Raw genomic sequence first — 49,237 nt, 5'->3', positions numbered from 1 at the left:
GACGGTGAAGGTCGCGTCGACCGCCGACGGCGACGTCTACGACGTGAGCGCCGAGTACGACGACGCCGCCGCGGTCGCCGGAGCGACCGGGACCCCGATTCGAGACGTGCTCCGGCGTGCGGAGAGCGACGTGCGTGACCGGCTCGGAGAGGAGTAGTCCCCGATCGAGGTCGCCCGGTCACCCCGGCGGATCGACCCGTTCGACCCGTTCCGGTTCGACGCCGAACCCGTCGGCCAACCGGTCGGCGGCGCGGTCGGCGGCGCGCTCGACGGGCCGGTCCGCCTCCGGGACAGAGAGGGTCGCGACCGCCTCGACGGTCGTGTCGTTGAGCCCCGGCTGGAGGCCGGCGATCGACAGGGCTTCGACGTCGACGCCCTCGACTCGCTCCAGTTGCGCTCGGGCGCCCGCGGCGAGGTCGCCGGCGGCGGCCTGCGAGACGCGTACCGTCACGGTCGCTTCCACGGTCTGCGTGTGGATGGCGGCTGCCATGAGCCCCCCGCCGCGAGTCGAACGCGGCGCGGACCAGTCCGCGGCCTCGAACGCGGGTCCGGCTTCGGCGGACCCGACGCTCGCGAGGGGAACACGGTCGCGTCCGGCGGTCGGCGGGTGACACAGCGGCGGCTGGAGAAGTCGGGGTGTGGTCCGTCCCGCGGGGAACTCCCCCAGCCGACGCGCGTCACGCGGTCGGGCGGACGGACCGTGTCTCCGGAATCCCGTAGCCGTTCCAGCCGATGAGCGCGCCGCTGACGAGGGCGGCGGACGCCGAGGCGGTGGAACGGAGGCGGGTCATACGTGGACTCCGGCGGCGCAGAGCGCCGTTACCGATTCGATCTGCCGGGGAGTTGTTAAATCTGTGGCGAGTGTGTGGATAGCTACCGATTCACTTACACGTGACGGTCGCCCGCAGTGGCTGGGGGCCGCGAATCCCGCGCAGATGACCCAGATCGCCCGGTTCCGTCGAGGGTGAGACGACAGGCCTATGACGAACGCCCGACCAGTTGCGCGTAAGCAGCCACCGTCATGATCGAGCGAATCCACACGTCGGACGTCGAACCGGACGCGGACGAGGTCGCCATCGCCGGCCACGTCCACGAGATCCGCGACCTGGGAGGCCTCGTCTTCCTCATCGTGCGCGACCGCGAGGGACTCATCCAGATCGTCTTCAAGGAGGAGCGCGAGCCGGAGCTGTTCGAGGCCGTCCAGGACGTGGGCGCCGAGGACGTGGTCCGGGTCGTCGGCGAGCCGCTGGAGAGCGATCAGGCGCCCGGCGGCGTCGAGATCGCGCCCACCGAGTACGAGGTCATCGACGAGGCCGACTCCCCGCTCCCGCTGGAGATCTCGAAGGACATCGAGGTCGACCTCTCGACCCGGCTCGACAACCGCGCGCTCGACCTCCGCAAGCCGGAGACGCTCGCGGTGTTCACCCTGCGCTCGGAGCTCATGACGGCGATGGAGGAGTGGTTCGACGACGAGGGGTTCGTCGACATCAAGACGCCGCTCATCTCGAAGGGCGGCGCCGAGGGCGGCGCCGAGCTGTTCCCGATCCTCTACTACAACCAGGACGCGTTCCTGTCGCAGAGCCCCCAGCTCTACAAGCAGATGCTGATGGCGTCGGGCTACGAGGCCGTCTACGAGACGGGCACCGCGTTCCGCGCCGAGGACTTCGCGACCTCCCGGCACGTCTCCGAGATCGCGATGTTCGACGTGGAGCTCGCGTACATCGACGACCACGACGACGTGATGGACGTCCAGGAGGAGTCGCTGCGGTACGCGCTCCGCGAGGTCGCCGAGAACGCCGAGCGCGAGCTCGACCTGCTCGACGTCGACCTCGACGTGCCCGAGGACGACTTCCCGCGGATCACCTTCGACGAGGCGCTCGACATCCTCGAGACCGAGTTCGGTCACTTCCCGGACGACCCGGCCGACCTCGACACGAAGGGCGAGAAGCTGCTCGGCGAGCACTTCGAGGAGCAGGGCCATCCCGCGTTCTTCGTCGTCGGCTACCCCGACGAGAAGTTCTACTACATGCAGGACGTCGAGGGCGACGACATCGCCTCCCGGAAGTTCGACCTCATCTACAAGGGCCAGGAGCTCTCCTCGGGCGGTCAGCGCGAGCATAACGTCGACCGCATGGTCGAGGTCATGGAGGAGGAGGGCGTCGAGACGAGTAACTTCGAGTTTTACATCGAGGCGCTCAGCTTCGGGACCCCGCCCCACGGCGGCTACGGCCTCGGCATCGACCGGCTCGTTCAGAAGGTCGCCGACCTCGACAACATCAAGGAGGCGATCATGTTCCCGCGCGACCCGAACCGGCTGGAGCCCTGAGACGGCGCGCGCGACCCGACGGCGCTCCCGCTCCTGTTTTGTTTATATCCCCACCGTTACCGACGGCGATATCGGAGCGGCTGCCTCACGTCTGGCGATTAAACCGAATTAAATCGGGCGAAATTCGGCTGAACGGCTCGGGGTATTAAAGGTGACAGCGGTCGGAGAGGGAACCGTCATGAACGCGATCCGAACGACGCTGATCGTGGCGCTCGCCACGGTGGTACTGATCGGGACCGGCGCGGCCGCCGGCGCCGTCGCGGCGGCCCCCGGACCGAGCGACGCGCCCGGCGACGCGGGACCGCCGAGCGACCTGCCGGATCAGGTGCCGGACTTCGTCGGCGACGTCCTGAGTAACGTCAACGACTTCCTCTCCGGCGGCGTCGACGACCTGGGTGAATCCGTGAGCGACATCGCCGGCAGTGACGCTGGTGACGGCGACGGCTCCGGCGCGGACGACGAGGAGGTGGCGTAACGTGACGGACCGAACGACCGACCTCGACGCGCTCGACCGGCGGACCTACCTGCAGGCGACCGGCGCCGCCGCGCTCGGCGTGGCCGGACTCGCCGGCTGCGTGGGCCGCGCGACCGGGACGCTCGCGACCGCCGTCACCGACCAGCCCGCCGATATCGGCGACTTCGAGTCGCTCGTGGTCACTATCGAGGGAATCTGGCTCGGGTCCGAGGGCGCCGAGGGCGGCGCGGAGGGGACCGAGACGGACGGCGAGAACGCGACCGATAGCGGCAGCGACGACGGTAACGCGACCGACAGCGATGGCGACGACGGTAACGCGACCGACGGCGGTGGCGACGACGCCGATACGGGCGACGAGGAGGGCGACGACGCCGACGGCCGCGAGTACCACGAGTTCGACGAGCCGCAGGAGGCGGACCTCGTCGAGCTCCAGAACGGCGAGACGCAGCTGATCGACGAGCGCGAGCTCCGGACGGGCGAGTACCCCTTCCTCCAGCTCGACGTCTCGGCGGTTGACGGGACGCTCACAGACGGGAGCGACGCGACCGTCGACCTCCCGGGCAACGCGCCGCTGAAGTTCAACGAGCCGTTCGAGATCCGCGAGAACACGCGGACGACGTTCACCGCCGACTTCGCGCCGGTGCTGCGAGGAAACGGGCGATACCTCCTGCGCCCGGTTCCGAGCGGGATCGAAGTCGACTACGGGGAGACGGACGGCGACTCCGGAGCCGGCGACGGAGCGGACGACGAGACTGACGGGACCAACGAGAGCGACGACGGAAGCGGCGGCGGGGCGGAGTAGCCGGCGACGCGTCGCGTTCCCCTACGGTCCCCCGTTGAAGCCGCGGTTCGGCCGCATCGGTCGGCGGCCGGTCCGGTCGTAACCGACCGCGGCTTCGGGGTCAGGGCTGGGAGCGGTCCCGGGATTCGGGGACCAGGGGAATGCACGTCGGAATCGGTCCCTCGTCGGAGGCACACAACCCGTTCGACCGTCCCGCCGCGGTTCGACGCGCCGGGACGGTCGAGGTTTCGTTCGGCGCGACGGCGCGAAGCGACGCACGTCGCGCTCATCGCCGATCACGCGATCGGCGACGCGCGATCTCTTATAAACGTCCGATACAGCGGTCCGGCGAGCAGCAGCGCTCCGAGACCGGCCATCGCGACCAACACGGTCGGATCGATCGACGCGCTACCGCCGTCCGCGAGCCGGTCGACGGAGACGCCGATCGCGACGCCGACGATCGCCCACGGGAGTTCTCCGAACGCCGTGCCGACGAGCAGCGATCGGAGGCGGATCCCGGACCCGCCGGCGGCGACGGAGACGGCGTCCGAGGGGACCGGCAGCAGGCGGGTCGCGGTGACGGCTCGAACGCCGCCGGTGGCGTCGGCGAGCCGCTCGCCCGCGCCGCAGAGCCGGTCGGCGACCCGAGAGCCTTCGCGGGCTCGGACCCGTCCCGCTCGCGCGAACCAGTACGGCGGGAATGCGGTGGCGACCATCGCGGCGACGCCGATCGGGACGCCGACCCACCCGTACCCGAAGCCGGCGACGACGGCGAGCAGCGTCGTCGGCCACGCGAGAAGCGGCCTGATCGCCGTCAGCGCGACCAGCGCGGCGCCGAACCGGACCGGATCGTCGGCGAGCCACGTCAGCGGCCCGAGCACGGCCTCGGGGGAGACGACCCACGCGACCGCAGCGAGCGCGGCCAACGCGACGCCGGCGAGCACGTATCCGACGACACCGGTTCGGCGATTCACGAACGGTCGTGCTCCCTCGGACGATAAACGCTTTGTGGAGCGCTCCGGACGCGGCGTCATCGGTTCCTCGACGAACTCCCGGCGGAACCCCGTCGGGAGGTGTTCGCGCTGTCGCGCTTCGACCGCGGACTCGTCGAGCGAAGCCGCCCGAGGCCGACTCAGGCCCGTCGGCTCACGACAGTTTCCCGAGCGCCTCGAAGAAGTCGGACGGCGGGCCCGCGATCCGCATCGGCGGAGTCGTTCGCTCGACGGTCACCTCGACCGGGGCGGGGAGGGTCGTCGTGTTCCGCCCGTCACTGGCGACGACCGCCTCTTCGCCCCCCTCGACCGCGACGGTCACCGTCGCGTCGGCGTCGATCACGAGCGGGGGCATCCCGTCCGCGGCGGCCATCTCGTTGACGATCAGTCCGCTCACCGCGGGGTGAACGAGCGGCCCACCCTCCGAGAGGTTGTACGCGGTCGATCCGGTCGGCGTCGCGACGAGAACCCCGTCGGCGTGGCCGCCGGCGTACCGGCTCCCGTCCACGCGGACCTCGTAGTCGATCCCGGCGCCGGGGCCGCGCCGTCCGCCTTGGATCACGACCTCGTTGGCCGCGGGGACGGAGCTCCAGTCCTCGGTCCGGGCGGCGAGTCGCGGGGCCTCCCGCACGTCCATCTCGCCGCGGTCGAACGCCTCGACCTCCGAAACGACGGCCTCCGCGGCCGCCTCCGGGGGGACCGCGTTGAGGAAGCCGACCTCTCCGAGGTTGACACCGACTATCGGGGTGTCGCCGGCGTTGCGCGCGACGAAGAGGAACGTCCCGTCGCCGCCGACCGCGACCGCGAGGTCGCAGGCGTCGAGCGCGTCAACCGCGCGGCCGGCTTCCGGCTCGCCGAGCGCGTCGGCGGTCTCCGCGTCGAGCCAGACGGACGCCCCGGCGCCGACGACCGCGTCGCGCAGCTCGTCGGCGACGGCGACCGCGCGCTCGCTCCCCTTCCGCGCCACGATTCCGACCTCCATGCGCCACCGATCCTCGCCGCCGGACAAAAGGATGCGGACATCGGACCGCGGTTCCGGAAAGTTTCAAGCCGCCGGCCCGCCTTGCGGGAACCATGTCGCCCCCCTACGGCCGACTGGGACCATGAGCGAGGAAGACGACTGGTTCGAGCGCGCGTTGCGGGAAAGCGGTGCGGCCGACGACGAGGACGACGAAAGCGACGGGAGCGAAAGAGACGGAAGCGCTGTGATCGACGAGTCGTCCGACTCCGGGGAACCCGACGACGGCGGGGACGAACGCGGGAGTGACCCGTTCGGTGGGATCCGAGAGGGCGAGCGAGATTCGTCGCGAGACGTCGGTGAGGGGCCCGACGACGACCGCGACGATCTCGACGACCTCGACGGCGATGTGTTCGGCGATGACGAATCCGACGGTGACGAGTCGGAGGAGGGCGGGCCGGGCGGTAGCGATCCGTTCGGCGGTGAGTCGTTCGGTGGGGGGTCGTTCGGTGACGAAGACCCCTTCGGCAGTGGGTCGTCGGAGGGGAACACCGACTCCGGCGGGGGTTTCGGTGGCGGGTCGTTCGGAGAGAGCGATCCCCTCGGCGGCGGCGGTGACGGCGGACCGCCCAGCGGCGGGGAGACCGACAGCGGACCGACGGGCGGCGGATCCGCGGACCCCTTCGGCGGATACCGAGGGAACACCGCGGCCGACTCGGGGGGCCCGAACGATGTCGGATTCGGCGAGTTCGGCGGCGACGAGGGCGGCGACGCGTCGACGGAATTCGACGTCGACCCCGACGAGTTCGAGTCGTCGATCGAGCGCGCCGACATCGGGATCGAGGGGCTCGACGAGATGATCCTCGGCGGGGTCCCGCGTCGCTCCCTCTTGTCGGTCATCGGCGGCGCCGGGACCGGGAAGACGACGTTCGCGCTCCAGTTCCTCAACGAGGCGCTCGAATCCGACCGAAAGGGGATCTACATCACCCTCGAACAGACCCGCGAGTCGATCCTCTCGACGGCCGAGGAGAAGGGGTGGTCGTTCCGCGAGCACGCCGAGGCGGACCGACTCGCGGTGGTCGCCATCGACCCGATCGAGATGGCGAACTCGCTGGCGTCGATCCGGAACGACCTCACCCGGCTCATCGCCGAGTTCGACGCCGACCGCCTGGTGCTCGACTCCGTCTCCCTCTTGGAGATGATGTACGACCATCCGGCCAAGCGCCGCTCGGAGGTGTTCGGCTTCACCCGGTCGCTGAAGGAGGCCGGCGTCACCACCCTGCTCACCTCGGAGGCGAGCGAGGAGAACCCCTACGCCTCCCGCCACGGGATCGTCGAGTACCTCACCGACGCGGTGTTCGTGCTTCAGTACATCCGCGGAACCGACTTCCGGGAGACGCGGCTCGCCGTTGAGATCCAGAAGATCCGCGACGCGAACCACTCCCGGCAGTCGAAGCCGTATGAGATCACCGACACCGGCATCTCGGTGTACGGACAGGCGAACATCTTCTAGCCCGCGCCACGCGCCCCGGTTCCGTCGGCGCGACGAACACGACAAGGTTCATTCCGCGCCCGCCGGTGTGTCAGTCATGGCCGCGTCACAGATCGGCACGGAACTGGTTCCGAAGTACGTCGGGCTCCTCGCGCAGATCGCCGAGTTCCTCCTCGTGACCGGCGCGGCGTACCTGCTCGGGACGTACGTCGTCAGACCGGCCGTCGGCTGGGTGTTCGACCGTCGGGAGCTCGAACCGACCCTCGAACGGACCGTCGAGAAGCTGATCGGGGTCGGGACCGTCGTCGGCGCGCTTGTCGTCGGCGCGTGGGCCGCGGGGTTCACCGGGTTTCTCGGCGGCTCGGCGCTCATCGTGGCCGCGCTCACGCTGGCCGTCGGCTTCGCGGCCCAGGACGTGCTGTCGAACTTCGTCGCCGGCGTGTTCATCGTCCAGGACCGGAACTTCAACATCGACGACTGGATCGAGTGGAACGGCAACGCCGGCTTCATCGACGACATCGGGTTCCGGGTGACGCGGGTCCGCACGTTCGACAACGAGACGATCACGGTACCGAACACCGAGATCGCGACGAACGCCGTGACGAACCGGATGAGCAACGACACGCTCCGCATCTCGACGACCTTCGGAATCGGATACGGCGACGACATCGACGAGACGACCCGCATCCTGCTGGACGCGGCCGCCGACCACGACGACATCGTCGCCGATCCGGAGCCCTCGGTCCGGGTCGCCGGCCTCGCGGACACGGCGATCGACCTCCAGGCTCGCTTCTGGATCGCCGACCCGGACCGCGAGGAGTTCTCGGTGACGCGCTCGGAGTACATCCGGACCGTGACTGAGCGGTGCCGAGCGGCCGGGATCGACCTCAGCACGACCAGCCAGCACGCGATCACGGGGGATCTCAGGGTCGAGGACGCCGACGGGGCGTAAACGAGGCGAGGCTCTCGCTCGTCAAGTCAGAGACAGTCGAGAAATGCACCGTCCGGGAGTCACGCGAGCGGAGCGAGCGTGACAACGGACGGTGCACGACCGAAGGGAGTTTGCCGAGCGAAGCGAGGCAAACGTCGACTGACGAAGTCAGTCGGAAGTGCACCGTCCGGGAATTGAACCCGGGCTATTAGCTTGGGAAGCTAATGTCCTACCACTGGACCAACGGTGCTCACTCGTGAGTATCCGACCTTCCCACTTCAACGTAGCGTTTCCGGTGCCGGGAGCCACACGCTTAACCCGCCGCCGACGCAGTCGGTTCCATGCACTCACAGCCGAACGAGACGGACGTATCGGCGGACTCGGCCGCCGTCGATCGCGTCCGCGAGCGACGCGCCGACTTGGCCCCGGCGCTCGGCCGGACGTGGACCGACGGCGAGCCGCGGCGCTTCCTCACCGACCTCACCGCGATCGGGAGCCGGATGGCCGGTAGCGAGGGCGAACGTCGTGCGGCCGGGGTCGTCGCCGACGCGTTCGAGCGGGCGGGGCTCTCCGGCGTCGAGACGAGACCGTTCGAGATGGCGGCGTGGGAGCGCGGGGACGCGACGCTCCGGGTGACCGCGCCCGGACGCAAGGGCGCGGCGGCGACCCGGGAGTTCGAGGCGCTCGCCCTGCCGTACTCGCCGAGCGGGGACGTTACCGGCGAGCTCGTGGACGTGGGGTACGGCACGCCCGCCGAGATCGACGAGCGGGACGTCGAGGGGCGGATCGCGGTCGCGTCGACGACGACCCCGGAGGGCGGTCGGTTCGTCCACCGGATGGAGAAGTTCGGGTACGCGATCGGCGCGGGCGCGGTCGGCTTCGTCTTCGTCAACCACCTCGACGGCCAGCTCCCGCCGACGGGGTCGCTGACGTTCGGCGAGGAGGCCGACGCGGTCGCCGTCGGCGTCTCGAAGGAGACCGGCGCGTGGCTCCGGGAGTACGCGGTCGGCGGAGGTGGCGGAGGTGGCGCGGGCAGCGGAGGCGGCGCGGGCGGTAGGATCGCCGCCGGATCGAGTCCCGCGGCGACCGCCGAGCTGTCGGTCGAGGCGTCGACGGCGCCGGGCGAGAGCCGGAACGTGGTCGGCCACGCCGGCCCGGACACCGACGAGCGGCTCCTCCTGCTCGCGCACTACGACGCCCACGACATCGCGGAAGGCGCGCTCGATAACGGCTGCGGGATCGCGACCGTCGTCACCGCCACGGAGATCCTGACCGAGGCGGACCTCCCGATCGGCGTCGACGTGGTGGCGGTCGGCGCGGAGGAGGTCGGGCTCCTCGGCGCGGAGCGATTGGCCGAGCGTGTCGATCTCGACCGGGTGAAAGGGGTGATCAACGTCGACGGCGCGGGCCGGTTCCGCGACCTCGTGGCGCTGGCGCACGCCTCCGAGACGGCGGCGTCCGTCGCCGAGGCGGTGTCGGCGGGCACCAACCAGCCGATCGCGGTGGACGCGGAGCCGCACCCGTTCTCCGACCAGTGGCCCTTCGTCCGGCGCGGGGTGCCGGCCCTCCAGCTACACAGCGACTCGGGCGATCGGGGGCGGGGGTGGGGACACACCCACGCCGACACCCGCGACAAGGTCGACGACCGGAACGTTCGGGAGCACGCGATGCTCGTCGCCCTGCTCGTCGCCGAGTTCGCGGCCCCCGAGCGCGACGCGCCCCGGCTCGATCGCGACGACCTGATCGCGGCCTTGCGAGAGGCCGACTTCGAGACGGGGATGCGCGCGGCCGACCTCTGGCCGGCCGAGTGGGAGTAGGGTCGGGCGGGAAGCGAACGCGACCGCCCGGTGCTCAGTCGCGTCGCCTCGTCGGCATCGGTGGGGCCGTGCGCTTGTGCGCCGAGGCGCGGTGACGCGCGAGAAGGTCAGTGACGGTCTCCTCGTCGACCCCGCTCGCCAACCGGTCGGCGATCGCCTCGGCGGCGAGCCCGCGGTCGACGCCCAGCCGCAACACGGCGTCGATCACGTCGTAGGGCGCGCCGAGGTCGTCGGCGTCGCGCTGGCCCGGGAGGAAGCCCGCGGTCGGCGGCTTCTCGACGACGAACTCGGGCACATCGAGCTTCTCGGCGAGCGCGCGAACGTCGGTCTTGTACAGGTGACCGAGCGGGAGCAGGTCGGCAGCGCCGTCGCCGTGTTTCGTGACGTACCCGAGCAGGTGTTCGCTCCGGTTGGTCGTCCCGCAGACGAGCCGGTTCGTCGCGTTGGCGGCGAGGTACGCCATCGCCATCCGGAGCCGCGCGATCGCGTTCCCGGAGCGGATCGGCTCGTCGTGCAGATCGAACCGGTCGGGCGCGACGGCCCCGAACTGGGCGAACAGCGGCTGGAGGTGGACCGTGTCGTGGTCGATCCCGAGCGCGTCCGCGAGCGCCTCTGCGTCGCGAGCGTGGGGCGCGCCCACCTTGTTGCACGGGAGTATCAGCCCGTACACGCGGTCGGCACCGAGCGCCTCGACGGCCAGCGCCGCCGTGACCGTCGAGTCGAGGCCGCCGCTCAGGTTGACGACCACTCCCTCCGCGTTCGCGGCCGCGACCGCGTCGTCGAGGAACGCCCGGATCCGGTCGCGCTCCGCGGTCGGATCGGGGGTGTCGAACGAGTCGTCGGCGTCGTCGGGAGTCCCGGCGAGGTCGCTGGTCGGTGCGTCTCCGCCGGTCGACGTCACCGCCGCGGAGCGGTCGGGGACCTCTCCCGACTCGAACGCGGTCGACCGCGGATCACCCATCGGTGCGTCCCCCGAACGGAGAGCTCGGGACCGGTCCGTCGAGAGGGCGGTTGCTCGAAGCGCGCGACCCTCGAACGGTTCGAGCGATCCTCGTGAGCCGTGTGCGCCGCAGCCACCTGCGGGCGCCGGTTCGAAAGCTCATGTTCACTCCCCGATTCCGAACGAACGGGTAAATACTCTCGGTGAGGGTTGTTTAAGGACTTCCCCACACTACGCAGTGTAAGATATATTTTGTCGGACTATCTGTACTGAATGTCCAATTATTGTCCATACATCGTCAAGAAGAAACACTATATCGACTTCAGAAGAGAAATATGAGATGTTCAGGGCATTTATCCATATTTCATGGTTATCATGAACTTATACCCCGAAAAATGAGTCTACTAACAATATAAGGTGGAAATAACCAAACGTTTATACATCAGAGATTGTTCGATGTGTCCATGTCGACGATACAGCTCACGAGCAGTCAGAAACGGGTGCTCACGGCGCTCGTAAACCTCGCGGAGAACGCGGATCGGCCGGTGTGCGGCCGAGAGATCGCCGAATCGATCGACCGCAACGCCGGCACGGTCCGAAACCGGATGCAGAGCCTGCGCGATATCGGCCTGGTCGAGGGGGTCGCCGGGCCGGACGGCGGGTACGTCCCGACCGACACCGCCTACGAGACGCTCGGCGTCGAGCGGATGGACGACGCCGCGAGCACGCCCGTCGAGCGCGAGGGCGACCCGGTGGAGGGGGTGAACGTCGAGGAGATCGACCTCTCCAGCGTCGCCAACCCCGACCTGTGTCGGGCGGAACTCGTGATCCGCGGGCCGGTCGGCTCCTTCGACGCCGGTGACCGCGTGACCGTCGGTCCGACGCCGGGCGCGGGGCTCCGGCTCTCGGGCGTCGTCGACGCGACCCACGTCGACGGCAACACCCTGCTGGTCCGCGTCGAAGGCATGGAAACGCCCGGCAGGGAGCGGGCGGCGTAGCTCACAATCAGTCCGTTCCCGCGATCCGGTCCCGTATCGCGCCCGTCGCCGCCGCGGCGTGTCGGGCGTCGCGGTACCGCTCTCCGAACGCGACGCGCGCGCTCTCCGCCGCTTCTGGGTCGGCCTCGAACGCGACGCCCTCGTAGCGCACGTCCCAGAGCACCAGCGGCTCCGGCGGCGCGGGACCGACGCCGCGCTCGCCGGGGACCGGCTCGGGCGCGAGCAGTCGGTCGATCAGCGACGGGTCGGCCGCACCGCGACCGACCGCGCGGACCGCGCCGACGATCCGGCGCACGAGCGCCCGCGGGAACCCCCCGGCGCTCACCTCGACGACGAGGAGGTCGCCGTCTCGGGTCGCGCTCGCGGTCAGATCGCGGGTGGTTCCGGTCTCGTCGCTCGTCAGGTTGTGGAAGTCGTGCTCTCCCGAAAACCGGACGAGGGCGTCGCGGACCCGGCCGTCGTCGACGGCGTAGTCGCGATCCGCACCGTCGCCGCGAGCGGGCGCGTACAGGTGGTAGCGGTAGGTCCGTCTGACCGCGTCGTGGGTCGCGTGGAAGTCCGTCGGAGCGTCGGCAGCCGCCCACACCCGGACCGAGCCCGGGAGGTGTCCGTTGAACGCCCGCGGCGTGAGCCAGTCGGGCGCCGCGAACGCGACCGTCTGCGCGACCGCGGAGACGCCGGCGTCCGTCCGCCCCGCCGCGGCGTATCCCGGCGGCGTCGCGTGCGTCGGTCCGTCGCCGCGGTCGAGGATCCCGTGCTCGGCGAGCGCTCGTAGAAGGGTCCCCTCGACGGTCGTCGCGTGGGGCTGGCGCTGGAATCCCGCGTACTCGCGGCCGTCGTACGCGACCCGGAACGCGCGGGACGCCGTCGGACCGTGGGTCACTAGGCGTCGCGATCGTCGCCCGCGCCGGCGTCGTCGTTCCCGTTCTCAGCGGCTTCTCCTTCCGCCGCCGCTTCCTCCTCGCGGTCGGCCATCGGGACGGTGACCACCGGGACGGAGGAGACGCGGACGACCTTCTCCGTGACGCTGCCGAGCAGGACGCGCTGGATCCCGGAGCGGGCGTGGCTCGGCATCACGACGATATCGGCGCCCACGTCGTCGATCGCGTTCTCGATGACGTCGACGGGCTCGCCCTGGATGACGTTGCCGACCACGTCGACGCCGGCCGACTCCAGCTCCGCCGTCACGGTCTCGACGCGTTCTTGGGCCGCGTCCTCGACGCGCTCCGCGAAGGCCCCGGCCTGCGGACCGCGCAGCGTCTGCGCGACGGTGTCGATCGCCGAGACGACGTACACGGTCGCGTCGTACCGCTCGGCGATGCTCTTCGCGTGCGGGATCGCGTCGTTCGCCTTCCCGCCCGGCGCCACCGGGAGGAGAATTTCGTCGTACATACGTGACGGTCCGCCCGCCGGGTGCAAAACGGTACCGGCCGTGTCCCGCCCGAGGCGGTCGCGGGGGCGGCGACGCTACAGCCCGAGCGCGTCGAGCAGGTCGAAGCCGACGCCGGCGTAGCCGACGAGCTTGAATCCGAGGTAGATCCCCACGATCGCCACCACGCCCGGCAGTTCGGGCGGGGCCGGGATCGGGACGCGGAGGAAGGCGAAAAGCGCGCCGACCGTGAGGCCGACGACGAGCGCCGCGATCGTCAACACGGGCGTCGAGCTCATGTCGGTGGCTCGACGGCGTCGGCTCATAAGACCGGCGTTCCGACCGATGCGCTGCGATCGGTGGCTGATTCGCTACTCGCCCGCCGTCTCGCCGACGCCGCGGATGGGCAGGGTTTTCAGACGGGCGCCCCTCCGAAGGGACATGGCACGAGAGGTTTCCGATCCCGACAACCCGCAGGTGACGCTTCACACGAACCACGGCGACGTCGTCGTCGAGCTGTTCGCCGACCGCGCGCCGAAGACGGTCGAGAACTTCCTCGGGTTAGCGCGCCACGACCCCGCCGCCGACGCGGATCCCGCTCGCGACACGAACACGTGGGAGGACCCCGAGTCGGGCGAGGTCCGCGGCGACTCGCTGTACGAGGGGAACGTCTTCCACCGCGTCATCGAGGGCTTCATGATCCAGGGCGGCGACCCGCAGGAGAGCGGCCGCGGCGGCCCCGGCTACCAGTTCGACGACGAGTTCCACGACGACCTGACTCACGACGGTCCCGGTATCCTCTCGATGGCGAACTCCGGCCCGAACACGAACGGCTCGCAGTTCTTCATCACGCTGGACGCCACGCCCCACCTCGACGGCAAGCACGCCGTCTTCGGGCAGGTCATCGACGGGATGGACGTGGTCGAGGAGATCGGCTCGGTCCCGACCGACCGCCAGGACGAGCCCCGCGACACCGTCGAGATCGAGCAGGTCACGGTCGACGAGTAGGACGGCCATCCGCGGTCCGCGCGTGAACGATCCTCCCACCGCAGCGGCGGCGGTGCCGCCGTCACCGCCTCCGGCGGGCCGTCGAGAGCGTTTGGAGTGGCTTCCGGTTGAGAGACCGAACGCACCTTTAAGTACGTGATCGCTGATGTGTGAGTCGGATGCCCTCCACCAAACACTCCGCCACTGTGGCGGGACTGGTTCTGTTCGGCGTCGCCGTCTTCCTGTACGCGGTCGTTCTCCAGGCGAACCTCCTCTTCGGTACGGGAGTCGCGCTCTCGTCGTTCATCACCGCGGTGCTCGTGTACTACGGCGGCGCAGATCGACCGACACTCGCCCGGGCCGCGATCGTCGTCACGCTCGTCTACGGCGTGTTTACCCTACAACTGCCGTTCGCGATCATCGCGGCCTGTACGGTCTACCTCTCCGCGTGGGTCACCGGCACAGACGGTCCGTTCGACGCCCCCGATACGGAGATTTTCCCGATCGAACAGGCGACTACCGAGGTTCCCGAAGACGGCGAGTGACGACGGTTCACTGTTTTCCAGTTCGGAATGCCGTTCCTCACACCACCCGATTCTCCAGCTCCTGGCCGGCGTCGAGCCGGTCGACGTTCTCCGCGAGGATATCGGCGACGCGCTCGTAGTAGTGGGGCGTGTGGCCGGCGTTGTGCGGGGTGATCGTGACGTTGCCGAGCCCCCACAGCGGGTGGTCCTCGGGGAGCGGCTCGGGGTCGGTCACGTCGAGCGCCGCCCCGCGGATGCGGCTGTTTCGGAGCGCCGAGACGAGCGCGTCGGTGTCGACGACCGGTCCGCGCGCGATGTTGACGAGGACGGCGTCGGACCGCATCGTCCGGAACGCCTCGGCGTCGACGATCCCGCGGGTCGTCTCCGTGAGCGGACACGCGAGCACCACGTACTCGGCGTCCGCGATCGCGTGGTGGAACCCGTCGAACCCGTACACCTCGTCGGTGGGGCCGCCTTTCTCGGGCGAGTACCGGACCCCGAGCGAGTCCGCGTCGAAGGGTTCCAGCCGATCGACGACGGCCGAGCCGATCGCGCCGAGCCCGACGACGGCGACGGTCGAACCGTACACCTCGGTCGTCTCGTAGCTCCGCCACTCCCGGCGCTCCTGCTGGCGGTGCGCGCGCGTCCACTGGCGGGCGTGGGTGATCATCGATCCGAGCACGTGCTCTGCGATGTTCGGCTCGTGGACTCCCGAGGCGTTCGTCAGGGCGACGCCCCGGTCTTCGAACGCCTCGCGGGGGAGGTGACCGGTACCGGCGAACACGCACGCGAAGAGTTCCAGGTTCTCGGCCGCGGCCAACAGCTCCTCGTCGACGTCGAGCCCGACCGCGATCCGGGCGGTTTCGAGTAGCTCGCGCTCCTCCGCCGGCGTCCGCGCCAGCGCGACCGATCTGTCTGGGAGCCGCTCCCGTATCGCCGCGGCCAGTTCGGTGCCGTCCGAGCCGTGGATCGTCTGTCGCAGCACGACGACATCTGGGTCGGTCATGCGGCCGTGTTCGACGACTCCCCTCAAAAGCCTGGGTGCTGCGGCAGCGGATGAGCGACTGGTGATCGATTGTTTCCCACCTCAGATCCCGTAAAGACTTAGTGGCTTGACAATAGAGTGTCGATTGTTACCTATGCCCAATCCAGACTTCGCGGCCGAACTGGGGAGCATCCCCTACGAGGAGGTGATCGGGACGCCGCTTCGGGCCGCCGTGGAGGCGAACGCGAAGGCCTCGATGACGGCGGCAGATTTCATCAGATCGGTCGGCTTCACCGAGCCGACTGTCGGACAGCCCGAACCGGTGACCGTCGAGTTCGGGTACGAGAAGCGCACTGTCGACGACAGCGGCAACGAGACGACCGAACAGCGCTCGCTGTCCGTACCGCTGCTGCTGCTCCTGAACATCCCGTACTTCGAGGTCAGCAACGTGACCATCGACTTCAACGTCAAGTTGAACTCGGTGGAGTCGTACGAGCAGTCGAGCGAGTTCGAGTTCGGGTACCAACAGACGACCGAGGCGAGCGCGAACCTCGGGTTCCTCCAGGGGAAGACCAAATCCGAGGTCAGCGTGAGCTACCAGCGCTCGTCGTCCCGCGGACAGGAGATCGAGCGGACCTACGACCAGTCGGTCCACGTGGAGGCGGAGTCGGTCGAGCCGCCGGAGGGAGTAAACCGGTTGATGGGCGCGCTCGAACAGACCATCGCCGACGACTCATCGAACGGGAACGGCAACGGGAACGGCAACAGCAACGGGAACACGAGCTGAACGGGGAACAGTGAACGGAACTGACACCCTCGCGGACCTCCCGCTGTCGTCGCTGTTCTCCGGGCCGCTCGTCGCGGCCGTCGAGGCCAGCATTCAGGCGCAGACCGAGTCGCTCGCGCTGGTTCGAGAGATCGGGTTCGACGACGAGGGCGACCTGCGGACGGTCTCCTTCGAGTACCGGACGACCGAGGTCGACCCCGAAACGGGCGAACAGCGCCAAGCGAGCCGGCAGCTCACGGTGCCGCTGGTGTTGTTCCTCTCGGTTCCGGAACTCGTCGTCCGCGAGATCGAACAGGAGTTCTCCGCGCGGATCGTCGACACGGAATCCAGAGAGCGGGAGGAGGACTCGGACGAGTCGGGCGGATCGGCGGGGCTCCCGACGCTCTCCCCGAGCCGCCTCCGCGTGTCACCGGCCTCCGAGGAGACCACCTTCTCCCGGAAGACCAAGGCGAAGTTCGATCTCGACATCCGGATGGTCGCCGAGATCGACAACCAGTCGACCGGTATGGAAATGCTCGAACGGACGGCGAACGGCGCGATCCGCGATGAGTCCGGATCGGTGGAGAGAATCGAGGACCGATCGCCCAGTCTCGACGAGATCACACGAGAATGACGACGCTCGACAGCTACCTCGCAGCGGTGTACGACGCCGCCGCAGAGGCCGAGACGCTGGCGCTGATCAACGGCCAGCGGCGACTTCGCCGGATGGTCGAGTCAGGGCGGCTGCCCGAGGACGCCAGTGTGCCGGTCTACCACGCGGCCGACCTCTCCGTGACGCTCGACGTCGGACTCGAGGCGCGCGAGACCGAGGGCGGGACGGAACTCGTCGTGACCGAGTCCGAGTCGAACGACGACACCGCCATCGACATCGATCTCGAGGTGTACGATATGTTAGAGGCGGGATCCCTTCCCGAGTCGGGAGCCGGGCCCCGGGGGCCCGACACCGTCGACGTTCGCTTCCCCATCCCCGACGCTTCCGATGAAGACGGGGGGTCCGACGGCGGTCACCACCCACGGACATCGTCACCAACGAGGGGCAGCGACGAGCGGGAGGGGGAAGACGAAGCGGAGCGGGAGGAGCGCGAACGCGAGCGAGAAGAAGACGAAGCGGAGCGGGAGGAGCGCGAACGCGAGCGAGAAGAAGACGNAACGCGAGCGAGAAGAAGACGAAGCGGAGCGGGAGGAGCGCGAACGCGAGCGAGAAGAAGACGAAGCGGAGCGGGAGGAGCGCGAACGCGAGAACGAGGACGGCGGGCCCGAAGAGCGGAGGAGCGATCGCCGCGGAGACGCCGACGGCGGCGGCCCGTCTGCACGTCGTTCCGCGGGGAGCGAGGGGGTCCTCCCGTTCGACCTCGACGCGGTCACGGAATCGGATCTGCTCGATCCGACCGAAGACGATCCGGGCGACCGCGGAGGGACGGGAGACGACGGGACCGATACGAACGACGACGCCGAAACCGACCGAAACAATGACTGAGACCGATCCACCACTCGACGACTACTTCGATCCGCTGCGCACCGACCATCGAACGTCGCTCCGGAAGCGCATGGAGCGCTACCGTGAGCAACTGGAGGACCGGGGGTACGAGGTGACGATCGCCGAGGGAACGACGGGCCTGTTCGCCGGCGTGCTCGTCATCGATGAGGACCGGGGGCGCTTCGGGTTCCTCGAGGAGGACGGCAGCGTCTCGTGGCTCGACGGCACGGGGAGTATCGGCGCGCTCGGGTCCGCCATCGCTCAGAACCACAGCGAGGCGTTCGAACGGCAGACGGCGGAAATCGACGACCTCGACGTCGAGTGACGGGCGAGCAGGGCAGGAACCGACGGCGCCGCGGCGCCACGGAGCGACGGCGCCGCGATGTCGACGGTTACGCGAGCGCCGCGTCGAACGCCCGCTGGAGGTCTGCCTTCATGTCGTCGACGTGCTCGATCCCCACCGAGACCCGGATGAGTCCGTCGGTGAGCCCGGCCGCGAGCCGCTCCTCGCGCGGGATCGCGGCGTGGGTCATCGCGGCCGGCTGCTCGATCAGGCTCTCGACGCCGCCGAGCGACTCCGCGAGGGTGAACACCTCGGTCTCGCTGACGACCGTCGACGCCTGGTCGAGGGTCCCGTCGAACTCGAACGAGAGCATCCCCCCGAACGCGTCCATCTGCTCGGCCGCGAGCTCGTGGTCCGGGTGGCTCTCCAAGCCGGGGTAGTAGACGCGGCTCACGTCGTCGTGGTCCTCCAGCCACTCCGCCAGTTCCATCGCGTTCTCGCAGTGGCGCTCCATCCGGACGGAGAGCGTCTTCGTCCCGCGCAACACGAGGAAGGAGTCGAACGGGCCGGGCGTCGCACCCACCGAGTTCTGGTAGAAGCCGAGCCGCTCGTCGAGGTCGTCGTCGTCGACGATCAGCGCGCCGCCGATCGTGTCGGAGTGACCGCCGAGGTACTTCGTCAGCGACTGGGAGACGATGTCGGCGCCGTGTTCGAGCGGCCGCTGGAGGTACGGGGTCGCGAACGTGTTGTCGACGGCGCAGAGCGCGTCGTTCGCGTGCGCGATCTCGGCGAGCGCGCCGATGTCGTTGACGTTCATGAGGGGGTTCGTCGGCGTCTCCACCCACACCAACTCAGTCCCCTCGCGGACCGCGTCCCGGACCGCGTCGTGGTCGGTCGTGTCGACGAAGGAGGTCTCGATGTCGTACTGCTCGTACACCTGCGTGAGGATGCGGTGTGTCCCGCCGTACACGTCGTCGCCGGCGACGACGTGGTCGCCAGATTCGAGCAGATTCAGAACGGTGTTTATCGCGGCCATCCCGGAGGCGAAACAGCGCGCGTGGCTCCCGGACTCCAGCGAGGCGAGGTTGGCCTCAAGGTCGGTCCGAGTGGGGTTCCCGGTTCGGCTGTACTCGTAGCCGCGGTGCTCGCCGGGCGCGTCCTGCTGATAGGTGGAGTTCGCGTGGATCGGCGTCATCAGCGCGCCCGTCTCCGGGTCGGGCTCCTGCCCGGCGTGGATCGCGCGCGTCTCGAAATGTCGGTCGGCGGCGTCGGCCTCGCGGGGAGCGTCGGCCTCGTGGGAAACATCACTCTCGGCGTCGTCGGATCGGTCGCTCATACCGAACGGTCGTCGCCGAGTAGAGTGATTCTTTCCCTTCCGAGACGAGAGATCGAACACCGAACGCGGCCGCTGACGACGTGAGACTGTGAGAAGTGCTCGGTCAGGGATTTGAACCCTGGTCGTCGGCTGTCTTCCAAACCGGCGCTCCGTCGCGCCGCGTCTGCCGAAAGGCCAACATGATTGGCCGGACTACACCAACCGAGCGCAATTGCGGCTTGTGCCCCATCCAATTTAACTCTTCTCAAGTCGCGTCACCGTGGGAGGCGTCGTCAGGGTCGCGTCGCGCGGTTCGGGCGGGGCTCCGCGCCGTCGTCGGCCCTCGCTTCGGGCCGGTTCCGGTCGTCGTCTCGGTCGGCATCCCGAGCGTCGACGACGGTCACGGCCGGCACGGGGATCGGGAGCGAAACCGTCGAATTCGTTCCCCGCGATTCATCTCGAAATTCGGCGTCTCGATCGCGCCCCGAGAAAGATATATAGAGGAATATAGGGATATATAATCTAGGTTTGCATATTTACTGGACCGTATTTTTGGCGGTTGTTCTCTGAGATAACATTTAAAACCACGTATATCGGCGCAGAGAGAGCGTTGTAGTGCAGTATATATTTCGAATAGGCTTAAGGGAGACGAGGTGCGATACCGAGACATGGAGACGAGGAAGGTGCAAGTCACCGGCGGTTCGACGTATACGGTCTCGATCCCGAAGACGTGGGCGACCGACAACGATGTCGAAGCGGGAACGGAGATCGAGTTCCACCCCGACGGTGACTCGCTGTTCCTCACGCCGCACTCCGAGGAGGAGCGTACCCGCGGGACGCTCGACATCTCCGATCTGTCGGGGCAGGCGCTCACCCGCGCGGTGACGACGATGTACGTCAGCGGGTTCGACGTGATCGAACTCGAAGGCGCCGAGATCACCACCGAGCAGCGGTCGACGGTCCGCGAGGCGGTCCAGAGCCTGGTCGGGCTGGAGGTGTTAGAGGAGACCCGCGACAGGGTGGTCGTCCAGGACCTGCTCGACTCCTCGGAGCTGTCGATCCACAACGCCGTCACGCGGATGCGGTTAATCTCGCTGTCGATGCTCGAAGACGCCATCGCGGCGCTCTCCGAGCGCGACCACGACCTCGCGCGCGACGTGATCGGACGGGACGACGACCTCGATCGGCTCTGGCTCGTCGTCTCGCGGATCTTCCGAGCGACCCTCCGGACGCCGAAGGCGGCCGAGGAGCTCGGACTCCCACGCGAGGAGTGCTTCGACTACCACTCCAGCGCCCGTCAACTGGAGCGGATCGGCGACCACGCGACGAAGATCGCCCACCTGACGCTCAACATCGACGAGCCGCTCCCCGACGAGGTCGTGGAGGCAGTCAACGACCTCTACGGCGACGCGGTCGAGGTGATCGACACCGCGATGGACTCGCTGTTCGCGGACGAGAGCGAGGAGGCGACCAGCCTCGCGAACGAGGCGCGCACCGGCGTCCGGGCGATCGACGAGCGGGTGCGCGCCATCGACGAACTGCTCCGCGATCTGGACCCCACCCGCGCACAGCTGCTCGGACTGGTGGTCGATTCCGTGCTCCGATCAGCCGATTACGGCGGCAACGTCGCGGAGACGGCGCTCCAAAAGGCCGCGCCGACGCCGTGACCTGACGCCCCACGCTCCACGAGGGCCGGTGGTCGGATCGCCGGGGAAGCGGGTTTTTTGGGCGTCGCCGTCGGACGGATCGGTATGCCAGAGATCGAACTCGGCGTGCCGAAGGGCGTCGTCGAGTCGTTACCCGAGGAGGACGGCACCGCCGAGCAGGACATGCGACGCGCGATCGCCGGCATCCAGTCCCGGCTGAACGACGAGATCGCGGGCGCGGAGCCGGAGGAGGCGGCCGAGGTCGTCGCCGACGCGGTCGAGCGCATGGAGGCGCAGGCGAGCACGTACCACGAGTTCGTCCCGGAGCTGCGCGCGTGGGGGCAGTCGCCGATCTACGCCATCGCGTGGCGGAACCTCTACGTGGAGCTCATCGGCCAGCTGTCCGAACACGAGTGGCTCGGCGACGACCTCGACCGCGAACGTAACTTCAGGCTCGTCGAGGACGGGATCCGCCTGTCGGACCTGTAGCGAACGCGTCGATCCCGAGGGTGCCGCCCGTTTTTAAGCCGTCGCGGTACGATGGACACGTATGGAACTCGAACTGCGGTTCTTCGCGACGTTCCGCGAGGCCGCCGGAGGGAAGACCGTCAGCGCGGAGTTCGCGGACGGGTCGACCGTCGGCGACGTGTTGCGTGAGCTGGAAGCGGAGTACGAGGGGATGAACGGCCGCCTGATCGCCGACGGCGGCCTCGCGCCGCAGATCAACGTCCTGAAGAACGGCCGCGAGGTCCTCCACCTCGACGGTCTCGACACGGCCCTCGACGACGGCGACCGACTCTCGGTGTTCCCGCCCGTGGCCGGCGGAGGAGGGACATGACCGACGCCGGAGCCGATAACAACGTCGGAGGCCGGAACGGCGGATCGGTCGACGACGCGCCGGCGTCTCAGCCGCCGGCCGAGGAGGGATGGGAGCGCGAGGTGGTCGCGTACCGCGGTATCTCGCGGCGGCTCGCCGCCCACTACCTCGTCAATCTCGGCGGCGAACTCGTCGGCACCGACGACCCCGCCGAAGCGACCCGCGTGGACGGCGACGGGTGGCGGGTCGCGCTCAGCGCGGAGAGGGTGAAGGCCGCAGGTGCCATCTCGCTCACGGAGGTGACCGCCTCGTTCGCGGGCGACCCCGACGCGCTCGCGGAACTGCTTCCGAAGTACCGGCAGAAGGCGATGCGTGCGGGCGGGTGATGACCGACGAGAACGGATCACCCGGTCCGTACCCGATCGAGGGGACGCCCCTCGTGAAGGCGGCGGCGCTCGCGAGCGTCCCCGCCGAGCGCGTCCCCGAACTGCTCGCGCGGGTGCAGGCCGACCTCGGTCCGCGGATCGACGGGTATCGCCGCCGGTACGAGCGGATCACGGCGGAGCCGGACCGCGAGGCCTTCCTCGTCGAGCCCGATCACTGGGACGGAGTCGGCGATCGGATCGATCTGACGGACCGCGAGCGCGACGCCGTCGCTCGCGCCCACGAGGCGGCGGTCGAGCGCGCCGGCGGCGGCGACCGACGGGCGGAGTTCGAGACCGCCCTGGAGATCAGGTCCGGCGTCGTGATCGGCGTCGCGGACGACCGCGGCGAGGAGTGAGGGATCGTTGCGGTCACCGACGCCTTTTCGACGCCGCGCGCAGACGTGTCGGCATGCGACTCGCTCGCCTGCTCACGCCGGATGGACCGGTTTCGGGACGCTACGAGAACGGGACCGTCGTCGCCGACGACGGCCGGTACGAGGTCGGCCGCGACGGACGGCTCCTCCCGCCCTGCGACCCGAGCGCGCTCTACTGCGTCGGTCGGAACTACGCGGAGACGCTCGACCAGATGGAGTACGAGCGACCGGAGGAGCCGGACTTCTTCATCAAGCCGCCCGCGAGCCTGCTCGCGCACGGAGAGCCGATCCGGTACCCCGAGTGGACCGACGAGCTGACCTACGCCGGCGAGCTGGTCGCCGTCATCGACGAGCGGTGCCGCGACGTCGAGCCCGCGGACGTGCCCGACGTCGTCCGCGGGTACACGATGCTCAACGACGTGGACGCGTTAGACCAGCAGGGCCGGACCGCGCGCAAGGCGTTCGACGGCTCCGCGCCGCTCGGCCCGTGGATCGAGACCGACGTGAACCCGACGAACCTCGACATCTCGACGACCGTCGGCGAGGAGCAGCGACAGGACGCCAACACCGAACTGATGCTGTTCGGCCCCCGCGAGATCGTCTCGTACCTCTCGGAGCGCTTCACCTTCGAGCCCGGCGACTGCATCGCCTTCGGAAGCCCGGCGAACCCGGGGCTCGTCGAGCCCGGCGAGCGCGTCGAGATCACCTACGAGGGCGTCGGGACGCTGTCGAACCCGGTCGTCGACGGGGAGTAGCGGAAGCGGGACGCGCCACCGACGGCGCTGTCAGAAGACGGCGTCGAGGTACTTCTCCTCGATTATCGTCAGGATGATCGCTATCGTGACGGCGATAGCGGGCTCTGCGATGCGGGCCGGGATCGTCCGTGTGAACCACCCGTACACCGCGACGACGAAGACGGCGATGGCGACGCCGAGGCCGATCGCCCCGCTGTTCGCCTTGACGATCCCACGCCAGCCGGGCGGTCGGGCGGCGCGCCACGCGCGATCGAAGTAGTCGTCCAGCGTGCGGAAGATCGTCGTCCTGTCGCGCCCGCGGAGGATCGCCGAGTTGACGCCACGCTCGCGGCGGTCGTCGAGCACGAAGAACCGGTAGGAACACTCGTCGTCGTTCTCCGAGCGGACGAGGAGCCCGCGGAAGTGCGTGTGTTCGACGCCGGAGGCCTTCCGGTACTTCAGTTCGCCCGGCGCCGACGCGGTCCGTTCCTGCAGCGATCGCAGCTTTTCCTCGCCTTTGCGGATCTCATCTTTCACCCGACCATACTCGAGGCTCGCGCCGGTCTCTTCGCCGAACAGCAGCACCTTCACCGTGAGACCGTTCTCGATCCACCGCTCGATACTCTCCACGACGAAGTCGGGCATCGTCTCGAAGGAGAAGGTCGGGATACAGAGCTCGTTCGGTTGGTTGTAGCGGCTGAGGTCGAGGTCGCGCTTGAAGCTCTCCGTCGACCGATGATGGCTCGCGATCGGAATCGTCTCGGCCCGGCGATCGACCCGTCGTTCGAGGTATCGGTCGTGGTACTGACGGAGGTCGTCGAAAACGGTGGTCGCGTCAGCACGCGTCTCTCGGGCGGTCTCATCGCCGTTCGTTCGGTCGGGCTCGTCACCGAGGACGTGCCGTTCGAGCCGGTCGACGAACTCCGCGTCGTCTCCGATCTCCATCCTGTTGTCGAGCCCGTTTCCCCCGTCCTCGTCGCGGAGCGAAAACAGGTCGGTCTCGGTGGCGAGGGCCTCGAGCACGTCGCGAATCTCGTCGGCGGTGTAGTCGTCTCTGAGCTGGGCGAAATCGTGCTCGAGGGTCTCGGGGAGGCTGTCGACTCGACAGTACGGGTAGTCGACGGCGGCGTGCGCGATCACCTCGGTCTCGTCGTCGCCGAACCGGTCGGCGAGCACCGCTTTCAGCCGGGACCGGAGCTCCGAGCGATCGACCCGGGTCATCTGACCCCCTCCTCTCCGTCGGCCTCCAGTGCGGTGCGTATCAGACGGCGCTCCTCGTCGTCGAACGCCTCGCGGTTCCGTTCGAACACCGACCGGACGGTGTCGTCCATCAGGGCGTCGATCCGCCGCAGCTTCGTGAGCTGGTCGTCCCACGTGAACGTCGTCTCCTCCTGTGCGTCCTCGCTGATGGCGACGTCGATCGTCTCGTACTCGCCGGACCGAAGGGCGGCGACCGTGATCTCCCAGTCGGCCAGCCAGTCCGATTCCGGAAGGATCGCCGGCAGGGCGTCGCTGTCGAACCCGAACCCTCCGGGCTGGCAGTCGAACGAGGGGTCGAGATCGACGCCCGCGGCCCGTCCGGCACAGAGCGTTTCGAGCCGCTCGAACCCCGTCCGTGACACCCACTCGCCGTCGACCTCCATGCGGACGACCCGCGACTCGCGCTGCGGGATGAGCACGTCGGCGCTGACGTCACGGAGCCGGGCCTGGATCCGCCCGATCTCCGAGGCGACGTACTGGCCGTCTCCGTCGGCCACCACACACTCGTCTCCGAACTCCGCCGCGACGATCATCGAGAGCCGGCGAGAGCGGCCGAATCCCAGGCGGTCCGCGGTTCGCAGCACCGTGTCCGCGTACGGCGCAGTGAGGCCGTCCGGGGGGTCGCTGACGACGAGCACGAGGTCTCCGTCGGCGGTCGACGCGACGGTTTCGGCCCACGCTTCGTTGGGCTCCGGATAGGCGATGAGCCCGACTGCCGGCCCAGTAGACATACGCCTACCTGTCACAGGTGGCTATTTATAAACGACGGGACGACGCCGACCGGTCGCGTCGCTGTTCACCCGACCCGCATCGGCTGTCGCTCCCCGTAGGTGAGCGTCCGCCACACCCACTCGACGGGGCCGAATCGGAAGCGTCGCAGCCACAGCACCGAGAGGACGATCTGCACCGCCCAGACGGCGACGACGAACCCGAGCTGTTCGACGCGGCTGACCGACCCGAACAGTCCGAGGCCGTGGCCGTAGAAGACGGTGGTCGCGATCACCGTCTGGAGCAGGTAGTTCGTGAACGCGGTTCGACCGACCGCGGCGAGCCCGCGCGTCACGGGCCCGTCCGGGCGTCGGCGGGCGTACAGCATCACGAGCCCGAGGTAGCCGCCGGCGAGGGGGAAGCTGCCGACGTAGATGAACTGCCGCCAGTACAGCGCGGCGTCGGCGCTCCAGTCGTTGGCTTCGATGAAGACGACGCCGGCGACGGTGATCGCGAGGCCGACGACGCCGAGCGCGACGAGCCGCCGGTACAGGGCCGACGACCGCTCGCCGGTCAACACGCCCCAGCGGTACAGCGCCATCCCGAGGAGCATGGTGCCGCCGACCTGCCAGAAGGATCCGTTGATGTAGCCGGTCGTCTGCCGGCCGAACGACGAGGAGACTCGGTGGTCGAGCTGTTCGATCCACCCGCCGCGGTACGTCGCGACCTGCCGTTGGATCGCGGCCTCCGACGGCGCCCACTGCGAGGCGATCGCGTCGCCGCCGATGGTGATCGCGGCGAGCAACTCCACCAGGGGGAGGAAAAGCAGGAACGCCACGCCGACTCCGGCGAGTTTCCGGGCTTCGAGGTTCCGGAACGCGACGACCACCAGCGCGGTCACCCCGTACGCGACGAGGATGTCGCCGTACCACAGCAGGTACGCGTGCATGAGCCCGATCGCGATGAGAATCGCGGTCCGGCGGTAGTGGAGCCGCATCGCGTCCTGTCCCTTCTCCTCTTTGCTCTCGATGAACAGCAGGATCCCCGCGCCGAACAGCGCCGAGAACAGCGTGATGAACTTGTTCTGTCCGAACACGTGGCTGACGGCCCACGCCCAGTAGTTCGCGCCCATGAAGTCGCCGTACACGGTCGGGTTCAGGAGCGTCTGCTCGGGCATCGAGAACGACCAGACGTTGATCAAGAGGATGCCGAGCAGGGCGAGGCCTCTGAGCGCGTCGAGTGAGACGATTCGGTCAGAGGGCGGCGTCGGGCCGGCGTCGCGGGTCACGAGTTGGCTTCCACGAGGGAACGCAGGACCGAATAGGTTCGGATAGCGGGCGGTGCCCTCTAGTCCAGCCGGACGGCCTCGCCGCGCTCCGAGGACCGGTAGATCGCGTCGATCACTCGCTGGACCGACAGCGCCTCCTCGACCGTGTTGATGTCGGGCGCCTCGCCCGCGGCGACCGCGTCGAGAAACGTCGCCTGTTCGGCGGCGTGGCTGTCCCCGTCCCGCGTCTCGACCTCGGCGTCGGCGAAGTGGTGGTGATCCCCGTCGAAGGCGGTCGCCTCGTGGAGCGTGAGTTCGTCGCTCCCGCGGTCGAACGTCGCGCCCGCCTCCGTGCCACGGATCACGAACTCGTCGTTCGTCGGGCGGTTCGTCGCCCAGGCGACCTCCAGCGAGACGGTGTTGCCGTCGGCGTCGCGGATGAACGCCGACGCGGAGTCCTCCACGTCGAACCCCTCCGGTCCGTTGTCGTCGCCCCACATGTCGACGAACGTGTAGTCGTCGCGGCCGCCGAACTCAGAGCGCGTCTCGCCGGACACCTCGACGATCTCGGGGTGATCGAGGAAGTAGAGCGCCAGATCGATCGCGTGGACGCCGATGTCGATGAGCGCGCCGCCGCCGGCGACGTCCTTGGACGTGAACCACGAGCCGCGGCCGGGGACGCCGCGCCGTCGGACGTAGTTCGCCTCGACGTGGGTCGTCTCGCCGAACCGGCCCTCAGCCTGGTACTGCTTCAGTACCTGGACCGGCTCCGCGAAGCGGTTGTTGAACCCGACCATGCAGAACCCCTCCGCGTCGCGAGCGGCCTCGGCGATGCGTTCCGCGCTCTCGGCGGTGTGCGCCAGCGGCTTCTCCAAGAGCACGTCGAGGCCGGCTTCGAGCGCCGAGATCGCGTACTGCTCGTGGAACCGGTTCGGCGTCGTGATCAGGACGGCCTCGCAGGCCTCGTAGAGGTCCGACTCGTCCTCGTAGGCGTGAACGTCGAACTCCTCGTGGAACCGTTTGCGCGCGTCCGCGTCGATGTCCATCCCGCCGACGAGGCTCGCGCCGCGGTCGACGAGCTTCGCCGCGTGGTGGTGTCCGATCCCGCCGAGACCGACGATGCCGACGGCAACATCGTTCGCGTGAGTCATGGACCGAATTCACAACCGATGTTGTTAAGGTTCACGCTCCGGGCAGGGAGAGGAGGAGAGAGCGGCTGAACGGGTGCGCGAAATCGTCAGGGAGCCGCCGCGAACGCGGCGAGGAGCACGTCGAGCAGGTCGAGCAGTTGGTCGATCGACTCCGCGCCGGCGCCGAGGCGTTCGCCGTCGGTCAGGAACCGGTCGATCCGCTCCGCCTCCCGGGCCCACACGAAGCGGCCGAGGAGCCAGCCGCTCCCGAGAAACGCGATCGTCGCGAGGAGCCGCGAGACGAGGAGCAGTCGCAAGAGAAGCGGGAGCAGCAGAGCCGCGGCCAGCGCGACGGTCACGTACGTGACGATCGACGCGACCGACTCGCCGAACCCAGGACCGACGATCCCCGTTCCCGAGAGGAGCACGAAACCGCCGACGGCGACGACGAGCGCGCCCCAGACGAGCGTCGCGAGGAGTCGTACGTGACCGTCGTACCCGGCGCCGGCCGCCTCCGGCATGTCGTCGTGGACCCAGGGGTTGCGCATGGTCGATGGTCACGCAGCTACCGACATATACCTCGCTTCAGATACCCGAAACGCGACCGGTGAGATGAAGCGCGGCCTGCGCGGAGAAGCACGGCCAGAGGTCACCGCACTCGCGTCATCCACTCGCTCGCCTGTGGCTCGTTCGGGTCGGTAACGACCTCGACGAGGGACGGTCCGTCGTGGTCCAGCGCCGACGCGACCGCCTCGCCGACCCCGTCCCGATCGGTCACCCGCTCGGCGCGGACGCCCATCCCGGACGCGATGGCGGCGAGATCCAGTCCCGCGTCCGCCCAGCCGTACTCGCCCGCCGGGAGCTGGTACGACCGCGACGCTTCCTCGCTGATGATCGCATAGTCGTCGTTGTTGAACGCGACCACGGTCACGTCGAGCCCCTCTGCGGCCAGCGTGTGTAACTCGTGAACGCACATCATGAGCCCGCCGTCGCCCGTGAGCGCAACCACGTCGCGGTCGGGGTTCGCGAGCGTGGCGCCGATCGCCGACGGGAGCCCGGTCCCCATCGTCGCCCACGACCCCGGGTTCACGTACCGCGAGGGACCGGCCGCGGGGAACGAGACGAGGGTCCACAGCCGAAATCCGCCGGCGTCCGCGGTGACGACGGTCTCCGGCGGGAGCGCCTCGCGGACCTCGCGGAGGACCTCGACGGATCGAAGGGGATCGGCGGGAGAGCCATCGTCGGCGACCGCGGCGAATCGCTCTCGGTCCGCGGATCGCACCGCCTCGGCCCGAGCGGCGCCGGCCGACTGCTGGGACGGTCTCGCCGACTCGTCCGCCGCCCCGTCACCGATCGGCCCCTCCGCCAACCGGTCCCCGAGCCGGCGGAGGAATCTGTCGGCATCCGCGACGATCCCGAGGTCGGTTTCGTAGCCGAAGCCGATGTCGTCGCCGCCGAGCGTGACGTGGACCAGCGTCTCGGGCAGCGACACCGACCACGAGGCGGTCGCGACCGCGTCGAGGTCGGAGCCCACGACGAGTCCGCGGTCCGCGTCGGCGAGGAGCGCGCGGAGTTCCGCGCTCGACCCGCCACAGAGCACGCCCGCGGAGAGCGGGTGCGTCTCGGGGAGCGTCCCCTTCCCCTTGTACGTCGTAACGACCGGGGCATCGAGGCGCTCGGCGGCCGCGCGCAGCGAGTCGCTCGCGCCCGCGCGCCTGACGCCGCCGCCCGCGAGTATCACCGGGTCGTCGGCCGCGGCGAGCAGGTCGGCCGCCCGTTCGACCGCGTCCGCGGGCGGGGCGGGCGGGGCGGACGGCTCGCGCTCGCCGATCGCCGGCTGGGGCGTCCGGCTCGCGAGGACGTCCTTCGGGATCCCGACCCGAACAGGGCCCTGCGGCGGCTCGCGGGCGACGCGGATCGCCTCGGCGACGGCGGGGACCGCTCCGGCGGGCGAGTCGACGAGGACGTTCTCCTTCACGACCGTGTCGTACGTCTCGGGCGGCGTCTCGTGGATCCCGTCGCCGCCGCGGACATCGCGTTCCGTCTCGACCGCGAGGTGGAGAAGGGGGACGCAGTCGTTCAGGGCGTTCTTCAGCCCGTTCATCGCGTTCATGTCGCCGGGACCGGGGACGACGATCGACGCCGCCATCTCTCCGGGATCGCTCGTCTCCGCGTACCCCCACGCTTGGTGGGTCACGGCGGTCTCGTGGCGCGCGACGACGAACCGGGCGTCGCGCTCGCCGAGCGCCCGGTTCAGCGGGAGGGTCTGCTTACCCGGGATCCCGAAAGCGATGTCGACCTCGCGGTCGAGCATGCAGTCGACGACCGCCTCGGCGACGGTCGAAGCGTCGACCGCGTTCGGACCCGTACCGGCCGGGGGCTCGTCCGAGTTCATACCTCGAAGTCGACGGAGCGAGTGTTGAAACCTTCGGCCTCGGCGGCGACGGCCCCGGCTTCCGCCGCGAGGGGAGTCGGTGGCGACCCGGCCGCTACTCCGCGACGTTCGTCTCCCGCACCCGAATTCCCTTGCGCGCGAGGTGCCGCATCTGCCGTTGCGCGAACTCCTCCTCGCTCGACCCGCGGGTCGCGAGGACGTACACGAGCGCGGAGCCGGCCGGACGCATGGTGCGCCCCGCGCGCTGGGACCCCTGTCGACGCGACCCCCCGAGCCCGCTGGCGACTATCGCGAGCTCGGCGTTCGGGAGGTCGATCCCCTCGTCGCCGACGCGGGAGACGACGAGGGCGTCGACGTCGTCGCGGTCGGAATCGGATTCGCCTCCGTCGTCGCGGAACCGTCGGAACAGCTCCGCGCGCTCGCGGTGGGGCGTCTCGCCGCTGATGAAGGGCACGCCGAGCGCGTCGGCGATGGCCTCGCCCTGATCGAGGTACTCGATGAACACGAGCGCCTTCTTGTCGCGGTGGGCGGCCAGCAGGTACCGGACCTCCTCGATCTTCGCGGGGTTCTCGGCGGCGAGTCGGCGTCGCTCCCGGCCATCGGCGCTGGCGTACTCGTTGCGCGCCATCTCGTCACGCCAGGGGACGTACCGGATCTCCACTTCCGGCTCCTGGACGAAGCCGGCCTCGAAGAGTTCGTCCCAGTCCGCCCCGATCGGTCGCCCGATCAGGGTGTATATCTCCTCCTCGCTACCCGTCTCGCGGACCGGGGTGGCCGAGAGGCCGAGGCGGTGTTTGGTCTGTAGCTCCGCCGTACGGCTATAGACCGGGCTGCTGATGTGGTGCGCCTCGTCGAAGCAGATCAGCCCCCACTTCCGGGAGTCGAACAGCGCTCGGTGGCGGTCCATCCCGGCGATCTGGTAGGTCGCGATCGTGACCGGTCGGATCTCCTTCCGTCCGCCGTGGTACAGCCCGATGTCGGCGGGGTCGATCGTGGAGTGTTCGAGCAGCTCCTCTCGCCACTGGCCGGCGAGTTCGCGGGAGGGGACGAGGATCAGCGTCTCGCCACCGACCGCGGCGATGGTGGCGATGGCGGCGACCGTCTTGCCGGAGCCCGGCGGGCCGACGTACACCCCGGAGCGCGCGTCGAGGAAGGTCTCGACCCACGTCTCCTGATACCCTCGGAGGTCGGTCGTGAGGTCGATGTCGACCGGGTCGCCCACGTCGAGGTCGCGGTCGTCCTCGACCGGGTAGCCGGCGTCGTAGAGCGCGCGTTTGACCGCGGCGACGGCGTCCTCGTTGACCCACGCCTCCGTCTCGGAGATGGGCGCTCGGAGGTGGTCGTCGTCGAGGTGCTGGTCCGCGACGTTGCCCATCAGGCTCTCGGAGGCGGCCTGTAAGACGACGTAGCCGTCCTCGTGGGTGTACAGCCGGAAGCGGTGCGCCCGGCGCCACTGGTCGCGGATCCACTCTTCGAGGTGCTCGAAGCGGCGGGGGAGCACCGACCGGAGGCTCGCGATCAGGCCGTCGGCGTCCTCGAACGGCGCGGCCCACACGTCCTCCTGTCTGATCCGGTAGAGGTACCCGCGCGTGCCGGGATCGGTGCCGGTGGTGTCGACGAGGTGCGCGAACTGCGAGAGCCGCGCGCGGGTGAACTGCGTGGGTCGGTCGACCACGATCTCCCGGCGGTCCGGAAACGCGACGACGCGCTCGCGGGTCGCCAGCCGGCCCCAGTCGGTCGGGAAGAAGACGACGGGGTCGCTCTCGACGTCGAGCCGGTCCACGTCGCCGCGGTCGACGAGCGCCGCGAGGGCGTCGCGCGCGGCCGCCTGCGAGGTCCCGAGCCGTCTCGCGACCTCGCTCGCCGTCGCGACGGGACGCTCCTCGGCCTCCAACGCCTCGTGGAAGCGGTCGAGCGAGAAGTCCTCGGCGGCGTCGCCGGCGGCGGAATCGGAAGCGTCGCCGGCGGCGGAATCGGAAGCGTCGCCGGCGGCGGAATCAGAAGCGTCGCCGGCGGCGGAATCAGAAGCGTCGCCGGCGGCGGTGTCAGTATCGCCGGTGTCGTCAGTCATTGTCGCCGGTTCGGTCCCAAGATGGAAATGGATAGCGTCCGCGGCTGAGCGGGGAGGTCGGCGAGACGTTAGCGGCCCGGCCGCCCGCTACAGCCACGACCGGTGATCGCGTCTTTCGAACGGAATCGACAGCCGCAGGTCGTACAGCGGACGAACGGCTCGCCCGGCTCGGTTTCGAGTCGGTGGTCGCCGACGACGAAGGGGCGCGTCACGGTCCGGGGGCGGATCCGGTCGGGGATCGGCGTGGAGGCGGACTCGCTCAGCGCCGCACGCACGGCGATGGTGTCGACGTCGACGGGGTCCCAGCGCGGGGCGTCGAGGGCCGCCTCGCGGTCGGCCACCTCGGTCCAGCCGGTGACGACGACCGGGGAGTTCGTCTCGGTGTCGCTCACGACGACGACGAACCGGATCCCGCCATCGACGAGGGCGAACCGCCAGCCGTCGGTCCGGTTCCAGCGGAGCTGTCCGTTCCGGATCGCGTCGCTGACGGTCCGGGTCGAGACGTATCGGCCGGGCTGTTCCAGCCGCCCGCGGAAGTGGTCGGTGAGGGCGTAGAGCCCGGGATCGCGGACGGGTGGATCTTCCGCGGTCCGGCCGACTGAGGCGCGCTTTTCCGCTGTCGGGCCCCGGCTTCGGGGGGCGTCCGGGTCGGTCCCGTGCGGGAGGGAGTCCGATCTCGTCGCCGCCCGCCGGCGTGACCCCGCCGGCGCGGTCGTGGACGCGGTCCGACGCTCCGTCGATCCGGGACGGGATGACTCGGCGTCTCCCGGCCCGCCCTGTCGGGAAGCCACTGGGTGTGAGTATAGAGCGGGGTCTTAAGTGTGTTACGGCGACACAGGGGTGCCGTCGCGCGGTCCCGGGGGTGACGGGACGAGCAACCGCGGTCGCGCGCTACTCGTGGCCGGAGACGCGGACCGGCTCATAGGGCTCCTCTAACCACTCCACGTCCGAGGCAGAGAGGTCGATATCGAGCGCTTCGACGGCGTCTTCGAGGTGTTCGATACTGGACGTACCGACGATGGGCGCGTCGACGACCTCCTTGCCGGCGACCCAGCGGAGCGCGATCTGGGCCATCCGCACGCCCTTCTCGTCGGCCAGCTCCTCGATCCGACGGTTGATCTCCTCGCCGCCGCCCTCGCGGTACGGGCGTCCGAGTGCCGTCTCGTGTTCCCCGCGGGCCGTCGCGTCGTCCTGCTCGTAGGGGCGCGCGAGGTAGCCGGCGCCGACGGGGCTCCACGGGATCATCCCGATCCCCTCCCTCTCGCAGAGCGGGACCATCTCGCGCTCCTCCTCGCGGTACGCGAGGTTGTAGAGGTTCTGCATCGTGACGAACCGCTCGTACCCCTCGCGGTCGCTCGTGTGCAGCGCCTCGGCGAACTGGTGGGCCCACATCGACGAGGCGCCGACGTACCGCACCTTCCCGCGACGGACCGCGTCGTCGAGCGTCGCCAGCGTCTCCTCGATCGGCGTGTCGTAATCCCAGCGGTGGATCTGGTAGAGGTCGATCGTCTCCATGCCGAGCCGGTCGAGGCTGTGCTCCAGCTCCTGTTCGATCGCCTTTCGCGAGAGCCCGCCCGAGTTCGGGTTCGACTCGTCCATCTCGCCGTACACCTTGGTGGCGACGGTGAACCGGTCGCGGTCGTACTCGGCGAGCACGTCGCCGAGGATCGCCTCGCTCTCGCCGTTCGAGTAGACGTTCGCGGTGTCGAAGAAGGTGATTCCGAGATCGATCGCGCGCTCGATCAGTTCCCTGCCCTCCTCCTCGTCGAGCATCCACTCGTGCTCGCTCCCGAAGCTCATACAGCCGAGCGCGAGCCGACTGACGCTCGCGCCGGTGTCGCCCAGCGTCGTGTGTTCCATACTGATCGGGCGGGCGCGGGAGGTAAAAAATCACAGCGCGGGCGGGACGCCTCGGCGACGCGAGCGGCGCGCGGGTCACGGCGCGAACGGCGCGACGCTCACAGCGCCGGCGGCTCGCCCCGTCCGATGACAATCTCCTGGCCCTCGACGTCTTCGAGGGCGGCGACGCGACCGCCGATGTTGACCCGACCGTTTTCGGTCTCGACCGTGAGCGACGCCACCTCCTCGGTGTCCTCGAACGCGAGGTCGACGACGCGACCCCGCACGGTCACCGAGTCGCCCGTCTCGATGTCGCGCCCCTCGACGGTGGCGTAGAACTCCTCGCCCTCGAACTCGCGGAGGTCCTTGACCGCGCGGCGGATCGAGGCGTAGCGGCGCGGGAACGGGGGGACGGCCCCGTCGGCGGCGAGCGTCTCGGCGGTCGTCCACAGCACGGTGCCGAAGAAGCCGGAGACGAGGAACCCGAGCGCGGAGCGGTTGAAGATGACGCCGTACCGCTCGCGGTCGTCGCGGAGTGCGTCCTGGGTGGCGTACACCGAGTACTCGCCGTCGCCGACCGCGAGGATCGGCGTGGTGATCCCGCGGCGCGAGCGGGCGATGGTCGCGACCTCCAGGTAGTCGAACTCCTCGGGGTCAGGCGCGCGGGACGCCGGCGTGACGAGGAGTTCGACGCTGACGCCCGCCTGGACCTTCGCCGCGAGTTCGTCGCGGAAGCGACGGAGCAGCCCCGGCGTGAGCGAGAGCGCCAGCTCGTACTCGGCGTCTGCGATCACCTCTTCGAGGTACCGGAGGATCGTCGACCGCGACTTCACCAGCGACACCGCCTCGGTCTCTCGGGTCGGCGCGGTGTAGCGGGCCTCCAGCTCGTCGACCATCTCCGCGAACGACGACCGGAGGTCGCCGAACGCGTCGTCCGGATCGACGGCGACGATCTTCATCGGCCGCGACTCGCGGAGCTCGACGAGACCGCGGTCCGAGAGGCTTCGAACCGTGTCGTACACGCGGGGCTGCGGGATGTCGGTCCGGTCGGCGATGTCGCTCGCGGTCAGCTCGCCGTGTTCCAGCACGGCCAGGTACGCGTCGATCTCGTACTCGCCGAGGTTGAAGCGGTCCCCGACGCGATCGAGCGTGCCGCGGAGATCGTCGGTCATAGAGATGACGATACGGTCCTCCGATATAGGTTTTTACTATGAGCCGAGTAGCACGCGTTTTCAGAGCCGCGTCCTACATGTACATTCGATCGTAGGTCCCGTCCGGCTCGCGCTCGTCGATCCGCTCGGCCAGATCCTCGTAGTGGCGGCGCGGTCGGCCCTTCTCGAAGGGCGTGATCGACGGGAATTCCTCGGCTCGGACGTGGCCCGTCTGTTCGAGATCGAGGTTCTCGACGAGGTAGTCGACGGCGGTCAACCCGGCGAGCCCGAACGAGGAGAACCCCGCGACGAGCACGTCGCTCGGGTCGGATTCGTGCGTGACACTGAAGGACGGTCCGTCGCGTGGTGAGTTCGCCATACGTCCGCTTCGCCGGGGAACGTGTTAGTGGTTGGTCAAACGGGCGACGGCGGCGCTCCGGGAGAAACCCTTTTTCCGATGGGCGACGGCGGGTTCGCTATGGCACAGCCCGGAGCGCTCGTCTCGATCGCGAACTGGATCACGCGGTTCGCGGACGTGCTCCGCGGCGTCTTCGGGTCCGCTGGCGGACGGCTGCTGCTCGTGATCCTGTCGGTCGTGATCGGCGTTCTCGCCTCGAAGTTCCTCGTGCGGCTCATCGGCCGCCCCGTCGCGCGTCGCGTGTCGAGACAGAGCGTCGCGCAGACGATCGTCAGGGGCGTTCGCGTCGGGACGATCGCGGTCTCGCTGCTCGTCGGCCTCTGGGCCGGCGGGTTCCGATTCACCGACTTGCTCGTGGGAACCGCCGTCTTCTCCGCCGTGATCGGGATCATCCTCGCGCCGCTGGTCGGGAACTTCATCAACGGCGTGTTCATCCTCGCGGACCAGCCGTTCGAGATCGGCGACATGGTCGAGTTGGAGAACGGGACGACCGGGTTCGTCGAGGACATCACGATCCGGTACACCAAGATATTCACGCTCGACAACACCTTCCTCGTCGTGCCGAACGGGACGATGCGCGAGCGCGACGTGACCAACTACTCCGCCGAGGACGAGCGGACCCGGCGGACGATCGACGTGCTGGTCACCTACGAGAGCGACATCTCGGAGGCCCGGCGGCTCATCGAGCGCGCGGCCCGCGACTGCGACGCGGTGATAGACGGCGGCCCGGACATCCGGATCGGCGTCGCGCGCTACATGGCCGGTCCGGACTGCCGGATCCACGAGTTCGGGGACGACGGCGTCCTGTTGCGCCTCCGGTACTGGGTGAAGAAGCCGTACAAGCTCGCGAAGATCCAGTCGGACGTGAACACCCGGATCCGCGAGCGGCTCACGGACGCGGACGTGGAGATGGCGTACCCGCACCGCCACCTCGTCTTCGACGACACCTCCGGAATCGCGCGGGTCGGCGGCCCGGAAGACGGTCGTCCGGAGGGCGAGCGCGCCGGCGACAAGCCCGATCCGGAGGGCCGCGGCGAGAACGGGTCCCCCGACGAGACCGCAGAATCGATCTCGGCCGAGGGGAAGCCAGGAGCCGAAACCGGGGCGCAGAGCGAATCCGGGACGCAGAGCGAGTCCGGTGGCGATCGGTGACCGATCCCGTCCGACACGCCCTGTGTCGCCCGGTCCCGAGGAACCGGAAGCCTGATAGACCGAGGTTCCCACTTATAAGTTAGTGAGCGACGAGCCCTCCGGAGATCCGTCGGAGTCGCCGTCGGATCTCGGCGGCGTCGGTCCCGGTCCCGGCGACGGTGCCACCGGTGACGGCGACGGACCGATCGACGAGACGGACGAGAGCGACGCAACTAGCGGCGCGTCTGAAGAAGCAGCCGGCGGCGGCTCCGGCGAGCGGGTGTCGGAGGAGTCGATCACCGAGGGGAGCCTGATCCGGCCGCTGTTCCACCTCGCGTGGCCGATCGTCGTCATCCAGCTGTTACAGGTGATGTACAACGTGGTCGACACGCTGTACCTCGGGCGGTTGTCGGCCGAGGCGGTGGGCGCGATCAGCCTCGCGTTCCCCCTGATCTTCCTGCTCATCGCGGTCGCCGGCGGCTTCACGACCGCGGGGGCGATCCTCGTCGCACAGTACACCGGCGCCGACGGGGACCGGTCCGCGGGACTCGTCGCCGGCCAGACCATCTTCAGCGTCTCCGTGCTGTCGGTTCTCATCGGCGTCGCGGGGTACTTCTACACGCGACCGGCGCTCGAAATTCTGCCGAGCGACCCCGACACGGCGGCGACGGTGATCCCGCTGGCGGCCGACTACATGGAGGTCATCTTCGCCGGAATCCCGCTGATGTTCGGGTTCTTCGTGTTCTCCGCGCTGATGCGCGGCTACGGCGACACCCGGACGCCGATGGCGGTGATGGTCGTCTCGGTGTTCCTGAACGTGCTCCTCGATCCGTTCCTCATCTTCGGGTTCGCGGAGAACCCCCTGTTCGAGTGGCTGGCGGCGGTGCCGCTCGTGGCGGCGCTCGATCCCATCGGCGTTCAGGCGTCCCTGCTCGCGGCCACCGAGTTCACCGGGTTCGGGATCGAGGGGGCCGCGATAGCGACGATCTTCTCGCGGGGAGTCGCCACCGCGATCGGGATCTGGATCCTGTTCGGGACGGATCTTGGTCCGGCCGTCTCGCTGAGCCACCTCACGCCGGACCTCGGGTTCATCGAGGACATCTTCCGGCTGGGGCTCCCCTCCAGCGTCGAGCAGACGACGAGCGCGCTGGCGATGATCACGCTCACCGCGATGATCGTCACGTTCTCGCCGCCGGTCGTCGCGGCCTACGGCCTCGGCAACCGACTCATCTCGCTCGTGTTCCTCCCCGCGATGGGGCTCGGGCGCGCGATCGACACGATGGTCGGGCAGAACCTCGGGGCGAACCGGGCGGACCGCGCGGCGCGCTCGGTGAAGCTCGCGGCGTCGACAGGGGCGGGGGTGATGTTCCTCGTCGCGGTCGTCGCCGTGACGTTCACGGAGCCGATCGTCGGCGCCTTCCTCGGCGACGTGCCCGACGCGCCCGCGACCATCGGGTACGCCGTCGAGTACGTGCAGATCCGGTCCGTCGAGTTCGCCTTCATCGGGGTCTCGCAGGTCATCCTCGGCGCGTTCCGGGGCGCCGGGAACACGAAGACCGCGATGGTGATCTCGATCCTCACCCTCTGGGTCGGCCGGGTTGCCAGCGTGGGCTACCTCGTCTTCATCGCCGGCTGGGGCGAGACGGGGATCTGGGTGGGGATGGCGCTCGGGAACATCCTCGGGGCGACCGTCGCCGTCGCGTGGTTCGCGCGCGGGACGTGGACGGAGCGGTACATCGACGACCCGGCGCCTGGCGTGGATCCCGCCGGCGACGACTGAGGGAGAAACGCGCCGGTAGAAGGAGGAGAGTCAGTGCCGGAACAGGTGGATCGCGTCCTCGTCGCGGAGGAGACAGAATCGCGCGCCGTCGCTCTCCGGGAAGGTCGTCCCCGTCTCTCGGGTGGTGAACAGGCGGTCGAACTCGGCGTCACACACCGGACAGGCCACGGCGTTTCGGTTCTCCCAGAGGCTCGTCGCTCCCGTGTCTTTGAGCTGTTTCAGCGCGTGGCGGTGGTCGTGTACGTCGAAGCGCGGCATGCGTCAGAGTTCGCGCGCCGGCAGTTGAACGTGACTCCGCGAGTATCAGCGGTGATTACGATCCGGCGTCCGAGAGACGCTCACGAGCGCGGTCGAGAAGGGTTTCGTCGCCGGTCCTGACGTATTCGCCGAGGGCGTCCGCGGCGTCGACGAGCGCGTCGGCGGCGGCCGGCGGTACGTCCCCCGTGAGCGCCTCGACGCGCTTCGCTCGGTCACGGAGGCGTTCGAGGAGCCCTCGCGCGGGGTCGATCCGTGCGAGCCGGTCGTCGCCGGCGACGGAGACCGTAGGGGTGGAGGCGTCGGCGTCACCCGCCGCTTCGCTGCCTTCGAGCTGCTCGATCTCGTCGAGTTCGTCGAGGAACGCGAGGAGGTCGGTCCGGTACTCGTCGACCGCGCGGACCGCGGCCATCCCTCTCGCCTCGCGGAGAGAGCTAGGGACCGCCGCGGTCGCGGGCCGGTCGCCGTCGTCGGCGCCGGCGAGCAGGGCGAGGAGGTACTCTCGGTCGCGGTCGGTGGGGTCGCGCAGTCGGTCGTACAGGTCGACCGCCTCCAGCAGCTCGCGGGCGGCGAGGTAGGTGTCGTCCAGCGGGAGCAGCTCGCCGCCGCGGATGAACCCCCGCTTGCGGGCGTACTCGCGGAGATCGGCCTTGAGGTCGTCGACGCCCTCCTCGGGGAGAGTCCCGCGCGCGTCTCCGAACCGGACACGGTGCGTGCTGAGATCGAGCGTCGCCGACGAGTCGGTGTGAGAGGTCCGGTCGTCGACGCCGACGCTCCTGAGAGACCCGCAGTCGGGACACTCGACTGACCCCGTCTCGTAGTACGACCAGCGTGCGCCGCACTCTCGACACTCCCGTTCGCCGCGGACCTTCATGCGATCCCCTTCGTCGCGTTCGGCGTAAAGGGCTGTGGGTCGGGGATAGCGGACGGCCGGATCGGGTCAGAGGGGTATCCGTCGCCCGTTACATTATATATGCGCTCCCGGTGAATCGGAGAACATGGGTTGGCACGCCGTCGAAGCGGTGGACGACGCCGTCGAGACCACTCGGCGGTTCCTCTTCCCGTTCAGCGTCGTTCGATGGGCGAAGCTCGCTTTCCTCGTCTTCCTGATGGGCGGAAGCGCGAACGCCGGCGTATCGGGTCCCGCGGCTCCCGACGCCCTGATCGGCGGGATTTCGGGGTCCTACGGGAGCTGGGTCGCCGGCACGGAGCCCGGCGTCGCGGCGTTCGAGAACGCCGTTTCGAACTTCCTGGCCGAGATGCCGAGCGATTGGCTGATCGCCGCCGTCGGGGTCGTCGCGGTCCTGGGCCTGGTCGCGTTCTCGGTGGTTTCGCTGTCGCTTCGGCTGGTCTTTTACCACGCGCTCCGGACGAACGAGGTCCGACTGTGGCGGCCGTTCCTCGGACGACTCCGACAGGCGACCGGGCTGTTCGTCGCCTCCGCAGCCCTCTGGTCGCTCGCTGCCGGACCGATCGCGGTGGCGGTTCTCGGGGCTGCCGCGGCGGAGACGCCGATCGGCCGGGGACCGCTCGACTCGTTCGCGGCGACCGTCGGATCGCTCTCGATCGGTCCCGCGGTCGCCGCGGGGCTCCTCGGGAGTGCGGTCGTCCTGCTCGCGACGCTCGCGCTCCGGCTCACCTACGAGTTCGTCGCTCCCACGATGGTTTTCGAAGAGACCGGCGTGCTCGCCGGGTGGCGCCGGGTCTGGCGCGCCGTGAGCGGGGAGTGGGCGGACCTCGTCGTCTATCTCGCGGTTCACTTCTTCGTCGCCGTCGGAATCGCAGTCGTTGAGGGGATCGCCCTCGTGATCGCCGGTTCGGCGGTCGTCGTAGTCGCCGGGAGCGCGCTCCTGATCGCGGCCGTTCCGCTCGGCGGCCTCGGCGCGCTGACGAGCACGGCCGTCGGAATCGCGACCGTCGCGATCGTCGCGGCCGTCGCCGTGGCGACGCTGGTCGTGTTAACGCTCCCCGTGAGCGTCGTGACCCGTTCGTACTTGATCGCGTACGAGGTCGCCACGATCGGCGGAATCGACCCGGATCTGCGGCTTCTTCACCCGGACATCGATCCGGATTCGACCGGTGACGCTCCGGCGTCGGCCGGCGCCGATCGGCCGCCGACCGATCGCGACTGAGCGGCTTCCGAGATCGTCGGCGAGGGTTGTCACGGGGGATCGTCGAACGTCGAATCAGTATTCGACGCGTTCACATACCTTTTTACTCCGTTACCGAATTGGGGGAGACATGGGACTGGACGACGACGCGAGGGAGTATCACCGAGAGGAGCCGCCGGGAAAGATCGCGATCGAGACCACCAAGCCGACGAACACGCAGCGAGACCTCTCGCTCGCGTACTCTCCGGGGGTCGCGGCGCCGTGTCGCGACATCGCCGCGGACCCCGAGTCGGTGTTCGAGTACACGGCGAAGGGGAACCTCGTCGCGGTCGTCTCGAACGGTTCCGCCGTGCTCGGCCTCGGCGACATCGGCGCGTCGGCGTCGAAGCCGGTCATGGAGGGCAAGGGCGTGCTGTTCAAGCGCTTCGCCGATATCGACGTCTTCGACATCGAGCTCGATATCGAGGAGGTCGACCCGTTCTGTGAGGCCGTAAAGGCGATGGAGCCGACCTTCGGCGGGGTGAACCTGGAGGACATCAAGGCGCCCGAGTGCTTCAAAATCGAGGAGCGGCTCCGCGAGGAGATGGACGTACCCGTGTTCCACGACGACCAGCACGGGACCGCGATCATCTCCGGTGCGGCGCTGATGAACGCGACGGAGATTTCCGGGAAGGACCTCTCCGAGATCGAGATCGTGTTCTCGGGCGCGGGCGCGTCCGCGATCGCGACTGCTCGCTTCTACGTCGAACTCGGCGCACGCAAGGAGAACATCACCATGTGCGACTCCTCCGGGATCATCACCAAGGAGCGCGTCGCGAGCGACGACGTCAACGAGTACAAAAGTCAGTTCGCCAGCGAGGGGAAGGGCGGTGACCTCGCCGACGCGATGGAGGACGCCGACGTGTTCGTCGGCCTCTCCGTGGGCGGAATCGTCTCCCAGGAGATGGTCCAGTCGATGGCGTCGGACCCCATCATCTTCGCGATGGCGAACCCCGACCCGGAGATCACCTACGAGGACGCGAAGGACGCCCGCGACGACACGGTGATCATGGCGACGGGCCGGTCCGACTACCCGAACATGGTGAACAACGTGCTCGGGTTCCCGTTCCTGTTCCGCGGCGCGCTCGACGTGCGCGCCACGGAGATCAACGAGGAGATGAAGCGAGCCGCCGCGGAGGCGCTCGCGGAGCTGGCTCGCAAGGACGTACCGGACGCGGTCGTGAAGGCGTACGGCGACGACCCGCTCCAGTTCGGACCCGACTACGTGATCCCGAAGCCGCTCGACCCGCGCGTGCTCTTCGAAGTGGCTCCGAGCGTCGCGGAGGCGGCGATGGAATCCGGGTCCGCACGAACCGAGATCGACCTCGAACAGTACCGAGAGCGGCTTGAAGCGCGTCTCGGGAAGTCCCGGGAGATGATGCGCGTCGTTCTGAACAAGGCGAAAAACGACCCGAAGCGCATCGCGCTCGCGGAGGGGACCGACGAGAAGATGATCCGCGCGGCCTACCAACTCTCCGAGCAGGGGATCGCCGAGCCGGTGCTGCTCGGCGACGCCGACGAGATCGCTCGAACCGCCGATCGACTCGGGCTCTCGTTCCAGCCAGAGATCGTCGATCCCAACGCCCGCGACGTGTCCGCGTACGGCGATCAGCTCTACCAGCTCCGCAAGCGGAACGGCATTACCAGCCGAGAGGCGAACGAGCTGGTCCGACGCGACACGAACTATCTCGGGAGCGTCATGGTGAAGTCGGGCGACGTCGACGCGATGCTCACGGGGTTGACTCACCACTACCCGTCGGCGCTCCGTCCGCCGTTACAAGTCGTCGGCTCCGCGGACGACACTGACACCGTTGCCGGCGTGTACATGCTCACGTTCAAAAATCGAGTCATCTTCTGTGCCGACACCACGGTGAACCAAGACCCCGACGCGGAGACGCTCGCGGAGATCACGCGTCATACCGCGGATCTGGCCCGCCGATTTAACGTCGAGCCTCGTGCAGCGGTGCTCTCGTACTCCAACTTCGGGAGCGTCGATAACGAGGGGACTCGAAAGCCCCGCGATGCGGTCGAAATTCTTCACGAAGACCAAGGGGTCGACTTCCCCGTCGACGGCGAGATGCAGGCCGACACCGCAGTCGTTGACGACATCCTCAACGACACCTACGAGTTCTCGGAGCTCGACGAGGCCGCGAACGTGCTCGTCTTTCCGAACCTCGAAGCCGGGAACATCGGTTACAAACTTCTCCAGCGGCTCGGCGGTGCGGAGGCGATCGGACCGATGCTGGTCGGTATGGACGAGCCGGTCCACGTGCTTCAACGGGGCGACGAGGTCAAAGACATCGTCAACCTGGCCAGCGTGGCCGTCGTCGACGCGCAGGAGTAGTAACGGACTTCGAGTGCGTTTGTCGAGTGATTTCGGGTATTCGCCGGTACTTGGCGATACTCGCAGGTACTTGGTGATACTCGGAGACACTGGCGACAGGCCGTTCGATTTCTCGTTCTTCGTGGCGAACAACCCGGTAGTTGAGGAAGTGACTGTTAGTGACTGTTGCTGACTTGACTGGTCGTGATTGTTTGAGAGACACGCCGTGAGAGACACACCGTGTTTCCGGTGAAATGGGGTAGATCGGGGGTGGGTGCGTTGTGGTGGCCGGCTGAGGCGGTAAAACCGGATTTCGGATCCCGATCGGATTATCTCAAACTGCATTCTAAATAGGAAAGAATTATAAATGGGTTTTGAGTATAGTTCATTAAGCCTAAAAGAGATCCTGGGTCGCTTATCGTGAGCAGAAGGCTGGTGCTTTCATCGGAAATTCGGTGTCCTGTTCCGTTGGGTTTCTCTGGGATCTTGTCTTTCGGTCTTCGAGATCTCGTTTTCCTGTCTCTGTTCTTGTCTCTGTTCTTGTCTCTGTTTCTGTCTGTATTCCTGTCTGTATTCCTGTCTGTATTCCTGTCTGTATTCCTGTCTGTATTCCTGTCTGTATTCCTGTCTGTATTCCTCCGCTTCCGCCTTGTCTGCGGGTTTGATCGTACTGAAACGGGTTAGACCAGTCCGGTGACACCGGGTTTCCGGTGAACCTGGCTCTCGAGGATTTCCATTCGTTTATATACACACCCTAGCTCATCCACCGCCCCCCGTCCCCCACCCCACACACCCCATTTCACCGGAAACACGGTGTGTCTCTCAAACACCGTTTCGCCGCGGTCGAAGCGGAACGCATTTCACCGGAAACCCGGTGTCGATCCCATGGACGCAGCGGACGACCTCTTCACCAGGGAGGACCCGATCTTCGCGAACAAGGAACTCCTCGAGATCAGCCATCTCCCCGGAGAGGGTCGGATCGTCGGCCGCGACGACGAGATCGCCGACCTCGCGACGGCGGTCAATCCCGCGATTTTCGGTCAGAGTCCGAGTAACGTTCTGATCTACGGGAAGACTGGAACCGGGAAATCCCTCTGTGCGAAGTACGTCTCCAAGCGGCTCGTTTCGACGGCGGGGGAGGAAGGCGTCAACGCGACGTTCGCGTACGTGGACTGCGCGCAGGACACGACCGAGACCCAGGCTGTCCAAACCATCGCCGACGCGGTCAACGATCCCGACGCTACCGGGATCAACGTTCCGGATAAGGGGCTCTCGACGTCGACGTACTACAAGCGGCTCTGGCGGATCCTCGACCAGCGGTACGACGTCGTTCTCATCATTCTCGACGAGATCGACAAGCTCGACGACGACGCCATTTTGATGCAGCTGTCACGGGCCGGCGAGGCCGGCAAAATCACCGACTGCAAGCTCGGAGTGGTCGGTATCAGCAATAAGATCCAGTACAAGGACCGCATGGACGAGCGCGTCAAATCGAGCCTCTGTGAACGCGAGTTCGTCTTCCCTCCCTACGACGCCAACCAACTCAGAGAGATCATGCAGGCACGCGCGGACGCGTTCCACGACGACGTCCTTGAACCGTCGACGATTCCGCGCGCCGCCGCACTCGCTGCGCGCGAACACGGCGACGCGCGCAAGGCCATCGACATCCTGCGGTACGCGGGTGAGATCGCTCAGAGCAACGGCGAGCCAACCGTTAGAGAGGAATTCGTCACACAGGCACGCGAGCGCGCGGAGACCGACCGGTTCCGAGAACTTATCCGTGGGTCGACGCCGCACTCACGATACGTGCTTCAGGCGCTCGCGTTGCTCTCGCTTTCGGGCGGTCGTCAGGACGGGTTTCGAACCAGCCGTGTGTACGAGATCTACGAAAACATCTGTCGCCAGGAGGGCTCCGATAGCCTCTCGCTCCGTCGAGTCCGTGACCTCCTCAAGGAACACGCCTTCCTCGACATCATCGAACAGTCGAAACACAGTGGCGGGAGCGCGGAAGGAAGCTACACGAAACACCAGCTGTTGGAGGACCCGAGCGTCGTTAAAGAGGTGCTGACGGAAGACTCATGACAGTAACCGCCCGCAAAACGCTTCCGACTTCCGCCGGACCAACCCGGCCGATTCGGACGCTTATCCTCCGTCGTCTTTCGTTCCACTGCAATTCGATCGCGATCCGAGCGCACCCCGAGGCCGTTCCGCTATCCCAGTAGTCCAAGCCCCTCGATCCGTTCGACGATCTCCTCTACGGCCTCTTCCGCGTCGTCGGTCCGTTTCCCGCCCGTGATGACGATCTTTCCGCTTCCGAACAGGAGAATCACGACTTCCGGTTCGTCCATCCGGTAGACGAGCCCGGGGAACTGCTCCGGCTCGTACTCGACGTCTTCGAGCCCGAGCCCGATCGCGAGCGCGTTGAGATTGAGGTTGTGCCCGAGATCTGCGCTCGACACGATGTTCTGAACGGTGATCTCCGGATCGTCCTCGACCGGAATCTGCAGTCCACGGAGCTTCTCGAAGATGATCCCGAGCGCCTCGTGGACGTCGTCGATACTCTTCGCACCCGTGCAGACGATCTTCCCCGACCGGAAGATGAGCGCGGCCGCCTTCGGTTCTTGGGTCCGGTAGACGAGTCCCGGGAAGTTGTCGGGATTGAAGTCCGCACCCGGTAGGTCTTCTGCTAGCGCCTCCAAATCGAGCTCTTGGCCGATCCCCGTCGATGCAACTACGTTCTGGATCTCGATCGAATCTGCAGGGTTCGTCATCGTTCGCTTTTATATGCGTCCCCCTCCCTTATAAACGCCCGTGGTATAAACGACCGCTCGGTCGGTGACCGTTGCGCCGCATGGCCTCCCTCTGTGAATGCATGAACCCACGACGCACCGGTAGTCTCGGACAGAGATCAACGAACCAGTCTCAGTTTCAAGTTTGACACGCGCGTCAATTACCGATGAAGACTATGATGATATTCTGATAGTTCGTGGCGTTTTCGGATTGTCTATCAAGCTGTCCGGATCGATATTCCGTCTGTTTCGTGAACCGGTAATTCGATCTCCTCGTGCGAACTGCTCTCAATGAAAACGCATGACGTGGCGCCGATGGTTCGACGGGGTTAAGTACAACCCGGCATTCGTGTTGAATGCGAAGGTCCCCCGGCGCGGGGGACAACGGTCGGCCGCACCGTGGCCGGTCGAAGCGTTCCGACGTGCTTAAGTGTATAAGCCCGTTCGGTTGAAACGCGAAGAACGCACCGCGGACTCGGGACGTTCAATCCGTCCCGGTTTCGCAGAGTTGGTTCAGCCGACTCACCCGAATGAGGATTTCGCCCCCTGCGCTCCGGCGTAAGAGGAAATCTGATGTGAGCCGTGGTAGTTCGGTGTCATCCAGGTCGCTGGGTGAATCNATGAGGATTTCGCCCCCTGCGCTCCGGCGTAAGAGGAAATCTGATGTGAGCCGTGGTAGTTCGGTGTCATCCAGGTCGCTGGGTGAATCGGACACCACATAGACCATGCAATGGTGTTTTGACTCATCGTGAGTCAAAACCCGCCAACACCCCTCTGAGCCGGGAATCAGGCTCAGAGGTTATACATTCCGGTTGATCCTGCCGGAGGCCATTGCTATTGGGATTCGATTTAGCCATGCTAGTCGCACGAGTTTAGACTCGTGGCGAATAGCTCAGTAACACGTGGCCAAACTACCCTTCGGAGCTCCATACCCTCGGGAAACTGAGGCTAATAGAGCATACCACAATCCAGCTGGAATGAGGATTGTGCCAAACGCTCCGGCGCCGAAGGATGTGGCTGCGGCCGATTAGGTAGACGGTGGGGTAACGGCCCACCGTGCCAATAATCGGTACGGGTCATGAGAGTGAGAACCCGGAGACGGAATCTGAGACAAGATTCCGGGCCCTACGGGGCGCAGCAGGCGCGAAACCTTTACACTGCACGACAGTGCGATAAGGGAATCCCAAGTGCGCAGGCATAGAGCCTGCGCTTTTGTACACCGTAGGGAGGTGTACGAATAAGGGCTGGGCAAGACCGGTGCCAGCCGCCGCGGTAATACCGGCAGCCCGAGTGATGGCCGATCTTATTGGGCCTAAAGCGTCCNGTACGAATAAGGGCTGGGCAAGACCGGTGCCAGCCGCCGCGGTAATACCGGCAGCCCGAGTGATGGCCGATCTTATTGGGCCTAAAGCGTCCGTAGCTGGCCGCACAAGTCCATCGGAAAATCCACCCGCTCAACGGGTGGGCGTCCGGTGGAAACTGTGTGGCTTGGGACCGGAAGGCGCGACGGGTACGTCCGGGGTAGGAGTGAAATCCCGTAATCCTGGACGGACCGCCGATGGCGAAAGCACGTCGCGAGGACGGATCCGACAGTGAGGGACGAAAGCCAGGGTCTCGAACCGGATTAGATACCCGGGTAGTCCTGGCCGTAAACAATGTCTGTTAGGTGTGGCTCCCACTACGAGTGGGTGCTGTGCCGTAGGGAAGCCGCTAAACAGACCGCCTGGGAAGTACGTCCGCAAGGATGAAACTTAAAGGAATTGGCGGGGGAGCACTACAACCGGAGGAGCCTGCGGTTTAATTGGACTCAACGCCGGACATCTCACCAGCATCGACTGTAGTAATGACGATCAGGTTGATGACCTTATCCGAGCTTCAGAGAGGAGGTGCATGGCCGCCGTCAGCTCGTACCGTGAGGCGTCCTGTTAAGTCAGGCAACGAGCGAGACCCGCATCCTTACTTGCCAGCAGCACTGCGAAGTGGCTGGGGACAGTAGGGAGACCGCCGTGGCCAACACGGAGGAAGGAACGGGCAACGGTAGGTCAGTATGCCCCGAATGTGCTGGGCAACACGCGGGCTACAATGGTCGAGACAAAGGGTTCCAACTCCGAAAGGAGACGGTAATCTCAGAAACTCGATCGTAGTTCGGATTGTGGGCTGCAACTCGCCCACATGAAGCTGGATTCGGTAGTAATCGCGTGTCACAAGCGCGCGGTGAATACGTCCCTGCTCCTTGCACACACCGCCCGTCAAAGCACCCGAGTGAGGTCCGGATGAGGCGCGTTCCACGCGTCGAATCTGGGCTTCGCAAGGGGGCTTAAGTCGTAACAAGGTAGCCGTAGGGGAATCTGCGGCTGGATCACCTCCACCGACCCGAGACTCGCCCTTCCGGGCGAGCTCACCTTACGACCGTCTTTCAAGACGGTCACTACTCATTCATGGTCTCTCGTGTCCGCCCACCCGCCGGCCTGGACACCGACGAACTACCACGGTTCACANGGGAAGGTGGGCTCATAGCTCAGCGGTAGAGTGCCTCCCTTGCAAGGAGGATGCCCTGGGTTCGAATCCCAGTGAGTCCATGTCAGCCCCGGTCCGAATCCGTCCCCTTAAGTGTGGGACGCGATTCGGATTGGGTAGACGACGACCGATGCACCATCCCGGGAAACCGCGGATGGGAAGGGTTCGACGGACACGCTCCATGCCTGGACGTGATCCAATGACGACCGTGTATACGTGCGATCCAGACGTCCACTGAACTCATACGAGTTCGTGGAACGTCAGTGAACCATATACAGTCGGGTGACATTTAGTCACTTGACACCGTCAGCGGTTCTGTTATAGAATCGACTGACACACTACTGGCTACTGTGCCAGCTGGTGAATGGCTCGGCTCGAGAGCCGATGAAGGACGTGCCAAGCTGCGAAAAGCTCGTGGGACCCGCATGGAGGGAAAGAACACGAGGTTTCCGAATCGGAATCCGTTTACAATTGCCACGCGCAATAGGGAACTCCCTGAATTGAAACATCTCAGTAAGGGAAGGAAAAGAACGCAATAGCGATGTCGTGAGTAACCGCGAGTAAAAGCGACACAGCCCAAACCGAAGGTCTTCGGACCAATGTGGTGTTCGGGTTGACAA

The 49,237-nt window shown here is 67.6% G+C and carries 45 protein-coding genes, 3 tRNA genes, 2 rRNA genes and 2 pseudogenes; 27 read left to right on the top strand and 25 right to left on the bottom strand.

Annotated elements, in window-relative coordinates; genetic code table 11:
* Window positions 1–157, top strand: a pseudogene (locus tag C471_RS17925) (nickel pincer cofactor biosynthesis protein LarC); the annotation flags it as partial.
* A 21-nt stretch (window positions 158–178) separates the two neighbouring features.
* Here the strand turns inward: C471_RS17925 and C471_RS01715 are convergent.
* The gene (locus C471_RS01715) at window positions 179–490 is read right to left on the bottom strand and encodes a hypothetical protein (protein ID WP_004046133.1); all 312 of its coding nucleotides are present in this window, start codon (window positions 488–490) and stop codon (window positions 179–181) included.
* A gap of 531 nt (window positions 491–1,021) precedes the next feature.
* Here C471_RS01715 and aspS point away from each other — a divergent pair.
* The 3 genes from aspS to C471_RS01700 all read left to right on the top strand — a co-directional run bounded on the left by aspS (window position 1,022) and on the right by C471_RS01700 (window position 3,603).
* On the top strand, window positions 1,022–2,326 hold the full coding sequence (gene aspS, locus C471_RS01710; RefSeq protein WP_004046126.1) for an aspartate--tRNA(Asn) ligase: 1,305 nt from the start codon (window positions 1,022–1,024) through the stop codon (window positions 2,324–2,326).
* A gap of 178 nt (window positions 2,327–2,504) precedes the next feature.
* Window positions 2,505–2,801: a hypothetical protein gene (locus C471_RS01705; RefSeq protein WP_049908917.1), complete on the top strand. Its 297-nt coding sequence runs from the start codon at window positions 2,505–2,507 to the stop codon at window positions 2,799–2,801.
* A gap of 1 nt (window position 2,802) precedes the next feature.
* Complete coding sequence (locus C471_RS01700) at window positions 2,803–3,603, top strand: DUF4382 domain-containing protein (RefSeq protein ID WP_004046122.1); 801 nt, start codon at window positions 2,803–2,805, stop codon at window positions 3,601–3,603.
* A 275-nt stretch (window positions 3,604–3,878) separates the two neighbouring features.
* Here the strand turns inward: C471_RS01700 and C471_RS01695 are convergent, their stop codons facing one another.
* Window positions 3,879–4,556 carry a TVP38/TMEM64 family protein gene (locus C471_RS01695; RefSeq protein WP_004046120.1) on the bottom strand — a complete coding sequence of 226 codons (678 nt, stop codon included), beginning with the start codon at window positions 4,554–4,556 and terminating at the stop codon, window positions 3,879–3,881.
* Between the two features lie 172 nt (window positions 4,557–4,728).
* Entirely contained in the window at window positions 4,729–5,556 is an 828-nt protein-coding gene (locus C471_RS01690) for an NAD(+)/NADH kinase (RefSeq protein WP_004046118.1), read from the bottom strand.
* 121 nt (window positions 5,557–5,677) lie between these two features.
* Between C471_RS01690 and C471_RS01685 the strand changes: the two genes are divergently transcribed.
* A complete protein-coding gene (locus tag C471_RS01685; RefSeq protein ID WP_004046116.1) occupies window positions 5,678–7,045 on the top strand; it encodes a KaiC domain-containing protein in 1,368 nt (455 codons plus the stop codon).
* Between the two features lie 76 nt (window positions 7,046–7,121).
* On the top strand, window positions 7,122–7,976 hold the full coding sequence (locus tag C471_RS01680) for a mechanosensitive ion channel family protein (RefSeq protein WP_004046113.1): 855 nt from the start codon (window positions 7,122–7,124) through the stop codon (window positions 7,974–7,976).
* 158 nt (window positions 7,977–8,134) lie between these two features.
* On the opposite strand, the gene C471_RS01675 is transcribed toward C471_RS01680, so the two are convergent.
* Window positions 8,135–8,205: transfer RNA gene (locus tag C471_RS01675), tRNA-Gly, on the bottom strand.
* 91 nt (window positions 8,206–8,296) lie between these two features.
* On the opposite strand from C471_RS01675, the gene C471_RS01670 reads away from it, so the two are divergent.
* Window positions 8,297–9,772, top strand: coding sequence for a M28 family metallopeptidase (locus C471_RS01670; RefSeq protein ID WP_004046111.1), 1,476 nt, complete (start codon window positions 8,297–8,299; stop codon window positions 9,770–9,772).
* A gap of 34 nt (window positions 9,773–9,806) precedes the next feature.
* Here the strand turns inward: C471_RS01670 and C471_RS01665 are convergent, their stop codons facing one another.
* Window positions 9,807–10,733: an NAD+ synthase gene (locus C471_RS01665; RefSeq protein ID WP_004046108.1), complete on the bottom strand. Its 927-nt coding sequence runs from the start codon at window positions 10,731–10,733 to the stop codon at window positions 9,807–9,809.
* 443 nt (window positions 10,734–11,176) lie between these two features.
* On the opposite strand from C471_RS01665, the gene C471_RS01660 reads away from it, so the two are divergent.
* A complete protein-coding gene (locus C471_RS01660) occupies window positions 11,177–11,710 on the top strand; it encodes an Rrf2 family transcriptional regulator (RefSeq protein ID WP_004046106.1) in 534 nt (177 codons plus the stop codon).
* A 7-nt stretch (window positions 11,711–11,717) separates the two neighbouring features.
* Here C471_RS01660 and truA read toward each other — a convergent pair whose 3' ends face one another.
* The 3 genes from truA to C471_RS01645 form a co-directional block, all read right to left on the bottom strand.
* Window positions 11,718–12,593 carry a tRNA pseudouridine(38-40) synthase TruA gene (gene truA / locus C471_RS01655; RefSeq protein ID WP_004046104.1) on the bottom strand — a complete coding sequence of 292 codons (876 nt, stop codon included), beginning with the start codon at window positions 12,591–12,593 and terminating at the stop codon, window positions 11,718–11,720.
* Window positions 12,593–13,102, bottom strand: a complete 510-nt coding sequence (locus C471_RS01650) for a universal stress protein (RefSeq protein ID WP_004046102.1) — start codon at window positions 13,100–13,102, stop codon at window positions 12,593–12,595. The genes truA and C471_RS01650 overlap by 1 nt, the downstream gene beginning before the upstream one ends.
* A gap of 75 nt (window positions 13,103–13,177) precedes the next feature.
* Entirely contained in the window at window positions 13,178–13,378 is a 201-nt protein-coding gene (locus C471_RS01645) for a XapX domain-containing protein (protein ID WP_004046100.1), read from the bottom strand.
* A 142-nt stretch (window positions 13,379–13,520) separates the two neighbouring features.
* Here C471_RS01645 and C471_RS01640 point away from each other — a divergent pair, with 142 nt between their 5' ends.
* Together C471_RS01640 and C471_RS01635 are read left to right on the top strand one after the other, a co-directional pair.
* A complete protein-coding gene (locus tag C471_RS01640; protein WP_004046098.1) occupies window positions 13,521–14,087 on the top strand; it encodes a peptidylprolyl isomerase in 567 nt (188 codons plus the stop codon).
* A gap of 158 nt (window positions 14,088–14,245) precedes the next feature.
* Window positions 14,246–14,611 carry a hypothetical protein gene (locus C471_RS01635; protein WP_004046095.1) on the top strand — a complete coding sequence of 122 codons (366 nt, stop codon included), beginning with the start codon at window positions 14,246–14,248 and terminating at the stop codon, window positions 14,609–14,611.
* Between the two features lie 37 nt (window positions 14,612–14,648).
* Here the strand turns inward: C471_RS01635 and C471_RS01630 are convergent, their stop codons facing one another.
* The gene (locus C471_RS01630) at window positions 14,649–15,596 is read right to left on the bottom strand and encodes a D-2-hydroxyacid dehydrogenase (RefSeq protein WP_004046093.1); all 948 of its coding nucleotides are present in this window, start codon (window positions 15,594–15,596) and stop codon (window positions 14,649–14,651) included.
* A gap of 133 nt (window positions 15,597–15,729) precedes the next feature.
* On the opposite strand from C471_RS01630, the gene C471_RS01625 reads away from it, so the two are divergent.
* The 3 genes from C471_RS01625 (at window position 15,730) to C471_RS01610 (ending at window position 18,164) form a co-directional block, all read left to right on the top strand.
* Window positions 15,730–16,362 carry a DUF2589 domain-containing protein gene (locus tag C471_RS01625; protein ID WP_004046090.1) on the top strand — a complete coding sequence of 211 codons (633 nt, stop codon included), beginning with the start codon at window positions 15,730–15,732 and terminating at the stop codon, window positions 16,360–16,362.
* Window positions 16,363–16,372: 10 nt separating this feature from the next.
* Window positions 16,373–16,975: a DUF2589 domain-containing protein gene (locus tag C471_RS01620; RefSeq protein ID WP_004046088.1), complete on the top strand. Its 603-nt coding sequence runs from the start codon at window positions 16,373–16,375 to the stop codon at window positions 16,973–16,975.
* An 856-nt stretch (window positions 16,976–17,831) separates the two neighbouring features.
* Entirely contained in the window at window positions 17,832–18,164 is a 333-nt protein-coding gene (locus C471_RS01610) for a hypothetical protein (protein WP_004046085.1), read from the top strand.
* A gap of 67 nt (window positions 18,165–18,231) precedes the next feature.
* On the opposite strand, the gene C471_RS01605 is transcribed toward C471_RS01610, so the two are convergent.
* Window positions 18,232–19,458 (bottom strand): cystathionine gamma-synthase, encoded by a 1,227-nt coding sequence (locus C471_RS01605; RefSeq protein WP_004046083.1) that lies wholly within the window; start codon window positions 19,456–19,458, stop codon window positions 18,232–18,234.
* A gap of 96 nt (window positions 19,459–19,554) precedes the next feature.
* Window positions 19,555–19,665, bottom strand: a tRNA-Glu gene (locus C471_RS01600).
* A gap of 440 nt (window positions 19,666–20,105) precedes the next feature.
* Between C471_RS01600 and C471_RS01595 the strand changes: the two genes are divergently transcribed.
* The 6 genes from C471_RS01595 to C471_RS01570 all read left to right on the top strand — a co-directional run bounded on the left by C471_RS01595 (window position 20,106) and on the right by C471_RS01570 (window position 23,454).
* A complete protein-coding gene (locus tag C471_RS01595; RefSeq protein ID WP_004046081.1) occupies window positions 20,106–21,104 on the top strand; it encodes a phosphate signaling complex PhoU family protein in 999 nt (332 codons plus the stop codon).
* Between the two features lie 84 nt (window positions 21,105–21,188).
* Entirely contained in the window at window positions 21,189–21,572 is a 384-nt protein-coding gene (locus tag C471_RS01590; protein WP_049908916.1) for a hypothetical protein, read from the top strand.
* Window positions 21,573–21,633: 61 nt separating this feature from the next.
* Window positions 21,634–21,921, top strand: a complete 288-nt coding sequence (locus C471_RS01585; RefSeq protein WP_004046077.1) for a ubiquitin-like small modifier protein 1 — start codon at window positions 21,634–21,636, stop codon at window positions 21,919–21,921.
* Window positions 21,918–22,286 carry a hypothetical protein gene (locus tag C471_RS01580; protein ID WP_004046075.1) on the top strand — a complete coding sequence of 123 codons (369 nt, stop codon included), beginning with the start codon at window positions 21,918–21,920 and terminating at the stop codon, window positions 22,284–22,286. Before C471_RS01585 ends, C471_RS01580 begins: the two co-directional genes overlap by 4 nt.
* Window positions 22,286–22,681 (top strand): hypothetical protein, encoded by a 396-nt coding sequence (locus tag C471_RS01575; RefSeq protein WP_004046073.1) that lies wholly within the window; start codon window positions 22,286–22,288, stop codon window positions 22,679–22,681. Before C471_RS01580 ends, C471_RS01575 begins: the two co-directional genes overlap by 1 nt.
* A gap of 53 nt (window positions 22,682–22,734) precedes the next feature.
* Complete coding sequence (locus tag C471_RS01570) at window positions 22,735–23,454, top strand: fumarylacetoacetate hydrolase family protein (protein WP_004046070.1); 720 nt, start codon at window positions 22,735–22,737, stop codon at window positions 23,452–23,454.
* A 30-nt stretch (window positions 23,455–23,484) separates the two neighbouring features.
* On the opposite strand, the gene C471_RS01565 is transcribed toward C471_RS01570, so the two are convergent.
* From C471_RS01565 to C471_RS01515, 11 genes and pseudogenes are all read right to left on the bottom strand, one after another.
* Entirely contained in the window at window positions 23,485–24,654 is a 1,170-nt protein-coding gene (locus tag C471_RS01565) for a hypothetical protein (RefSeq protein ID WP_004046068.1), read from the bottom strand.
* Window positions 24,651–25,424 (bottom strand): hypothetical protein, encoded by a 774-nt coding sequence (locus C471_RS01560; protein WP_004046066.1) that lies wholly within the window; start codon window positions 25,422–25,424, stop codon window positions 24,651–24,653. Before C471_RS01560 ends, C471_RS01565 begins: the two co-directional genes overlap by 4 nt.
* Before the next feature lie 65 nt (window positions 25,425–25,489).
* Window positions 25,490–26,689 (bottom strand): DUF418 domain-containing protein, encoded by a 1,200-nt coding sequence (locus C471_RS01555; RefSeq protein WP_004046064.1) that lies wholly within the window; start codon window positions 26,687–26,689, stop codon window positions 25,490–25,492.
* Between the two features lie 59 nt (window positions 26,690–26,748).
* The gene (locus C471_RS01550) at window positions 26,749–27,819 is read right to left on the bottom strand and encodes a Gfo/Idh/MocA family protein (RefSeq protein WP_004046062.1); all 1,071 of its coding nucleotides are present in this window, start codon (window positions 27,817–27,819) and stop codon (window positions 26,749–26,751) included.
* Between the two features lie 86 nt (window positions 27,820–27,905).
* Window positions 27,906–28,346, bottom strand: coding sequence for a hypothetical protein (locus C471_RS01545; RefSeq protein ID WP_004046060.1), 441 nt, complete (start codon window positions 28,344–28,346; stop codon window positions 27,906–27,908).
* Between the two features lie 101 nt (window positions 28,347–28,447).
* Entirely contained in the window at window positions 28,448–30,193 is a 1,746-nt protein-coding gene (locus tag C471_RS01540; RefSeq protein ID WP_004046058.1) for a thiamine pyrophosphate-binding protein, read from the bottom strand.
* Window positions 30,194–30,287: 94 nt separating this feature from the next.
* Window positions 30,288–32,264, bottom strand: coding sequence for a DEAD/DEAH box helicase (locus C471_RS01535; protein WP_004046057.1), 1,977 nt, complete (start codon window positions 32,262–32,264; stop codon window positions 30,288–30,290).
* 68 nt (window positions 32,265–32,332) lie between these two features.
* Window positions 32,333–33,055, bottom strand: a complete 723-nt coding sequence (locus C471_RS01530) for a hypothetical protein (RefSeq protein ID WP_004046054.1) — start codon at window positions 33,053–33,055, stop codon at window positions 32,333–32,335.
* A 100-nt stretch (window positions 33,056–33,155) separates the two neighbouring features.
* Window positions 33,156–34,124 carry an aldo/keto reductase gene (locus tag C471_RS01525; RefSeq protein WP_004046052.1) on the bottom strand — a complete coding sequence of 323 codons (969 nt, stop codon included), beginning with the start codon at window positions 34,122–34,124 and terminating at the stop codon, window positions 33,156–33,158.
* 98 nt (window positions 34,125–34,222) lie between these two features.
* Window positions 34,223–35,275, bottom strand: coding sequence for an HTH-type sugar sensing transcriptional regulator TrmB (gene trmB, locus C471_RS01520; protein ID WP_004046050.1), 1,053 nt, complete (start codon window positions 35,273–35,275; stop codon window positions 34,223–34,225).
* A gap of 148 nt (window positions 35,276–35,423) precedes the next feature.
* Window positions 35,424–35,633 (bottom strand): annotated as a pseudogene (locus C471_RS01515) (PAC2 family protein); the annotation flags it as partial.
* Between the two features lie 78 nt (window positions 35,634–35,711).
* On the opposite strand from C471_RS01515, the gene C471_RS01510 reads away from it, so the two are divergent.
* Window positions 35,712–36,824, top strand: a complete 1,113-nt coding sequence (locus C471_RS01510) for a mechanosensitive ion channel family protein (protein WP_004046048.1) — start codon at window positions 35,712–35,714, stop codon at window positions 36,822–36,824.
* An 82-nt stretch (window positions 36,825–36,906) separates the two neighbouring features.
* Window positions 36,907–38,583, top strand: a complete 1,677-nt coding sequence (locus C471_RS01505; protein ID WP_004046046.1) for an MATE family efflux transporter — start codon at window positions 36,907–36,909, stop codon at window positions 38,581–38,583.
* Window positions 38,584–38,613: 30 nt separating this feature from the next.
* Here the strand turns inward: C471_RS01505 and C471_RS01500 are convergent, their stop codons facing one another.
* Together C471_RS01500 and C471_RS01495 are read right to left on the bottom strand one after the other, a co-directional pair.
* Entirely contained in the window at window positions 38,614–38,841 is a 228-nt protein-coding gene (locus C471_RS01500) for a DUF7385 family protein (protein ID WP_004046043.1), read from the bottom strand.
* Window positions 38,842–38,896: 55 nt separating this feature from the next.
* Complete coding sequence (locus C471_RS01495; RefSeq protein ID WP_004046040.1) at window positions 38,897–39,712, bottom strand: DUF7117 family protein; 816 nt, start codon at window positions 39,710–39,712, stop codon at window positions 38,897–38,899.
* 124 nt (window positions 39,713–39,836) lie between these two features.
* Between C471_RS01495 and C471_RS01490 the strand changes: the two genes are divergently transcribed.
* The 3 genes from C471_RS01490 to C471_RS01480 all read left to right on the top strand — a co-directional run bounded on the left by C471_RS01490 (window position 39,837) and on the right by C471_RS01480 (window position 45,393).
* Entirely contained in the window at window positions 39,837–40,970 is a 1,134-nt protein-coding gene (locus C471_RS01490) for a DUF7544 domain-containing protein (protein WP_004046038.1), read from the top strand.
* A 109-nt stretch (window positions 40,971–41,079) separates the two neighbouring features.
* Window positions 41,080–43,332 (top strand): NADP-dependent malic enzyme, encoded by a 2,253-nt coding sequence (locus tag C471_RS01485; RefSeq protein WP_004046036.1) that lies wholly within the window; start codon window positions 41,080–41,082, stop codon window positions 43,330–43,332.
* Between the two features lie 864 nt (window positions 43,333–44,196).
* The gene (locus C471_RS01480; RefSeq protein ID WP_004046035.1) at window positions 44,197–45,393 is read left to right on the top strand and encodes a Cdc6/Cdc18 family protein; all 1,197 of its coding nucleotides are present in this window, start codon (window positions 44,197–44,199) and stop codon (window positions 45,391–45,393) included.
* Window positions 45,394–45,521: 128 nt separating this feature from the next.
* Here the strand turns inward: C471_RS01480 and C471_RS01475 are convergent, their stop codons facing one another.
* The gene (locus C471_RS01475; protein WP_004046033.1) at window positions 45,522–46,082 is read right to left on the bottom strand and encodes a TATA-box-binding protein; all 561 of its coding nucleotides are present in this window, start codon (window positions 46,080–46,082) and stop codon (window positions 45,522–45,524) included.
* A gap of 823 nt (window positions 46,083–46,905) precedes the next feature.
* Between C471_RS01475 and C471_RS01470 the strand changes: the two genes are divergently transcribed.
* The 3 genes from C471_RS01470 to C471_RS17815 form a co-directional block, all read left to right on the top strand.
* Window positions 46,906–48,468 (top strand): 16S ribosomal RNA (locus C471_RS01470).
* Window positions 48,469–48,607: 139 nt separating this feature from the next.
* A tRNA-Ala gene (locus tag C471_RS01465) sits at window positions 48,608–48,679 on the top strand.
* Window positions 48,680–48,953: 274 nt separating this feature from the next.
* Window positions 48,954–49,237, top strand: a 23S ribosomal RNA gene (locus tag C471_RS17815); the annotation flags it as partial.

It is taken from the genome of Halorubrum saccharovorum DSM 1137 (assembly GCF_000337915.1).
GTDB lineage: Archaea > Halobacteriota > Halobacteria > Halobacteriales > Haloferacaceae > Halorubrum > Halorubrum saccharovorum.
The sequence above is the reverse complement of the archived record's forward strand: the minus strand, read 5'-3'. Positions and strand labels throughout refer to the sequence as shown.

What these genes read in the sequence shown, in the direction of transcription:
- C471_RS01635 (WP_004046095.1), top strand. Translation starts at nt 14,246, where the DNA reads ATGCCCTCCACCAAACACTCCGCCACTGTGGCGGGACTGGTTCTGTTC.
- C471_RS01705 (WP_049908917.1), top strand. Translation starts at nt 2,505, where the DNA reads ATGAACGCGATCCGAACGACGCTGATCGTGGCGCTCGCCACGGTGGTA.
- C471_RS01510 (WP_004046048.1), top strand. Translation starts at nt 35,712, where the DNA reads ATGGGCGACGGCGGGTTCGCTATGGCACAGCCCGGAGCGCTCGTCTCG.
- C471_RS01670 (WP_004046111.1), top strand. Translation starts at nt 8,297, where the DNA reads ATGCACTCACAGCCGAACGAGACGGACGTATCGGCGGACTCGGCCGCC.
- C471_RS01590 (WP_049908916.1), top strand. Translation starts at nt 21,189, where the DNA reads ATGCCAGAGATCGAACTCGGCGTGCCGAAGGGCGTCGTCGAGTCGTTA.
- aspS (WP_004046126.1), top strand. Translation starts at nt 1,022, where the DNA reads ATGATCGAGCGAATCCACACGTCGGACGTCGAACCGGACGCGGACGAG.
- C471_RS01570 (WP_004046070.1), top strand. Translation starts at nt 22,735, where the DNA reads ATGCGACTCGCTCGCCTGCTCACGCCGGATGGACCGGTTTCGGGACGC.
- C471_RS01475 (WP_004046033.1), bottom strand. Translation starts at nt 46,082, where the DNA reads ATGACGAACCCTGCAGATTCGATCGAGATCCAGAACGTAGTTGCATCG.
- C471_RS01665 (WP_004046108.1), bottom strand. Translation starts at nt 10,733, where the DNA reads ATGGGTGATCCGCGGTCGACCGCGTTCGAGTCGGGAGAGGTCCCCGAC.
- C471_RS01640 (WP_004046098.1), top strand. Translation starts at nt 13,521, where the DNA reads ATGGCACGAGAGGTTTCCGATCCCGACAACCCGCAGGTGACGCTTCAC.
- C471_RS01715 (WP_004046133.1), bottom strand. Translation starts at nt 490, where the DNA reads ATGGCAGCCGCCATCCACACGCAGACCGTGGAAGCGACCGTGACGGTA.
- C471_RS01545 (WP_004046060.1), bottom strand. Translation starts at nt 28,346, where the DNA reads ATGCGCAACCCCTGGGTCCACGACGACATGCCGGAGGCGGCCGGCGCC.
- C471_RS01685 (WP_004046116.1), top strand. Translation starts at nt 5,678, where the DNA reads ATGAGCGAGGAAGACGACTGGTTCGAGCGCGCGTTGCGGGAAAGCGGT.
- C471_RS01550 (WP_004046062.1), bottom strand. Translation starts at nt 27,819, where the DNA reads ATGACTCACGCGAACGATGTTGCCGTCGGCATCGTCGGTCTCGGCGGG.
- C471_RS01605 (WP_004046083.1), bottom strand. Translation starts at nt 19,458, where the DNA reads ATGAGCGACCGATCCGACGACGCCGAGAGTGATGTTTCCCACGAGGCC.
- C471_RS01560 (WP_004046066.1), bottom strand. Translation starts at nt 25,424, where the DNA reads ATGTCTACTGGGCCGGCAGTCGGGCTCATCGCCTATCCGGAGCCCAAC.
- C471_RS01535 (WP_004046057.1), bottom strand. Translation starts at nt 32,264, where the DNA reads ATGACTGACGACACCGGCGATACTGACACCGCCGCCGGCGACGCTTCT.
- C471_RS01500 (WP_004046043.1), bottom strand. Translation starts at nt 38,841, where the DNA reads ATGCCGCGCTTCGACGTACACGACCACCGCCACGCGCTGAAACAGCTC.
- trmB (WP_004046050.1), bottom strand. Translation starts at nt 35,275, where the DNA reads ATGACCGACGATCTCCGCGGCACGCTCGATCGCGTCGGGGACCGCTTC.
- C471_RS01630 (WP_004046093.1), bottom strand. Translation starts at nt 15,596, where the DNA reads ATGACCGACCCAGATGTCGTCGTGCTGCGACAGACGATCCACGGCTCG.
- C471_RS01565 (WP_004046068.1), bottom strand. Translation starts at nt 24,654, where the DNA reads ATGACCCGGGTCGATCGCTCGGAGCTCCGGTCCCGGCTGAAAGCGGTG.
- C471_RS01680 (WP_004046113.1), top strand. Translation starts at nt 7,122, where the DNA reads ATGGCCGCGTCACAGATCGGCACGGAACTGGTTCCGAAGTACGTCGGG.
- C471_RS01490 (WP_004046038.1), top strand. Translation starts at nt 39,837, where the DNA reads ATGGGTTGGCACGCCGTCGAAGCGGTGGACGACGCCGTCGAGACCACT.
- C471_RS01610 (WP_004046085.1), top strand. Translation starts at nt 17,832, where the DNA reads ATGACTGAGACCGATCCACCACTCGACGACTACTTCGATCCGCTGCGC.
- C471_RS01485 (WP_004046036.1), top strand. Translation starts at nt 41,080, where the DNA reads ATGGGACTGGACGACGACGCGAGGGAGTATCACCGAGAGGAGCCGCCG.
- C471_RS01660 (WP_004046106.1), top strand. Translation starts at nt 11,177, where the DNA reads ATGTCGACGATACAGCTCACGAGCAGTCAGAAACGGGTGCTCACGGCG.
- C471_RS01650 (WP_004046102.1), bottom strand. Translation starts at nt 13,102, where the DNA reads ATGTACGACGAAATTCTCCTCCCGGTGGCGCCGGGCGGGAAGGCGAAC.
- C471_RS01595 (WP_004046081.1), top strand. Translation starts at nt 20,106, where the DNA reads ATGGAGACGAGGAAGGTGCAAGTCACCGGCGGTTCGACGTATACGGTC.
- C471_RS01525 (WP_004046052.1), bottom strand. Translation starts at nt 34,124, where the DNA reads ATGGAACACACGACGCTGGGCGACACCGGCGCGAGCGTCAGTCGGCTC.
- C471_RS01580 (WP_004046075.1), top strand. Translation starts at nt 21,918, where the DNA reads ATGACCGACGCCGGAGCCGATAACAACGTCGGAGGCCGGAACGGCGGA.
- C471_RS01480 (WP_004046035.1), top strand. Translation starts at nt 44,197, where the DNA reads ATGGACGCAGCGGACGACCTCTTCACCAGGGAGGACCCGATCTTCGCG.
- C471_RS01690 (WP_004046118.1), bottom strand. Translation starts at nt 5,556, where the DNA reads ATGGAGGTCGGAATCGTGGCGCGGAAGGGGAGCGAGCGCGCGGTCGCC.
- C471_RS01625 (WP_004046090.1), top strand. Translation starts at nt 15,730, where the DNA reads ATGCCCAATCCAGACTTCGCGGCCGAACTGGGGAGCATCCCCTACGAG.
- C471_RS01495 (WP_004046040.1), bottom strand. Translation starts at nt 39,712, where the DNA reads ATGAAGGTCCGCGGCGAACGGGAGTGTCGAGAGTGCGGCGCACGCTGG.
- C471_RS01645 (WP_004046100.1), bottom strand. Translation starts at nt 13,378, where the DNA reads ATGAGCTCGACGCCCGTGTTGACGATCGCGGCGCTCGTCGTCGGCCTC.
- C471_RS01540 (WP_004046058.1), bottom strand. Translation starts at nt 30,193, where the DNA reads ATGAACTCGGACGAGCCCCCGGCCGGTACGGGTCCGAACGCGGTCGAC.
- C471_RS01585 (WP_004046077.1), top strand. Translation starts at nt 21,634, where the DNA reads ATGGAACTCGAACTGCGGTTCTTCGCGACGTTCCGCGAGGCCGCCGGA.
- C471_RS01575 (WP_004046073.1), top strand. Translation starts at nt 22,286, where the DNA reads ATGACCGACGAGAACGGATCACCCGGTCCGTACCCGATCGAGGGGACG.